We start from the raw sequence: 56,566 nt of genomic DNA, 5'->3' as shown, positions 1-56,566 counted from the left end.
CGCGCCTGACGGCCGCCCGCCCGGCCGCTTCCCCGGCACTGTCACCGGCACCGGTGCGGGCGGAAGGCGCCTCGATCGCCTGGTCCCGGCTCCGTCCTCGCGTCACGCGCCGCAGACTAGCCAGCGCCGCCGACAAAAACGCCCTCACGTCGGGACGGGCGTCCGGCCCTCGCCCGGCACGCCGCGGACGGCACCGGTCCTGCTGCTCCAGCGGTGGCGCCGGAGGGGAACGGAGGCCGTGGCGCGGCCTGTCGCGGTGGCCTCAGGGTCCCGGTGCCTTGAGGTGCCGGTGCCTTGAGGTGCCGGTGGCCTCAGGGCGTGCGTCGCGCGAGGAACACGAACTCCCGGCCCGGACGGTCCGGGGCCTCCCGCACGTCCATCACCTGGTAGCCGTTGCCGAGCAGGCTCGTCTCCACCTCGTCGCGGTCCCGGAACCGCAGCGTGGAGTCGGAGGTGACGACCGTGCCGTCCGCGAGGAACTCGAAGGTGTATCGGAAAGAGACCAGCGGCAGGGTGACGGCGGTCACCTCATGACGGCGCCGCACCGGTCCGATCCCCGCGACTTCCAAGGTGACCGGAGCGGAGTCGGCGGCCCACTCCTCCCATGCCCGATATCCGGGACGCCTCGTCTCGAACACGAGGTGGCCATCCGGGCGCAGCGCGGACCGAACTCCCCGCAGGGTCCGGGTCCAGTCGTCGTCGGTGAGGAAGACCTGCGCCACGTTTCCGGTCATCACCGCGAGGTCGAAGCCGAGAGCGGGCAGCGACGTGGCGTCGCCGTGGACCCAGGTGACTCTTCCGGCCGGGTCCTTCGATCTCGCCACCGCAAGCGACGCCTCGGCCGGATCGACCCCGACGACCGTACGGCCGCTGTCCGCGAGCAGGACCGCCAGGCACCCCGTGCCGCATCCGATGTCGAGCACGCGGCCCGCGCCCAGCTCGTCGGCGATGCCGAGGTAGGCCGCCAGGTCATCGCGGGCGCCGCCGAAGGCGTCGTAGACGGCCGCGAGGCGCGGATGAGCGAAGATCGCGTCAGGCACGCCACGACCATAACCGCGAGCGCCCCGACCCGGCGTGTCCGTCTCTCCGTACTATCCGTCCCGCGGCCGAGGCCCGGAACGCCTCGGGAGAGGCCGAACGCCGCTCCGGCCGCGGTCCCAGGAACTGTCGGTGCCGTCTGACAGGGTCGGAGTGTGAACGAGATCCCCGAGGCTAACTACTCGAAGAAGTGGGACGGCGACTCCCGGTCCGCTCCCGTCCTCGTCGGCGACGAGCGAGAGATCCTCACCGCCTCCCTGGACTGGCACCGCGAGACGTTCGCGCTCAAGTGCTCCGGCGTGCCGAAGGAACGGCTGTCCGACCAGGGAGTGCCGCCGTCCGTGCTGAGCCTCCACGGCATCCTCCGGCACCTCGCCGGCGTCGAGCGGTGGTGGTTCCGCATCCAGTTCGCCGGTGAGGACGTCCCGCTCCTCTACTACTCGGACGACGACCCCGACCAGGACTTCGAGGATCTGGGCGGGGACGTCGACGAGGCGTTCGCCGTGTGGCGTGCGGAGTGCGAGCGCTCCCGGGAGATCGTGGCCGCGGCCCGGTCGCTGGACGAGACCGGTGTCAAGCGGGCCACCGGCCAGCCGATCTCGCTGCGCCGCATCCTGGTCGACATGATCGCGGAGTACGCGCGCCACAACGGGCACGCCGACCTGCTCCGCGAGCGGATCGACGGCGCCACGGGCCACTGACGCTCCGCGCGGGCCCGCGCGGGCGGACCCGGCCGGGTGAGGTCACCGGCCGGGCAGGTCCCGCCACAGGTCGATGCCGTCGACCGCGCTCACGGGGGTGACCAGACGGCCGAGGCCGTCGATCTCGATGGTCACCTCGTCGCCGGGCGTCAGCGTGAAGTCCGACTCCGGCACGAGGCAGGTGCCGGTCGTCAGGATCACCCCGTACGGATAGCGGTCGGCGCGCAGGAGGTGTTCGACGAGGTCCTCGATCCGCCGGTGCAGCCGGCGGGTGCTCGCCGAGCCCGCCCAGATCTCGCGGGAGCCGCGCGAGATGGCGAGCCGGATGCCGAGGTCGTAGGGGTCGGGAACCTCCCAGGAGGGACGGATGCCCGGGCCCAGCGCGGTGGCGCCGAGATACATCTTCGCCTGCGGAAGATACAGCGGGTTCTCGCCCTCGATGGAGCGGGAGCTCACGTCGTCGCAGACGGTGTATCCGGCGATCTCCCCGCTGGCGCAGACCACCACGGCCAGTTCCGGCTCCGGGACGTCCCAGGACGAGTCGGGCCGTACGGCGATGGCCTGCCCGTGCCCCCGGACCCGCCAGCCGAGCGACTTGAAGAACAGCTCGGGGCGGGGGGCGTCGTACACCCGCTCGTAGATGTCGGGCTCGTGGCTCTCCTCCTTACGCGCCTCCCGCGACCTCCGGTAGGTGACGCCCGCGGCCCATACCTCCGTCCACCGATCCACGGGCGCGGCGAGTGCCAGTGTCAAGGCCGGGCCGGACGCCGCCGCGAGGGACCGGCGGAAGTGGTCGAGGCCGGACGAGAGCGCCTCCCCGAGCGAGAAGTCCTCCGGCAGCAGCCGGTCGCCCTCCTCGTCGCGCACGGCCCAGCGGGCGGGCCCGGGGACGCCGGTGTCGTCGGAGAGGTGGCCACGAACGAGTCGCATCAATGTGTGCCTTCACGAGTCGATGGGTTCCGGTGACGCGGGTGCCGCGGCCCCGCGTATACGACAGCGTGTACGAATCGGACCGTGAGAGGAAGGGTTTCGGTCACCGGGTGGGGGCCGACGCCGTCGTCACGGTTCTGTCGGGGCACCGTGCCATACTCGCGAACGTGGTCACGCGTACGCCGCAAAGGGTGCTGATCGGGCGTTCCTCCGAGCTCGATCAGCTTCTGGGCGTGCTCGACGGCGCCGCGGCCGGGCTCGCGGGCGTCGCCCTGGTGGGCGGCGACGCGGGGATCGGCAAGACGCGGATCGTGACCGAGCTGTGCGACCTGGCGCAGCGGCGGGGGTTCGTGACGCTCGCCGGGCAGTGCGCCGAGCTCGGCGACGCCCTGCCCTACCTCCCGCTGGCCGACGCGCTGCGCACCGCCGCCGCCGAGCCCGGGGGGCCGGTCGGCCCGGCCGTCACCGCCCGCCCCGCCCTGCGGCGGCTGCTGCCCGGCGACGACGCGGGCCTCGCCGAGGAGACCGCCACCGGCGGCCTCGCCCAGCAGCGTCTGTTCGGGTCGGTCCTCGACATGCTGTCGGAGGTGGCCGGGCGCCATCCCGTGCTGTTCGTCTTCGAGGACCTGCACTGGGCCGACCGCTCGACCCGTGACCTGCTCGTCTTCCTCACCCGGATGCTGCAGCGGGAGCGGGTCTGCCTCGTCGGCACCTACCGCACCGACGATCTGCACCGCCGCCACCCGCTGCGCCCGGTCCTGGCCGAGCTGCGGCGCCTGCCGCTGGTCACCGCCGTCGAGCTGCCGCCGCTGGGCGACGACGACATGGCGGCGTACCTCGCCAGCCTCGACCGGTACGACGACGGCCCGGCCGGCGCGGAACGGGAACACGGCTTCGGCGCCCTGATCGAGCGGGCCGGGGGCAACCCGTTCTTCGCCGAGGAGCTGCTGGCCGCCAGCGCCGATCACAGCCGGCTGCCGGGCACTCTCGCCGACCTGATGCTCGCGCGGGTGGAGGCCCTTTCGGACACGGCCCGTCAGGTGCTGCGGATCGCCGCGGTGGCCGGGCGCCGGGTCGGCCACGACCTGCTGCGCGAGGCCGCCGGGCTGGGGGACCTGCCGCTGGAGGAGGCGCTGCGTGAGATCGTCTCGCGGCGGCTGCTCACGGCGGGCAGCGATGGATACGCGTTCCGGCACGCGCTCCTCCAGGAGGCGGTGTACGACGACCTGCTGCCGGGCGAGCGGACCCGCCTGCACGCCACGTTCGCCGCGCTGCTCGCGGAGCGCGGCGGCTCCCCCGCCGAACTGGCCCATCATCACCTCGCCGCCCACGACACGCCGGGGGCGCTGCGGGCCTCGGTGGAGGCCGGGCGGCTGGCCTCCCAGCTGGGGGCGCCGGCGGAGGCGCACCGGCATCTCGACCGGGCACTGGAGCTGTGGGACCAGGTGCCGGCCTCCGGGCGCCCGGCCGGGGAGAGCCGGCCGCGGATCGCGCTGGCGAGCGCCGCCGCGGCCGCGGCGGCCGGTGACTCCCACAGGGCGTCGGGTCAGTTGCGGCGGCTGCGCCGGGAGGCGGACGATCCCGTCCTCGTCGCCGAGATCGGCGAGCGGCTCGCCTACTACCTGGCCGACGCGGACGACGACCGGGACGAGGCGACCGCGGCGGCCCGGGAGGCGGTGGACCTCGCGCCGCACAGCCCGCTGCTGGCCAGAGCCCTGGCCACGTACGCGCGCACGCTGTGGTGGAGCTACCGGATCGAGGAGGCGACCACGACGGCGGCCAGGGCGCTGGAGGTCGCGCAGGAGACGGGCGCCCGCGACGCCGAGGCGAGCGCCCTCGTCGTGCTGGCGCTGTCGGAGGAGTCCTCCGACGACGTCGAGCGCGCCGTCGACCTGCTCACGCGCGCCACCCGCCGTCCCTCGGGCGACCTGTCCATCGACCTGCGGGCACGGTTCAACCACGCGCGCATCCACTACGAGCACGGCCATCTCGCGGACGCCGCCCGCATCGCCGAGTCAGGCGTACGGCTGGCCGCCGAGACCGGGCTGACCTGGAGCGCCTTCGGCACCGATCTGCGCTTCCTGCACTACCTCATCCACTACGCGGACGGCGACTGGGACGCGGCCGAGCGGCTGGCCGCTGCCTTCGGCGTGCGGGTCGGCACCCGCGCGGAGGCCCAGCTGTCGTCGTTCGCCCTCTTCGTCGAGGTGGGCCGGGGACGCGCGGGGGCCGAGGAGAGGCTGCGGTGGCTGACCCCGTTCTGGTCCGACGAGCTGGTCAGCTACATGGCGCGCGGGATGGCCGCCGAGCACGCCCTGTGGCACGGCGACCCGGAGACCGCGCTCGAACACGTCGACGCGATCCTCGCGACGCTCGAACCGTTCGACCCCGGCCTGATCCGGATCGCGGCGACTGGCCTGTGGGCGCTCGCCGATCTCGGCCGGACCGGCGAGCACTGCGACGACCTGCTGCGACGGGCCAGGCACGCGGCGGCCAACGGACCCAACGGCCCGCGGGCCCGGATGGGCCCGGAGGGTCTCGCCTGGCTGGCCCGGGCGGAGGCCGAGTGGCACCGCGCCCACGGCACGGCGGACCCGGAGGTGTGGCGGCGCGCCACCGAGGCCTTCGGCTTCGGCTTCGTCTACGAGGAGGCGCGGTCGCGCCGCCGGCTGGCCGAGAGCCTGCTGCGGACAGGTGACCGCACGGCGGCCCACGCCGAGTGGGAGCGGGCGGTGACCGTCGCCGCGGCGCTGGGAGCCGGTCCGCTGCTGGCCGCGCTGCGGGAGTCCGGGGCGCGCGCCGGTTTCCGGGACCCGACCGCGGCCGCCCCCGCGCCGGACGTCCAAGCCGGTGGTGCGAGCACGGCAGACGGCGGGAGCACGGCGGGCGGCGGCGCCTCCGGGCGGCCAGGCGGGCCCTCGGCCGGCCGGGAGCCGGGGCGGCTGGCCGGGCTCACCGCGCGCGAGCGGGAGGTGCTGGCGCACGTCGCGGACGGCCTGGCCAACCGCGAGATCGGCGAGCGGCTGTTCATCTCCCAGAAGACGGTCAGCGTGCACGTCTCGAACATCCTGGCCAAGCTCGGCGTCTCCAGCCGCACCCAGGCCGCCGCGGTCGCCCACCAGGAAGGCCTGACGGGCGCCGGAGATGGAAATACTGTGTAACCGAGGCCTGAGACCAGGAGCAATCGCGGAGGTGGCAGTGGCCCGGCAGATCGTTTCCGTCGTCGGTGGTGACGAGCTCACTTCGGGCATGCCGTACGCGTCCGTCAACCCGGCGCGGCCCTCGCAGACCGTGGCGGACGTGTCGCTCACGGACGCGGCGGGCTTCGCGGACGCCTGCCGCGCCGCGTCGGCCGCCCAGCGGGAGTGGGCGCGCGTCCCGGCTCCGGTGCGCGGACGGGTGATCGCCTCGATCGGCCGCCTCGTCGAGGCCAACACCGAGGCGCTGGCCCGCCTGGTGACCGAGGAGATCGGCAAGCCGTACGCCGAGGCGCTCGGCGAGGTCCGCGAGATCGTGGACACCTGCGACTTCTTCCTCGGCGAGGGCCGCCGCCTCTACGGGCAGACGATCCCGTCGGAGATGCCGGACAAGAGCCTGTTCACCTTCCGCGTGCCGGTCGGGGTCGCGGCGGTCGTCACGGCGGGCAACTTCCCCGTCGCGGTGCCCTCCTGGTATCTGGTGCCGGCCCTGCTGTGCGGCAACGCGGTGGTCTGGAAGCCCGCCGAGTACGCCGCGGCGTCCGCGCACGCGCTCTACCGGCTGTTCGCCGCGGCCGGGCTGCCCGGCGGCGTGCTCAACATCGTGTTCGCCGACGGGGAGCAGACCTACGCGGGGCTCGACCGCGCGCTCGGCGAGGGCACGGTGCAGAAGGTCGGGTTCACCGGCTCCAGCGCGGTCGGCCGCCTCGTCGGCGAACTGTGCGGACGGCACCTGCAGTCGCCCTGCCTGGAACTCGGCGGCAAGAACCCGATGGTCGTGCTGCCGGACGCCGACCTCGACCTCGCCGCTGAGGGCGCGTTGTTCTCCGGGTTCGGCACGGCCGGTCAGCGGTGCACCTCCCTCGGGACGGTCATCGTCCACGAGGACGTGCACGACGCGTTCCTGCGCAGGTTCGCCGACGCCGTGCGGAGCGCGAAGATCGGCGACCCGAACGGCGACGTGCTGTACGGCCCGCTGCTCGACCAGAGGTTCGCCGAGCGGTACGAGGAGTACCTGGGCTGGATCCGGCCGCACCACACCGTGCTGCCCGGCCCGGTGGGCCGCATAGACGGCGAGGGCCTGTACTACCACCCGGTGATCGTGGACGGCGTCCGCCCGGACGACCGGCTGTTCCTGGAGGAGACGTTCGGCCCGATCGTGGGCGTGACCACCTTCTCCACCCTGGACGAGGCGATCGACCTCGCCAACCGCCCGGGATACGGCCTGTCGTCGTCCGTCTACACCTCCGACCCGAAGGCCGTGTTCCGCTTCCGTGAGGGCGTGTCGGCCGGGATGGTCAGCGTCAACAACTCGACGTCCGGGGCGGAGGCGCACCTGCCGTTCGGCGGGAACGGCAAGTCGGGCAACGGCAGCCGGCAGAGCGGCATGTGGGTGCTCGACCAGTTCACCCGCTGGCAGGCGATGAACTGGGACTACTCGGGCCGGCTGCAGAAGGCCCAGATGGACGTCGCCGAGATCATCCCCGACCTGGGCTTCCGGCTCTGACCCCGCGTCCTATCGCCGCCCGCGGAAGGTGCGCCGCAGGTCGTCGACCCACTCGCCGGGGATCTCCCAGGGGATGAAGTGGCCGCCGCGGTCGTGGGCGGCGAGGTTCACGAGGTTGTACCAGGCGGCCCTGTCGCTGCCGAGGAAGTGCTCCACCCGCTGGTCGGTGCGGACGCCCGGCGGGTTCTCGTGCCCGACGAAGGTGATGCCGGTGGGCGCCTCGACGACCGGCCACCGGTCGTGGGAGGGGGTCCACGGATAGCGGTTGTTGTTGGCGTAGGTGCGGATCGACGTGCCGATCGAGTTCGTCACCCAGAAGATCATCGCGTGGGTCAGCAGGTCGTCCTTGCTGAAGACGGTCTCGACGTCGCCGCCGTTGTCGCTCCAGGTGACCCAGCGTTCCAGGATCCAGGCGAGCATCCCGGCGGGCGAGTCCGACAGGCCGGCGGCGAGGGTGCTCGGGGCGAGCACGTGCGCGGCGAGATGGACGGCGAAGCGCTTCTCCAGGGCGACGACCCGGGCATGGACGTCGGCGGGCAGGCCCTCGGGGATGGGCCGGCCGCCGCTGAGGTCCCAGGCCCGGTCGCCCGAGAACAGCGTGAGCTTCTGCCCGGAGCCGATGTGGACGCCCAGCAGCTCATCGGCGTACTTGTGCCCGAGCTGGCCGGTGACCAGGGCGCCGACGTCGCATCCGGCCGCGGCGTACCTCTCGTGACCGAGGACGCGGGTCATGAGGACGTGCCAGATGTCGGCGATCTTCCAGAAGTTCATGTCCGGATGGCCGGGCAGCGGGGTGGAGAACCCGAAACCGGGCAGCGACGGCACGATCACGTCGAACGCCTCGGCCGGGTCGCCGCCGTACGCGCCGGGGTCGGCCAGGGGGTCGATCACCTTGGACCAGTGCCAGAACGTCCAGGGCCAGCCGTGGGTGAGGATCAGCGGCGTCGGGGTGGGCCCGGCGCCGGGCCGCCGCATGAAGTGGACCGGCACGCCGTCGATCTCCACCTGGTAATGCTCGTAGGCGTTGATCGCCGCCTCGGCCGCCCGCCAGTCGTACCCGTCGCGCCAGTAGGCGACGAGCTCCCGCAGGTAGGCGCCGTTCACGCCGTAACGCCAGTCGTCGTTGCCCACGTCGTCCGGCAGGCGGGTCAGCTCCAGGCGGCGGCGCAGGTCGTCGAGCACGTCGCCGGGCACGTGGATCGGCCGCGGCTCCAGCGGGAACGGCCGGTTCCCGGCGCCGCGGGTCCCGATGGTGTCGGTCGTCTCATGGCTCGTCATCGTTTCCTCCAGCCGTCGAAGGGGGGTCGGCCGGCGCAGTCCCCGGCACGGCCCCCTCGTGCAGCTCGACCATCCGGGCCAGGGCCGGGAGGGCCGCCGCGATGGCGGCCCTCTCCCCGGGCCCGAGCCGGGCGGCGAGGTCCGCGAGCCGGGCCATCCGCTCGCTGCGCCGCCCGTCCACGATCGCGGCGCCGGCCGCCGTGACCCGCACGAGGACGGCACGGCCGTCCGACGGGTCCGGGCGGCGCTCCACCAGGCCCTCGCGCTCCAGCTTGGTCACCATCTGCGTGATCGCCGACTGCGTGACCTGCTCGCCCGCGGCCAGGTCGGTGAGCCGCTTCGGGCCGCCGCCCGCCAGCGTGTGCAGCACGGACAGCGTGGTGAAGCTCAGCCGCCGCTCCGCGGGCAGGCGGATGTGCATGCGCGTGAAGTCTTCGAGGACGTGGGTCAGCTCCGCCACGCTCAGCTCGGGGAAGTCGGGCACGCGGCAAAATATATCAGAAACTTAATTAAGCAACTGAACCATACGAGAACGGCGATCCCCGGTGGGGGACGCCCACCGGGGATCGCCGTTCGGAGATAGCGCGGGGTCAGGCCTCGGGGCCCCGCCTGCCGTCGTAGCCGAGCAGCCGCATGGCGACCTCCGGGTCCATGGCCGCCGCGAGAAGCTGGGCCCGTTCGGCGGCCCGGTCCCTGGCCTCCTCGGCCCGGCGCCGCCCCGCCTGCTGCGTGCGGACGAGCAGGATCGCCACCGCGATGCCGCCGACCACCGCGACGAGCGCGACCGTCAGCAGCACCGCCGTGCCCGCCGGGACGCCGCCGACGACGGCGGCGCCCCGCGCGCCCTGCGGCGAGGCGAACAGCAGCGCGCCGAGCAGCACGAACAGCACCACCGCGACGACGAGGCCGAGCACCGCCCACAGCGCGCCGTACGACCGGCGCCGCGGCGCGGACGCCTCCCCGGGCGGCGTCTGGCCCGGCAACGGCGTCGCGGTCATCGGAGGCGGCGCGCCGTTCCACGGCACGAAGTCCGGCTGGGGCGGCTGCAACGGCTGGGGCAGGTGCCCGTTGCCGCCCGCCAGGCCGTTCGGCTGCGGGGCGAGCACCGGCGCGACCCCGCCGGAGGCGGCCACACCCGAGGAGGGACCGCCGGAGGAGGGCACGACGACGGACGCCTCCAGCGTCCGCATCCTCGGCAGCGGAAGCTCGAGCGGGACCTCGCTGTGGCCGTGATGGGCCTCCACCGCGGCCGTGTGATAGCTCTCGATCTCCTCGTAGAACTCGTCGGAGGCGTAGACGGTGCCGTCGATCAGCGGCCCCGGCCTGTTCTCGATGACCGCGACCACGTCGTCGCCGTTGAGCGTCTTGTGCTGCTCCAGCGCGTGCGCGACCGACAGCACCTCGCGGCGGTTCTCCCGCAGCAGCTCGGCCGTCTTCTCCAGCAGCCGGCTGAGGTTGAACTCGATCCGCTCGGGGAGCATGTCGGGCAGCAGCTCGTCGCGCCGGCCCGCCGGAGTGCCGGTGCCGGGCTGCGGCTGGGCCGCCTTGCCCTCGCGCAGGCCGAGCTCCTGCAGCGCGGGCAGCGAGGCGACCCCGATGCCCATGCCCCAGTGGGCCTCCATCAGGCCGGTGATGGCGGTGGCGGACTGCAGGTCGCCGGAGACGCCGGAGGAGTTGTCCTCTCCGAAGAACATGCGCTCCCCCGCCAGCGAGGCGAGGGACACCATGATGTCCGACTCGTACTCCGACTTCCACCGGGTGAACTGGTCCTCCGGCTTGATGCTGGCCACCATGCCGAGGTAGTCGGCGCCCTTCTCGATCGTCGCCAGGTCGATCTCCAGGTGGCGGCGCGTGCGGTAGGCGGCGACCGCGTGGCAGGCCTCGTGCACGGCCACGGCGTGCCGCTCGCGCTCGATGTACTCGACGTCCTCCGGCGGCCCGAGCTGCTTGAGCCGCTTGGCCCGCATCACGTCCGACCAGGTGATGGTCTCCCGGCCGTCCCGGATCGCGGTGATCAGCGACTCGTTGACCAGGTCCTTGATCGTCGCGCCGGTGGCGTACGGGGTGATCGTGGCGAGCTTGTCGATCTGCTCGTCGGTGAGCTGGTGGCTGACCTTGTCGAAGTAACCGCGGTACGTGCGGATCCGGCCCGCCTTGGAGGGGTAGCCGACCTTGTAGATGCGGTCGATGCGGCCGGGGCGCAGCAGCGCCTCGTCCAGCGCCTCGGGCAGGTTGGTCGCCATCATGATGAGGATGCGGTACTTCGGCGGCGGCTTGGGCCGCATGCCGAGCAGCCGGCGCACGTACCGGTTGACGAAACCGCGCGGCTTCTTCAGGCCGGAGATCTCGGTGAGCAGCGCCTCCAGGGTGCCCATCCCGCCACCGCCGCCCATGCCCCCGCCGTACATCAGGCGGTTGACGAAGGCGCCGGTGCGCGGCATCCGCGCGGGCGCGGCCTCGGCGGCCGGGCCCGCGGCGTGGCGGCCGAGCACGGTGCGGGTGTGCGGGTCGAGGTAGGCGAAGCCGTGGCAGCCGGCGTCCTCGAACGGCGCGGGGGCCGAGCGCCCCCAGCCGCCCGGCCCGCCCTGGGCGAGCGCGCCGCGGTTGCCGAGCGAGTCGGCCTCGTCGAAGAAGACGATGACGCCGCCGTACCGCAGGGCCAGCTTGCGCAGCTTGCGGAACAGCGACTTGACCTTCAGCACGCCGACGCCGAAGAACATGTTGATGAACGCGCCGGGGTCCACGAAGACGTACGGCTTGCCGGTGGAGCCGGCGACCGCCTCGGCCATCAGGGTCTTGCCGGTGCCGGGCGGGCCCCACAGCAGGATGCCGCTCGGCACGTAGCCGCCCCTGGCCTCGATCTCGTCCGGCTTCTCCAGGAAGACGATGTTCTCCTTGACCCGCTCGACCACGTGGTCCTGGCCCCACACGTCGGAGAACCGCGTCTTGATGTCGTCGGGGTAGTAGACGTCCACGCCGCCGCGGGACAGGAACCAGAAGATCGCGACGAACTGCCCGACGGCGAGCACCATCAGCAGCATGATCTGCAGGACCATGGGGAGGAAGCCCCACACCGTGGCCGGCACGTTGAACAGCGCCTGCAGCGGCGAGGTCTGCTGCACCTTGGCGAGCACCAGCGCGATGACCACGATCCAGACGACCCACTTGATCGCCCGTGCGATGCGGTAGCGGTTCCAGTCGTTGAACCTGCGGTGCGTCCAGCGGTTCCAGCCGCCGAAGACGCCGCGCGTCCAGAACCGGTGGTATCCGGCCGAACGCTCACTGATCAGGAAGTGGATCTGCCGGACCACTTCGAGGCCCGCCAGCCACAGGATCCAGGACGCGTTCCGCACGGTCAGCAGGAAGGCGTCGGAGACGGAGATGATGCCCTCGTACGTGGCGATCTCGTTCCAGAGCAGCACGCCGAACGCGACGGCGAGCAGGATCAGGAACTTGCTCCTGTCCCACAGCGGCAGTCGTTTCCGGGTGCGCGGGTCGCGGTCCTCGGGACCCGACCCCGGTTCGCGAAGCCCCTCGTGGTGCTTCGGTGGGAGGGCCGTGCTCATATGAGGGGCTCCTTCACGGATTGATGATGCGCTTGACCTTGAAGGACTTGACGATCGCGGCGATCTCCGCCGCCCGCTGGCGGTAGCACGCGGGCGAGCAGCGGATGAGAAGGGTGGAGGTCGTCGTCCCGTCGGCCGACAGGTAGGCGGTCTTGTCGAACGTCTGCACCGGCCCCTCCGCCACCCGGTAGTTGTAGACGGTGTGGACCCCCTTGACCCCGTCCACGATGGGCAGCACCTCGTCGTCCAGCAGTTCGAAGCCGGACAGGCCCTCCGTCTCCAGCTCCTTCTGCTGGTCCTCCGTCAGCGGCACCGGCATCGGCGGGGACACGCGCAGCAGGTTGAGCGACGCGGCGTTCTGCTTGTCCTCGGTGAGCTTCTCCACCTTGGCGAACACGAAGGGTTTGTCCTCGCCGCTCGCCGGGCCCCGGACGAGGTGCAGGATCGACGGCTGGTCGTGGGCGTCGAACGCGGCCGTCCAGAGGGCCTGTTTCGCGAGCTGCGCGGTGGCCGACTCCGTGCCGCCGAAGATCTGTTCGTCGATCGTCTTCTGGTCGACCTGACGCCACGAGACGGGGACCTTGAAGTAGGTGTCGCCCGTGTCGTCGTGTACGTACGTGTACTGGGGGCCGGCACAGCCGGACAGCACGGAGGCGGCCATCGCCGCCCCTGCGACCGTTCCCACCACCCCGGTCCTTACCCGCGGTCTTTCCACCAGGGCCCAACCTCCGCTTTGCGGGTCTACGAGGTAGTAGTGCCCGTTCTCAAATCGTTCTTCTCACGGTAGATCCGCGACGCCTCGGAAAACTAGACCGAATCTTGCCCGGATCCGTACTCCTCCTGTTACATCGAGGTTGCGCGGCTCCGTACCCGCCCGCCGGCAGGGCGGCGCGTCACGGATGGCGATACCCACCGGAGCGCGGCCGGAAGCGGCCCTCGGCCCATCGGACGGCCGCCCGGAAACGAGATCTCTTCTGCGGAAGGTGTAACACCTCGGCGGCCGGAACACGACAACCTGAGTGCATGCCGCCAGATTCACCGCGGAGGGACCGGACGCCATGGAGCAGGCCCACGGAGGGGACGGCGTCGGCCAAGGGCCGGACGGCCTCTTCGGCGCGCTCGCGGAACGCATGTTCTCGGAGGTGTGGTCCCGCCAGGTCCTCACGTGCCGGGAACGCCGCCTGCTGCTGGTGGGCCTCCTCGTGGGCCAGGGCATGGACGACGCGCTGGAGCGCCACCTCGACACCGCCCTGCGGTCCGGCGAGCTGACCCCGGCCGAACTGCGCGAGACCGTCGTCTTCCTGACCCTGTACGCCGGGTGGCCCCGCGCGACCCGGCTCAGCGCCCAGGTGGAGAAGCTGATCTGCCGCACCGCCCGCGCGTGACCCGGCGCGGCGGCGGGATGGGTACGCTGCCGTCATGCCCACCGCACTCATCACCGGCGCGACCGCCGGGATCGGCGCCGCCTTCGCCCGGCGCCTGGCAGCCGACGGGTTCTCCCTGGTCCTGGTGGCCCGCGACGAGGAGCGCCTGACCGCCTCCGCCGAGGCGCTGCACAAGCGGTACGGCGTGACGGCCGAGACGCTGCGCGCCGACCTGGCCACCGAGGAGGGGATCGCGGCCGCCGAGGAGCGGCTGCGCTCGGGGGTGGACCTGCTGGTCAACAACGCCGGGTTCGGGCATCCCGGCGGCTTCCTCGACACCCCGATCGACGACGAGGTCCGGATGCTGCGGCTGCACTGCGAGGCGGTGCTGCGGCTGACGCAGGCGGCCCTGCCGTACATGATCTCCAAGGGCCGCGGCGGGGTCGTCAACGTGGCCTCGGTCGCGGCGTTCCTCCCCGGAGGCACCTACGGCGCGTCGAAGTCGTGGGTGGTGAACTACAGCACCTCGGCGGCCGGCCTGGTCGGCCGCCGCGGCGTGCGGGTGATGGCGCTGTGCCCGGGGTTCGTGCGGACGGAGTTCCACGGCCGGGCCCAGCTCGACATGTCCCATCTGCCGCCCTTCGCGTGGCTGTCGGCCGACCGCGTCGCCGCCGACGCGATGCGCGACCTCGCCCGCGGGGCGTGGGTGAGCGTGCCGTCGGCCCGCTACAAGGCGGTCGTCGCGCTCCTCCGGCTGCTGCCGGTCAACCTGCTCGGCCGGATAGCGCGGGTCCGCTACCGGTGACTCAGAGCCGCTCGACGTTCGGGCCGCGGCAGCGGCCCCGGGTGTCGAAGACGAACCGGCTCGCCCGCTGGACCAGGTCGTAGTCGTAGCAGTCGGGCGCGCCGAGCACCACGACCACATCCGCGCGCGCCAGTTCGGCGGCGTCCGGCTCGACGACCTCGACGCCCGCGGGCACCAGCAGGTCGCCGGCGCGGGAGTCGGCGGCCCGGGGGTCGGCGGCCCGCACCCGGGCGCCCAGCCGGCACAGCGACTTCGCCACCTCCACGGGCGTCAGGCCGAGCAGCAGGATCCGGCTGCCCCGGACCGCGCGGCAGCGCCGGTTGAGCGCGAGGCCGATCCGGTCCACCACGTACGCCGGCATGTTCGCGTTGACGTCGTTGGCCGCCTCGATCAGCCGGAAGCCGCGCCCGGCCCGGTGCCTGACCGCCCACGGCACGTACGACACGTCGACCGGCAGGCACGAGTCCGGCAGGCCCGGACCCGGCCGCGCGCCGGGTCGGCCGTACGGGGTGCCGGCGGCGGCCTCGGCGGCCTCCCACACGTCGACGCCGAGCTGCCCGGCGAAGATCGCCAGCTCGTTGGCCAGGGCGGCGTCCAGATGCGCGCGGGCGCCTTCCAGCAGCGCGCACAGCTCGGCCACGCGAGGTGACGACACCGGCACGGTCTCCCGCACCAGCCGCCCGTAGAGGTAGGTCACGGCGCGCAGCGAGGCCGGGCCGACGCCCGACACGACCTTCGGCGTGTTGCCGATCCGCCAGCGGGGGTCGCCGGGCTCGGCGCGGCGCGGGCTGTGGCCGAGATGGAAGTCCTCCCCCGCCCGCAGCCCCGACCCGCGTTCCAGGACCGGCCCGACGAACTCCTCGGTGGTGCCGGGGTAGGCGGCGGTCTCCACCACGACGGTCGCCCCCGGGCGTACGAAGGGGGCGACGCGGCCGGCGGCCGTGCCGAGCGGGCCGAGGTCGGGCGCGCCGTCCCGCATCCGCACGGCGACGGTGAGCACGCAGAAGTCGAACCCGGACGCGTCGGCGGCGTCGGCGCTGGCCGTGTAGCGGCCGGAGGCGTGCGCGGCGGCGAGCTCGCCCGCGCCGACGCCCTCCACGCAGGGCTCCCCCGCGTTCAGCCGCTTGACCCGCCACTCGTCCTCGTCGAGGCCGACCACGCGGAACCCGGCCTCCGCGGCGCGTGTCGCGAGGGGCAGGCCGGCCGGGCCCTGGCCCACGACCACCAGCTTCTCCGCCATGGGACGACTGTAGGAGCGGCCGCGCCGCCCGCCCCGCGATTGCCGGACGGACCGCTGTAAGGCTTGGGTACGGATACGGAAAAGTCTCTTCCGGCGGCGTCTGGGCGTCCGGTCGCGACGGGACGGGCGGGCTAGCTTCTCCGACATGATCAGGGAGGAGCCAGCATGAAACCGGACGACCGGATTCGTGTCATGGAGATAATCGCCCGGATGAACGTGAGCGGTCCCGCCACCCAGGTCACGGGGTTGTGCGAGCGGCTCAGCCCGGTGGAGTTCGACCACCGTCTCTACACCGGCTACGTGGACGGCGGCGAGGGCGACCATCTGCAGCTTCGCGACGCGACGATCCCGGTCCACCGGGTGCCGGGCCTCGGCCGGGCGATCAAACCGGCCGACGACTACCGCGCCCTGTTCGGGCTGGCGAACGCGATGCGCGAGTTCCGGCCGCACATCGTGCACACACGGACCACCAAGGCCGGCGCGCTGGGCCGCCTCGCGGCACGCCTGTCGGGCGCCGGCGCGGCGCGCGTGCACACCTATCACGGTCATCTCCTGGACGGTCAGCTCTCGCGCCTCCGCCGGGCCGTCTACACCCGCACCGAGCGCCGCCTCGCGTCCATGACCGACCGCATCGTCACGGTCGGCGCGCGGGTGCGCGACGACCTCCTCGCCGCCGGGATCGGCCGGCCCGAGCAGTACGTGGTCATCCCCCCGGGCACCCGTCTCGGCCCGCTTCCCGACCGCGCGCGGGCGAGGGCCGCGCTGGGGGTCCCGCTCGACGCGCCGGTCGTCGCGTACGTCGGGCGGCTGAAGAAGGCCAAGCGGCCGGACCGGCTCGCGGAGGTCGCCCGGGCGGTCCTGGCGCGGCTGCCCGGCGCGCGGTTCCTCGTGTGCGGCGGCGGCGAGCTCAAGGAGGAGCTGGAGCGGGCCGTCATGCCGATGTGGGACTCCTTCCGCCTGCTCGGGTGGCGGCGCGACGTCGAGACGGTGTACGCGGCGGCGGACGTGATGCTGCTCACCTCCGACAGCGAGGGCACGCCGCTCTCGCTCGTGGAGGCCGGCATGGCGGGGCTGCCCGCGGTGGCCACGCGGGTGGGCAGCGTGCCCGAGATCGTCGTGGACCGCCGCACGGGGTTCCTCACCGAGCCCGACGCGGACGAGATGGCCGACCACCTCGTGCGGCTGCTGGTGGATCCGGGCCTGACCCGGCGGATGGGCGAGTCGGCCCGCGCGTGGACCTGCCGGGCGTTCGGCGTGGACCGGCTGGTGGCCGACACCGAGGCGCTCTACCGCACGCTGCGCGGCGCGGCGCGGTCGGAGGTGGGCAGCCGGTGACGCCCCTTCTGACCTCCGCGCTCGCCGGGGCCGCCGGCTGCCTGCTCGCCGCCGCGGGCCTGCGCCCGGTCCGCCGTACGATCCCCTGCCTGGGCGGGATGACACTCGCGGCGGTGACGGCGGGTGCCACGGTGGCCGCCACGGCGGCGGCCCTCGGCCCGCCGGACCGGCGGGTGAGCGCGGTCCTGCTGGCCGCCGCGGCGGTGGCGCTGCTCGGCCTGATCGCGGACGTGGGCGCGCTGCCCCTCGCCACCCGCCTGGTCGTGGAGTCGGTGGCGGCGGGCGGCGTCGTGCTGTGCGGGGTGCAGGTCACGCTGACAGGCGACTGGCCCGACGGTCCGCTCAGCGTGATGTGGATCGTCGCGATGACCAACGCCCACGCGCTGCTCGACCGGCTCGGCGGCGCGCTCGCCGGGGTCGCCGCCGTCGCCGGGGCGGGTCTCGCCGCCGCGGCGCTCCTGCTCGCCGACCCGGCCCTCGCGGTGCCCGCGGCGGTCCTGTCCGGCGCCTGCCTGGGGTTCCTCCCGTACGGCAGGAGGCGCGGCAGGGGGCGGGGGAGGGTGCGTCTCGGGCCGTCCGCCGCGCTGTTCGCCGGGTTCGGCCTGACCTGCCTGGCGGTCGCGCTCGCCGCGGGACGCGGCCCGGCCGCGATGACGGCCGGGATGCTGGTTCCCGCGCTGGCGGTCGCGCTGGGAGCCGGGCTCTACGGCGTCCGCCCCCGGCGGTGGGCCGGGGGCGGACGGCGGGGCGCGCCCGGAGGTGTGCTCCGGGACGCGCGCCGGGACGCGCGTCAGGGCGTGCGCCGGGCCTGAGAGGCCGGCGCCTTGGGGCTCAGCGGCCGATGTTGGCCTCGTGGCCGATGGACAGGCCCGAGTCGACGTCGAAGAAGTGCAGGTTGTGGGTGTCGACGACGAGCTCGATGTCCTGACCGGGGCGGACGTGGCTGCGGGCGTTGACGCGGGCGGTCCACAGCGACTTGTCGCCGGTGAGCGGCAGCGACGTCTCCTCGTCGTCGCCGTCGTTCGCGGCGGCCACGGTGTCCTTGTGCTCGACCGGCGGGGCGTCGATCGTGAACAGGACGTTGATCTCCGAGCCGAGCTCCTCGGTGACGGTCGCCTTGACCGGGACGTGCGCCCAGCCGGCGCCGTTGCCGCTCGCGGAGCCGGAGTCCTCGAAGTCCGAGGGCCGGATGCCGAGGATGATCTTGCGGCCGATGTAGCGGTCGAGGCCCGGCTTCTCGGCGAAGGTCGAGTCGGGGACGGGCAGGCGGTAGCCGGCGAAGGCGACGGTCGCGCCGCCGTTGTCGCGGACCAGCTCGGCGTAGGCGAAGTTCATGGCCGGGGAGCCCATGAAGCCGGCGACGAACAGGTTGACCGGGTCGTCGAACAGGTTCTGCGGGGTGTCGACCTGCTGCAGAATGCCGTCGCGCAGGACGCAGACGCGGTCGCCGAGGGTCATGGCCTCGACCTGGTCGTGGGTGACGTACACCGTGGTGACGCCGAGGCGCTCGTGCATCTGGTTGAGCGAGGCGCGCATCGAGACGCGGAGCTTGGCGTCGAGGTTGGACAGCGGCTCGTCCATCAGGAAGGCCTGGGGCTCGCGGACGATGGCGCGGCCCATCGCGACGCGCTGGCGCTGACCACCGGACAGGGCGGCGGGCTTGCGCTTGAGGTACTGCTCCAGGCCGAGCATGCGGGCGGCGTCGTTGACCCGCTTCTGGATCTCCGACTTGGGCATCTTGCGCAGCTTGAGGCCGAAGGCGAGGTTCTCCTCGACCGTCATGTGGGGGTACAGCGCGTAGTTCTGGAAGACCATCGCGATGTCGCGGTCCTTCGGCGGAAGGTGGTTCACCACGCGGTCGCCGATGACGATCTCGCCGCCGCTGATGTCCTCCAGGCCGGCGATCATCCGCAGGGCGGTGGACTTGCCACATCCCGACGGGCCGACCAGCACCATGAACTCGCCGTCCTTGATCTCCAGGTTGAGGCCGTTGACGGCCTTCACCCCGCCCGCGTAGATCTTGTCGACACTGTTCAGAACGATAGAAGCCATGCCAGTCCTTCGCGCTTGCGAGTCAAGAGCAAGTGGATACGTTTTCATGACTGTCCCGTGAAATGCCGCCTATTGTCAAGATTTCGGTCACATGCCGGATGGAATCATGGTGGAATCGTTTCCATGAATGGTCCAGCGCAGCGGCGAATAACGATCAAGGAAGTGGCGGAGGCGGCGGGGGTCGGGGTGGCCACCGTGTCACGCGTCCTGTCAGGAGGCTCGGCGAGCCCCGAGACCCGGGAGAAGGTGTTCGCCGCCGCGGCCAGGCTCGACTACCGGCCGAGCGCGCTCGGGCGCAACCTGCGGCGCCAGCGGACCGGCGGCGTCGGGCTGCTGGTCCCCGACATCACCGACAGCTTCTACGCGCGCCTGGCCGACGGCGTGCTGTCGTGCGCCCGTTCGTACGGCGAGCCCGTGACGATCGGCGTCACCGGCGACGACCCCGAGCGGGAGGCCGAGCTGATCGGCGCGCTGATCGAGCAGAGCATGGACCGGCTCATCGCGGTGCCGTCGGGGGACGGCGACATGTGGGCGCCCGCGTTGCGGGCGGGGCTCAACGTCGTGTTCGCCGACCGGCGGGTGCGGACCGACGTGCCGAGCGTGGTGCCCGACGACCGGGCGGGCGTGCTCACGGCGGTGGAGTACCTCGCCGGGCTGGGCCACCGCAGGATCGCGTTCCTCGCCCGGCACGGGCAGTCGCAGCGGGTGGCCGCGTTCCTGAGCGCGGCGGCGTCGCTGGGGCTGCCGGTCGACCGCGACCTGGTCGTGCACGCGCGGGCGAGCCGCGACTCCGCCTACGCGGCCGCCGCCGGGCTGCTGCAGCACCACTCGGACGTCACGGCGGTCCTCGCGGGCGGCAACGTGCTCGGCGAGGCGGCCGTGCTGGCCGCCCGGGAGCTGGACGTGCGGATCCCCCGGGACGTGTCGCTCATCATGTTCGACGACGTGCCCTGGGCGGAGCTGTGCTCCCCGCCGCTGACGGTGATCGCCCAGCCCGCCCAGGACATCGGGTACCGCGCCGCCGAACTGGTGCTGCGGCAGGGGGGCCGCCGGCCTCCGGCGGTCACGCTGCCCACGCGGCTCGTCGTACGGGCGAGCTGCGGGCCCCGGGTCGCGCCGCGCCGGTCCTCCTGACGTCCGTCAGGAGACGACCTTCTCGATCGCCTCGGCGATCTCCGGCGACTCGGGCGCGACACGGGGGCGGAACCGGGCGACCACCTCGCCGTCGGCGGAGACGAGGAACTTCTCGAAGTTCCACTCCACGTCGCCCGCCGACCCCGAGGCGTCGGGGACGGCGGTGAGCTCGGCGAAGAGAGGGTGCCGTCCCGGGCCGTTGACCTCGGTCTTCTCCAGCAGCGGGAAGTCCACGCCGTACGTCGTGGAGCAGAACTCCACGATCTCCTCCGCCGAGCCGGGCTCCTGGCCCATGAACTGGTTGCAGGGCACGCCGACGACGGTGAAGTCGCGGCCGGCGTAGGCCCGCTGGAGGGCGACCAGGCCGCCGTACTGCGGGGTGAGGCCGCACTTGGAGGCGACGTTGACCACCAGCGCGGCCCGCCCGCCGAGCAGGCCGCCGATGGTCGTGGCCGTGCCGTCGATCGTGTTCACGGGGATCTCGAGAACGCTCATGTCCGCACCATACGTCCCGTCTTCCCCGCCGTGCCTCGCAGGGCCCCCTGATGCGCGCCGTGTCGTCCCGGTCGTCCCGCGCCTCTGGCCGACCGGTGCCCCTGGTTAACCTGCGCCCCTGGAGACGGTCGGCGTTGGGCGGCGGATCGGCAAAGAACCGTCCGCGGCGTGTCGCGAATGCCGCCGCCGGGGCGGGCCGCCGTATTTCAATCCGCGTGAGGACCCGTCGCGGTGCCCCCCGGAAGCTCTTCGTGATCCGGTGCGGGCCGAGCGGACGGCGACGCCCGCGCCACGGGCGTACGGCCGCGAAGGGCGCCGGCGCGCGCCCCTTCCGCACGCGACCCGATGACAAGGACCGATTTGGACAGCAACAGCGTTCTACGCAGCACAGTCGCCGCCGTCGTCGCGGCCGCCCTGACCGGTGGCGTGACCGGCAGCCTGGGCGTGAGCGGCAGCCTGGGCGTGAGCGGCGTCGCATGGGCCGGAGAGTCGGCCACCACTGAGTCGGCCAATGAGTCGGCCGGTGGGTCGGCGGCAGTGCCGGCCGGGCAGAACGCCCGTCAGATCACGCACCTCGGGGTGTGGACGATGCGGGCGGCGCCCGAGGCGCCGAGGTTCCGGGCGCCGGCGAAGGCGCTCAGCAAGGCCTACGCCTTCCGGCTTGTCACCCGCCGCACGTGGTCGGGCCAGGAGTTCCAGTGCCTGGACAGTCTCTGGACCAGGGAGAGCAACTGGGACCACCGGGCCTACAACTCCGGCTCCGGCGCCTACGGCATCCCGCAGGCGCTGCCCGGCGACAAGATGGGCTACGTCGCCCAGGACTGGCGGTTCAACCCGCAGACCCAGATCAGGTGGGGGCTGCGGTACATCAAGGGCCGTTACGGCTCGCCGTGCGGCGCGTGGGGCCACTTCCGGTCCCACAACTGGTACTGAACACCGGCGCGCGGGCCGGGGTCTCGTCAGGCGAGGCGGAGCACCAGGACCAGTGCTCCGGCCGCGGCGGCGAGCGCCCCGGCCCAGGCGACGCGGGCGTCCAGCCCGGAGCGGAGCGGGCGCCCGTGCCGCAGCGCCCGTTCCAGGGTGCGGTGCCGCAGCCCGGTGCGCAGGAGCAGGACGGCGCCGGCGAGCGCCACCACCCCGAAGGGGACGGCGAGGCCGGGCAGGTCGTCCCGCACCGCCGCTCCCGCCGCTCCGATGCCGGAGCCCGACATCAGGACCGCCGTCCGCACCCAGGCCAGCCGGGTCCGCTCGCCGTGCAGGCCCGGCCCGGGGCCGCCCCCGGACGTGGTCACGCGAGCACCCTCGGCACGAGGATGAGGAGCAGGGCGAGGAGGGCCACCCCGGCCACGCCGTACCCGAACATGGGCGCCAGGGCGGGCGGCGGGAGCGCGCGGTCCTCACGCAGCGCGCGGTCGATGTGCCGCCAGCGGGGATAGGCCGAGCCCGCCGCCAGGGCGGACAGCAGCACGAGCACGACGGCGAGCAGCGTGCGCACCCACGGGACGAAGACGCCTTCGGGCACGACCGCCATGGCGATGCCGCCCGCGCTCAGTGCGAGAGCGGTGCTGATCCAGGTGAGGAACGTGCGCTCGTTGGCGAGCACGAAGCGGGGGTCTGGCTCGTTCTCGTTCCCTCTCATAGGAGAACGCTAATTCTGCCCCTTTTCCGGCAGATTTCCCGGGTTGTGGCTATTTCCGGATCTCTTGGCCAGGCCCTCCGGCGGCCGGGTCAGATGCAGGCCTCGCTGACCTCGCGGAGGTACTTCGCGCCGTCGGTCGCCACCCTCTGCGCCGCGTCCACCGCAGCGTTGGCGTCGTCGACGTTCAGCTTCTGGAGGCTGTCGGCCAGTCCCTGCAGGGCGTCCCTGAGGCTGGTGTCGGCGGCCTTGTTCGCCATGTCCTCCAGGTCGGCGGCGCCGTCCTCGATCTTCTTGCGCATCGCGGCGGGATCGTCGGCGACCTTGCCGATCTCGCTGACCGTGCGGCTGATCACCTTCGTCGCTTCGGCGCACGACTGGGCCTTGTCCGCGGTCGCGCAGCCCGAGGCGAGCAGGACGGCGGCGGCGCAGGCGGCGGCGAGGGGGAGGAGTCGCATACCGATCACCCTACCCAACCGTCCCCCGATCGCCGCGGCTTCGCACGGCGGCGGTTCCCGCACCCTCCGCCCGTCCAGTGCCGCCGTGCCCGGCGCCGCTTCGGTGTTCGACGCCGCCGTCTGCGGCGCCGTTCTGCGCGGACGGCCACATGACGCCGGCGACGACGGCGCGGAAGCCCGCCGCCACCTCCCGGACGAAGACGGTCCCCGGCACCCCCACCCCGCGCAGCGCAGCGCCGTGGTCGGCCACGACCACGGCGACCACGCCGGCCAGCAGGGCCCACCACAGGGCCGCGGCCGCCGCCCGCGTCAGCCGGGACGACCTCCGGAAGGACCACTGCAGCCGGTCGCGGTGGAACGGCACGTGGCGAAGCTCGTCGGCGAGGATCCGGCCGGCGACCTCGGCGGCCAGCGGATCATCGGCGCCGTCGCGCACGGCCCGGTAGTAGGCCAGCGCGACCACCTCGGCGAGCATGAGGACCATCAACTCCATGCGCAGCCCGAGGAGCCGCCGCAGCCGGACGAAGACGGTGTCGGTCCAGTGACCCGGGAGGGTCGCCGCGCCCGCCGCCTCGATCAGCCGGGCCAGCAGGCGGGCGTGTTCGCGCTCCTCCGCGACGAACAGCCGGACCGCGGCCGCGTACACCGGGTCCCCGGCCCGGGCGGCCTTGCCCGTGAGGAAGGCCCCGTCGCCGTCCTCGCCCACCTGGAACCGCTGGAGGCTGCGCACCAGGGCGGGGTCCAGCCGCGCGCCCCGGCTCCAGTCGGGGTCGCCCCACGTACGGCGAAGCAGCGCGGCGCCCTCGAAGTCGCGCAACCAGTTCGTGAAGTCACCGATGTCGACCGTCATGGCCGGGAACCTACGGCCCGGGGATGCAGATTCCGGGGGCGGGTTTGTAGAGGTTTGAAGGAGAACGCGGCCGGGCCAGTCGAGTGGGGGTCATAGCATCTGCGGCATGGGATCGTGTGAACATCTGCTCGTGACCGCCGAGGCCGACGCGCTCACGCCGGAAGGCTGTCAGGAGTGCCTGAACCTCGGTATGCACTGGGTCCACCTGCGCAAGTGCCTGACCTGCGGCCACATCGGCTGCTGTGACTCCTCTCCCGGCAAGCACGCCACCGCCCACTACAAGGAGACGTCCCACCCGGTGGTCCGCTCCTACGAGCCGGGCGAGAACTGGCGCTGGTGCTACCTGGACCAGCGCCTCGGCCAGTAAGCCCGGGAGCCGCCCGGCGGCCGCTCAGCCGCGTTCGAGCGTCGCCTCCTCGAAGTCGAGTTCCTGCATCACCCGGTGGAGCACCTCGTCGTCGATGCGGCGCTCGTCGCGCAGCCGTACGAACACGTCGCGCTCGGCGGCGAGCATCTCCCGGCGCAGCCGCCGGTAGAGCGCGGCGGGCGTCTCCTCGCCCTCCGCGCCGGTGCCGCCGCCGAGCCGCTCCCAGGCGTGCATGGCCCGGCGCTCGGCGCGGGTGCGCAACTGGTCGACGACCTCCTCGTGGACGTCGCGCACGCCGTCGGAGGTGAGCTCCTCCAGCCGTGACAGCGCCGCCGACGCGGCGGCCTGCTGGGCGCCCGCCTCCGCCAGGTCGTCGGCGTACCGCTCCCTGGCGGTGGAGACCCCGAGCTTCCTGATCAGCCAGGGGAACGACAGGCCCTGCACGATCAGGGTGCCGACGACGACGGCGAACGTCAGGAACAGCAGCAGGTTGCGCTGGGGGAAGTCCTCGGGCAGGGCGAAGGCCGCGGCCAGCGACACCACCCCGCGCATCCCCGCCCAGCTCGTCACCACCACGTTCTGCCACGACGGCGTCTTCGGCTCCCGGGTGCGCACCCGCTTCGACAGCATCCGCGGGAGGTAGGTGCTGGGCGGCACCCAGGCGGCCCGCACGAGGACGACCACCAGGAACAGCACGACGGCGTACGTCGCGAGCCGCGCGGGCGGCTGGCCGTCCAGCCCGGCGAGGATCGGGCGCAGCTGCAGGCCGATCAGCGCGAACACGATGGACTCCAGCACCAGGTCGGCCACCCGCCAGACCGCCCCGGACAGCAGGCGCGTGCCGTACGAGCTCCGGCTGAGCTCGTGCCCCAGGTAGATCCCGACGATCACCACGGCGATCACGCCGGAGGCGTGCACGGCCTCGGCCGCCAGATAGGCGGCGTACGGCACGAGCAGCGAGACGCCGTTGGCGATCAGCGCGTCGTCGAGCCGCCGCAGCACGAGGCCCGCGATCCGCGCGATGGCGAGGCCGATGACGAGGCCGAGACCGGCGGCCAGGAGGAACTGCCCGCCGACGTCCAGCACTCCCCCGGCGGTGCCGGCGACGGCGCCCAGCGCGACCCGGTAGACGGTCAGCGCGGTGGCGTCGTTGAACAGGCTCTCGCCCACCAGGATGGTCAGCGCCCGCCGCGGCAGGCCGAGGCGGCGCCCGATGGCGACCGCGGACACCGCGTCGGGCGGCGCGATGATCGCGCCGAGCGCGAAGGCCGCGGCCAGGGGAAGCTGCGGCACCATCGCGTGCGTGACGAACCCGACCACCACGGTGGTCATCAGGACGAGCCCGACCGCGAGGAGCCCGACGGGCCGGGCGGCGTCGCGCAGCCGCAGATAGGAGCTGTCCAGCGCCGCCGAGTAGAGCATCGGCGGCAGGAAGACCAGCAGGACGATGTGCGGGTCCAGGCTGTAGTCGGGGACGCCGGGCAGGTAGGAGGCGGCCAGCCCGGCGACGACCAGGAGCAGCGGGGACGACCAGTCCCGCCATCGGGCCAGGGCGGCGACGGCGAGAGCGCCGGCGGGAAGAAGCAGGAACTGCAGTGCCGTTGAGGTGTCCATCAGAGGACGAGGTTACTTACAGCTGGAACCCCTGCCGACCACCGGCCCGTAAATCGGCCTACCAGCCCCGCGCGTCCTCCCAGTTCTCCTGACCGTCGTCCGGCCACTGGCCCGGGCTCTCCCCGGTGGTCCGCCCGGAACGCCGTCTTCCGTGGCGCTCGTGCTCCGCCTGCGGGTCGGGGCCCTGGCCCGCCGGCCACTGGTCCGGCCGCAGCCGCTCGCCCGTGTGGTAGAGCGGCGGTTCGTTCATGTACGGCCGGACGGAGCCGACGCCGAGGGGATCGTTCGGGTCGACCGCCGGGGGCTGCTGACGGGGGTCCGCCAGGGGCCCGGTCTGGGTCGCGGAGGACGCGACGAGGCGGTCCTGCGTGGGGGTCCCCCGGGCGACGAGCACGTCGTTGGGGCCGAGCGCGGGCGGGGCGGGGTGGGCCTCGGGGGCCGGGGCGGGCGGCGGCACCGGCGGGCGGGCGTACTGCCCCGTGCCGGGAAAGTCCGGATACTCGTAGTCGCCCTGGTAGTCACCCTCGTAGGTGCTCTGGTAAGTGCTCCGGTAGTCGCCGCGGGCCGGCTGCTCGGGGTAGCCCGCGTCGTGTCCCCGGTGGGCGTCCGGCGCGGCGTACCCGTTCTCGCCCCGCGCGTACGCGTCGTGGGCGGCGCCGTAGCCGTCCTGGGCCTGGCCGTAGGGGCGCTGCGGCGTGGCGTACGGATCGTCGGCCGTGTACGGATCGCGCGTGGCGTAGCCGTCTCCGGCCTGACCGGCGGCGTACCCGTCGGGCGGCGTGGCGTAGCCGTCCTGGGCCTGGGCCGCGTAGCCGTCCTGCGGCCGGGCGCCGTAGGGGTCGGCGGCCTGCGCCGGGTAGGCGTCCTGCGCCTGCGCGGCGTAGGGGTCCTGAGCGGGGTACGGGTCCTGAGCGGGGTACGCGTCCGCGGCCTGCGCGCCGTACGCGTCCCTGACCGGGGCGGCGTACGGGTCGTGGGCGGGATAGGGGTCCTGGGCCTGCGCGGCGTACGGGTCCGGGGCCGCGTAGGGGTCCTGGGCCGGATAGACGTCCCGGCTCTGGGCCTCCTGCTCCTGCCGCTGGGCGTGCGCCGGGTATGCCTCCCGGCCGGCGCCGGCGTAGCCGTCCTGGTCGGGCGCCTGCCGGGGGAAGGGCCCGGTGCCGGCGTCCTGGTCCGGGACGTCCTCCTCCGCGAACCCGTCGTCCAGGGTGTCGATCAGACGTCCCACGTCGTCCATGGGCATACGGAAACTGGCCGTGCACATCTCGCCCCGCCACAGACTCAGCACCAGCGTGCCGTCGTGCCAGGTGACCCTGAGCACGCGGTCCTGACCCCGTGCGTCGAAGAACACCTCGCCGAACGATGGCAATGGGACAACTTCCGACATGGCAGTCATAGTGCCTTTACCAGCCCTTTTTCGTCCACTCGATCCCGGGAACCCTGGCGCAACATCCGCTTCGTCCTCTTTGACCTCACTGGGAAGATCGCCGTTGACCTTGAGAGCACTGGTATCCAGTGTGCCATGCGGGCCGGGAGGGAGTTCCTGGAACGCCAGGATGTGGTGAACGCGGCACGCACGAGATGTCGGTGGCAGGGGGTAGCGTTCTGCCGTGCCAAAGGACCGTCCCGAGCTTCCGCCCGTCGAAGAACTCCTCACCGCCGCGGTGACCGCGGTGGGCGGCGTCGAGCGCCCGGGCCAGGTCAAGATGGCGCAGGCGGTGCGCGACGCCGTCGAGAGCGAGGAGCACCTGGCCGTGCAGGCGGGCACGGGCACCGGCAAGTCCCTGGCCTACCTGGTGCCCGCGATCAGGCACGCGGCCGAGAGCAAGAAGGCCGTGGTGGTGTCCACCGCCACCATCGCGCTGCAGCGCCAGCTCGTCGACCGCGACCTGCCCCGGCTGGCCGACGCCCTGGAGGGCCTGCTGCCGCACCGTCCCGAGTTCGCGATCCTCAAGGGGCGCCGCAACTACCTGTGCCGCCACAAGACGGCGGCGGGCATGCCCGAGGACGAGGACGACCAGCTCTTCGACCCGCGCGAGGTCAGCGCGACCGGCCGGATGGTGCAGCGGATCCAGGACTGGGCCGACGAGACCAAGACCGGAGACCGCGACGAGATCGTGCCGGGGGTCAGCGACCAGGCCTGGCGGCAGTTCTCGGTGACCGCCCGGGAGTGCCTGGGCGCCCAGCGCTGCCCCAGCGGCGCCGACTGCTTCGCCGAGCTCGCCCGGGAGCGGGCGGGCGAGGCCGACGTCGTGGTGACCAACCACGCGCTGCTCGCGATCGACGCGATGGAGGACTTCGCCGTCCTGCCCGAGCACGACGTGGTCGTCGTGGACGAGGCGCACGAGCTCGCCGACCGGGTCACCTCCGTGGTCACCGGCGAGCTGTCCGAGGCCACGGTGAGCCTGGCGGTGCGCCGGGCGGGACGGCTCGTCGAGCAGGGGGTGGCCGACCGGCTGCAGGAGGCGGGCGAGGACCTGCGCGCCCTGCTGGGCGCCGCGCCGCCCGGCCGCGTCGACACGCTGCCGCAGTCGCTCGGGCTGACGCTCTCTCTGGTGCGGGACGCCGCGTTCGCGTGCATCACGGCGCTCGGGCCGCGCAACAAGGACAAGGACGACCCGGAGAACGCCGGGCTGCGCAAGGCCGCCTTCACCGTGCTCGACGACGTCCACGACACCGCGCAGCGGATGCTCGACGCGTTCGGCCCGGCGGCCGGCGGGACCGGCTCGGGCCTCAGTGCCGACGACTCCGATGATCCGGATTCCAGGGCCTCGGACTCGGGGTCCTCAGGCACCCGGTCCTCAGTCACCCGGTCCTCAGGCACCGGGGCCGCGGCGTCCGGAGGGCCCACGGGCCGCGCGGGCGGCGACGCGGAGGCCGAGGAGATCCACCGGGCGGAGGTCGTCTGGCTGGAGGAGGGCCGCGGCCGCGTCCCGCCCACCCTGCGGGTCGCGCCGCTGTCGGTGGGCGGAATGCTGCGGGACAAGCTGTTCGGCGACCGGACCGTCGTCCTCACCAGCGCCACGCTCGCACTGGGCGGCACCTTCGACAGCCTGGCCCGGCAGTGGGGCCTGCGGCCGGGCGAGTGGACCGGCCTGGACGTCGGCTCGCCGTTCGACCACCCGCGCCGCGGCATCCTCTACGTCGCCACGCATCTCCCCCAGCCCGGCCGCGACGGCCTGCCGGAGGCGTACGTCGACGAGATCGCCGAGCTGATCGAGGCGGCGGGCGGGCGCACGCTCGGCCTGTTCTCCTCCATGCGGGCCGCCAAGGCCGCGACGGAGGCGCTGCGCGAACGGCTGGACGTGCCCCTGCTCTGCCAGGGCGACGACGCGACCGGGCAGCTCGTCAAGCAGTTCGCCGGAGACCCCGCCACCTGCCTGTTCGGCACGCTCTCCCTGTGGCAGGGCGTCGACGTGCCAGGGCCGTCGCTGACTTTGGTGATCATCGACCGGATCCCGTTCCCGCGCCCCGACGACCCGCTCGCCTCCGCGCGGCAGCGGCACGTCGCGGCCAAGGGAGGCAACGGCTTCATGGCGGTCGCGGCCACCCACGCCGCGCTGCTGCTGGCCCAGGGGGCGGGCCGCCTGCTGCGCTCGATGGACGACCGCGGCGTCGTCGCGGTGCTCGATCCCCGGCTGGCCACGGCCCGCTACAGCGGGTTCCTGCTGAACTCGCTGCCGCCCTACTGGCGCACCACCGACCCCGCAAAGGTCCGCGAGGCCCTGCGCCGCCTGACCGCCGACCTCTGACCTCCGAGCGGGACCCAGCGCCACCCGCACAACACCTCTGCCCCCGCACCGGCACCCCCGCGCGCGTGCAGCGCTCCCGAAGCACGCGCGGACGGCGTTCGAGAGCGGGACCGGCGGCCCAAGCCCCGCCGGGCGCTCTCCGCGATGCCTAGGCGCTGCCTCACATCCCCGTGATCGCGCCGAACGTCTCGCCCGCGTCGAGCCGCCGGACGAGGTCGAGCACGACGTGCGGCCCGCCGTTGGCGGCGACCCACCGGCTCACCCGGCACGCCGCCCGGGCATAGGTGGTCCGGTCGGCGCCGGCGGCCCGCAACCAGGCGTCCAGCGTCGCGGGCAGCGGGGCGTCCGTGCTCACGAGGCAGCGGTCGGCCGCGGTGCCCGGCGCGGTGCCCGGCGCGGTGTCGGGCTCGGCGCCCGGCGCGGTCTCGGGGGCGAGATACCGCGGGTCGCCGGAGACCAGGACGGCCAGGCCCTCGTCGAACCACTGCGGCACCTTTGCTCCCGAGTCAAGCCGGGCGTGCAGCTCGACGTGCGACATCTCGTGGGAGGCGATGACCGGGTCCACGCCCGAGGGCGACAGCATCACCGCGCGGTTCAGCACCGCGACGCCGCGCTCCCCGCCGCCGCCGATCCGCCGGTAGCAGCGGTCGCTGAGGCAGGCGAGGATCCGCGGAGCGGCCCGCCTGTCTCCATAGAAGTCGCGGACGCGCCGTTCCGCCTCCTCCACGGCCGAGACCACCTGCCGCTTCCGGTACGGCGGCAGGCCCTGTTCCGCGTAGACGTCCCCCGCCAGCCGTTCCAGTCCGTAACAGCCGGGGCAGGTGGCGGCGGCGACCGCGGGGTAGGCCACCGCCACGACAGCGGCCGCCGCGATCGGCAGAGCCACGAGCGCCGCGAGCAGCCATACCCGCCCGCGCCGGAACGCGCCGCCACGCGAGCCCGCGCGCCGCCACCTCGACGTCATCGTCAGGTGGTGAACGGGGGCAGGGGGCTGAGATCGGGGCGCTTGGGGGCGAGTCCGTCGCCCGAGGAGGTGCCGCGGAGTCTCCGGCCGATCCAGGGGCCGAAGTGCTCTCTGAGCCACTGGACGTCCTCCTGGCGCTTGGCCCTGGGGTCCACCGCCTCCCGGGGCGGCCAGGTCTTGCGCCAGTCGTCCTCGCCGGGCAGCCCGAGCACGTGCAGGACCCTCGCCGCGACCAGGCGGTGGCCTTCGGCGTTCATGTGCAGCCGGTCCCCGCACCAGGCCCGCCAGTCGCGCAGCCCCTGCATCGACCACATGTCCACCAGGTGGCAGCCGTACAGGTCGGCGATCGAGCGGACGTGCAGGTAGAAGATCGCGAACCGGCCGCGCACACGCCGCATGATGGGCGTGTCGCGGGGGTCGGTGCCGGTGAACAGCACGACGTCCGCGCCGGTGGCCCGCAGGTCGCGCACGGCCGCGGCGACCTTCTTGGCCATCCGGTCCGGATCGCTGCCGGGGCGGATGAGGTCGTTGCCGCCGGCGCAGAAGCTGATCAGGTCGGGCTTCATGTCGACGGCCAGGGGCACCTGGTCGGCGACGATCTGGTCGATCAGCTTCCCCCGCACGGCGAGGTTGGCGTAACGCAAGTCCGGCTCCAGCATCGCGAGCCGCTCGGCGACCCGGTCGGCCCAGCCCCGATAGCGGACCACCTCCCCCGGCGCCGGAGGCGGCGCGTCCGGGAGGGGGTCGCCCAGCCCTTCGGTGAAACTGTCTCCGACCGCCACGTACGACCGGTACCCCATGGACCCTTCTTTCGTCACTCGCCCATCTCGGCGATCGCACGCAGCGCCAGCTCGTACGACCGCATGCCGAACCCCGCGATCGTCCCGGTGGCCACCGCCGCCACGACCGAGGTGTGGCGGAACTCCTCCCGCGCGTTCGGGTTGGAGATGTGCACCTCCACCAGCGGCGCCGTACGCTGCGCGATCGCGTCGCGCAGGGCGTAGGAGTAGTGCGTGAACGCGGCGGGGTTGAGCACCACCGGGGTCTTGCTGTCGGCGGCCTCGTGGATCCAGCCGACCAGCTCGGCCTCGTCGTCGGTCTGCCTGACCTCGACCGACAGGCCCAGCTCGCGGCCGGCGTCGCGGCACAGGGCCGACAGGTCCTCGAAGGTCTGTGCGCCGTAGACGTCGGGCTCCCGGCTGCCGAGGCGCCCCAGGTTGGGGCCGTTCAGGACGAGCACCGGCCTCATCGGGCCACCTCCTGGTACGCCGCCTCCAGGAGCTCCTCGGAGGGGTTCTCCAGGCGGGCCGGCCTCGCGACGTCGTCGAGCACGACGAACCGCAGCACGGCTCCCCTGGCCTTCTTGTCCACCCGCATGTGCTCGCGCAGGCGCGGCCAGGCCCCGGCCCGGTAGGTGGAGGGCAGCCCGACCGACTCCAGGATGGAGCGCGTCCGGTCCACGAGGTCGCGGCCGACCCGGCCGTCGAGCCGGGACAGCTCGGCGGCGTAGACGAGCCCGATGGCCACCGCCTCGCCATGCCTGATGTGGTAGTCCTCGACCCGCTCGATCGCGTGGGCGAGGGTGTGGCCGTAGTTGAGGATCTCCCGCAGGCCGCTCTCCCGCAGATCGGCGCCCACGACGTCGGCCTTCACCCGGATCTTGCGCTCGACCAGCTCCCGGGTGTGCTCGCCCTCGGGGGTGCGGGCGCCGGCGGGATCGTCCTCTATGAGCAGCAGGATCGTCGGATCGGCGATGAACCCACCCTTGATGATCTCCGCGAGTCCCGCGACGTAGTCGTCGCGCGGCACGCTCGTCAGCGTGGCGAGGTCGCACAGCACGCCCTTGGGCGGGTGGAAGGACCCGACCAGGTTCTTGCCCTCGGGGGTGTTGATGCCGGTCTTGCCGCCGACGGCCGCGTCGACCATCGCCAGCAGCGTGGTCGGCACCTGGACGACCTGCACCCCGCGCAGCCACGTCGCCGCCGCGAACCCGGCCAGGTCGGTGGTCGCTCCCCCGCCGACTCCGACGACCGCGTCGGACCGGGTGATGCCGTAACGGCCGAAGGCCGACCACAGCTCGGCCGCGACGTGCACCGTCTTGGCCTCCTCGCCGTCCGGCACGGGCAGCGAGAGGACCTCCAGCCCGGCGGTCTCCAGCGCCTCGCGAACGGGCCGGGCGATCTCCGGCAGCCCGGCGGGGTGGATGACGGCGACCGTGCGGACCTTCGGGTCGAGCAGGCCCGGCAGCTCCGGCAGCACTCCGGCGCCGACCACGACGTCGTAGGGGCTCTCACCGCCGACGGTGATGCGGGTCGCGGTCACAGCGCCCCCTCGATCTCGGCCACGACGTCCTCCGGCTCGCGGTCGTCGGTCTTCACGACGACCGCGGCGAGCCGCTCGTAGATCGGGCGGCGCTCCTCCATCAGCGTCCGCAGGCGGCTGCGGGGGTTCAGCACGAGCAGCGGCCGGGCCGAGGCGAGGCCGACCCGCCTGACCGCCTGGTCGAGCCCGACCTGGAGGTAGACGACCCGGTGGCCGGCCAGCAGCTCCTGGGTGGCCTCGTGCAGGATCGCGCCGCCCCCGAGCGCGAGCACCCCGGGGTGATCGGCCAGCGCGGACCGCACGGCCTCCGCCTCCAGCTCGCGGAACCGCTCCTCGCCGTCCTCCACGAACACGTCGCTGACGGTCTTGCCCGCGGCGGCCTCGACGTCGGCGTCGGTGTCGCGGAACGGCAGGCCGAGACGGTCCCCGAGGAGCCGACCGACCGTTGACTTGCCCGAACCTGGCGGGCCGATGAGGACCGCGGCCGGGCCGTTGGACGCCGATTGCATGATCACTGACCTTATTACTTGATCACCAGGGAGGACAGGTAGCCCGCCAGGTTGCGCGCCACCTCTTCGACGGAGTCGCCGCCGAACTTCTCGACCGCCGCGTCCGCGAGCACCAGCGCGACCATGGCCTCGGCCACGATCCCGGCGGCCGGGACGGCGCACACGTCCGAGCGCTCGTGGTGGGCCTTGGCCGCCTCGCCGGTCAGCACGTCGACCGTGGCGAGCGCCCGGGGCACCGTGGAGATCGGCTTCATCGCCGCGCTGACCCGCAACGGCTCGCCGTTGGTCATGCCGCCCTCGACGCCACCGGCCCGGTTGGTGATCCGGCGGACGCCCTCGGCGGTGTTCTCGATCTCGTCGTGGGCCCGGGACCCGGGGCGGCGGGCGGTCTCGAAGCCGTCGCCGACCGCGACGCCCTTGATCGCCTGGATGCCCATCAGCGCGGCGGCGAGACGGGCGTCGAGGCGCCGGTCCCAGTGCGTGTAGCTGCCGAGGCCCGGCGGCAGGCCGTAGGCGACGACCTCGACCACCCCGCCGAGGGTGTCGCCGTCCTTGTGCGCCTTGTCGATCTCGGCGATCATCGCGGCGCTCCCGTCCGGGTCGAGGCAGCGCACCGGGTCGGCGTCCACCGCCTCCAGGTCGGCCGGGCCGGGGATCACGTCGCGGCGCGTGACGGCCTCGCCGATCGAGACCACGTGGCTGACGATGTCGACGCCGAGAGCCTGCTTGAGGAAGGAACGGGCGACCTGGCCCAGCGCCACGCGGGCGGCCGTCTCACGCGCGCTGGCCCGGTCGAGCACCGGCCGCGCGTCGTCGAAGCCGTACTTCTGCATGCCCGCGAGGTCGGCGTGGCCGGGACGCGGCCGGGACCGCGGCGCGTTGCGCGCCTGACCCTCCAGGACGGCCGGGTCCACCGGGTCGGCGGCCATCACGGTCTCCCACTTCGGCCATTCGGTGTTGCCGATGCGGATGGCGACGGGCGATCCGAGCGTGCGGCCGTGCCGTACGCCTCCGGAGATCGTCACCACGTCCTGCTCGAACTTCATCCGTGCCCCGCGGCCGTATCCGAGACGGCGGCGGCGCAGCGCCTCGTCGAGGTCGGCGGTGGTCACCGACACTCCGGCGGGGAGGCCTTCCAGGATCGCGAGAAGCTCGGGGCCGTGTGACTCCCCGGCGGTCAACCAGCGCAGCATGACGCCCAGTCTTCCATGTGCGCCCGACTGCGGCGTCACCCCGACACCCGTGTGCGCATCCCCGCACATCAGGCCAGGCCCACCCGGCCCGGTACGTCGTTCACAGTTGATCGGGCCGGATTCGTCAGAGACCGCGCGCCGGGCACGGCTCGTCATGCCCCGTTCGTGAGACACAGCGCGACCAGCGCGCCCGCGAGCATGAACGGGCCGAACGGGAACTCGGTCGTCCGGGTGGCCCTGCGCGCCAGGAGCAGTCCCACGGCGTACAGCGCGCCGAGCACCTGCCCGGCCATCCCGGCGACGATCACGGACTGCGTGCCGAGCGCGCCGGTCAACAGGCCGATCAGCCCGGCCAGCTTGACGTCGCCGAGCCCGAGACCGGCCGGGCGGATGAACCACAGCGCGGCGTAGACGGCCCCGAGCGCGCACCCCGACGCCAGGGCCGGCAGCAGGCGGCCCGACGGCGCGAGCAGGACCACCAGGATCGGGTACGACGGCAGCGTGATCGCGTCGGGCAGCCGCCAGGTCCTCCGGTCGATCTCCGCGAGCGCGGCGCCGGCCACCACGGCGTACGACCAGGCGGCCAGGACCCAGCCGTCGTGGACCCGCCAGGCGGCCAGCGCCGCGGCCAGCGCGGTCACGCCTTCGAGCAGGTACGGCGGGCGGGGCAGCGGCGCCGCGCGCACCGCCGACGCGAACGCGCGAACCACCTCGGCCCTGCGGCCGCCCGGCTCCACCCCGCCCCGCGTGCCCTCCTGCGATTCATCCCACGCCTCGGAGTGCGGGCCTGGCTCCGCCTCGGCCGGGCGACCGCCCGGCGCCACCCCGCCCCGCGCCTCGGGCTGCGTGTCGAATCCCGTGGCGAACGCCCGGGCGTACGCGCCCGCGACAAGGCCGAGGACGGCGGCGACGACGATGACGGGGAGGGACACGCGGCCGACCCTAACGCCCGTGCGCCGGACCCGCATGGTCCGAGCACGGCCCTGTGGACGGCCGCCCTCCTGTGGAGAACCGGAGGCGACCAGGCGCGGCGGGTGAGCCCCGCGCTGTGGGGTCAGGCGCGGCGGCGGTTCCACCAGCGGCGGCGGGGCGCGTCCTCATCGGCGCCGAACCGGGCGACCGTCGCGTCCGGCACCTCCCTGGTGAGGCGGTCGACGGCGCCGGCGTCGCGCCTCGCCTCCTCCACCGTCGCGAGAGCGTGCAGCATGCCGCCCTCGATCACGAAGGGGACCGGCCCGGCCACGTCCACGACCACGGCGGCGGCGTTCTCGTGGCGTGCGGCCTGGCACACCTGGGGGGCGGTCGCCTGCACCGGCCGGGCGTCCGCCCGCCACCGGCGCATCGGCTCGGCGCCGGTGAAGGCGAGCACCGCCTCACGGCCGTCCTTACCCACCAGTTTGGGGAGGGCCATCTCGCTCTCCTTCTCCTGGCGCAGGCCGTGCTCGCCGACCTCCGACTCGGTCAGCAGCGCGACCACGGGCACCAGCAGCCGGGTCCCGGCGAGCGCCGCCAGGACGTCGGCGGCGGTCGCCGTACCGGCCTCGAACGCCGACAGCGCCGCCGCCACGGCCGCGTCGGCGCCGCCCTCGTCGTCGGGGCGCAGGGGCTGCGGAATCGATGGCACGTCTCCCGACCCTACCTTTCGGGCCGGGCCGCGGATGTCAGCCCAGGTCCGCGATGGCGATGACCGGGCCCCCGCCGGACGGCCCCTGATGGACGGCCGCCACGGAGACGAACACGGCCGGGTCTCCGGTCACGCTCGCCGCCACCCCGCCGACCGTCGCCTTGATCTGGCGGTGCCAGTGGACGTCGGAGTCGTCGAGCATGATGTTGCGCCGCCCGCGGACGCGGCCGGACGGGTCGGCCTCGCACTTGATGAACAGGTTGACCAGCCGGCCGCCGAGGTCGTCCGTACGGGGGCGCTCGGGCAGGTCGATCCCGGCGTTCGCGACGGCCTCCCAGATGCCGTCGCTGTCCAGGGCGTCCCGCATCACCGAGTGGCCGGCCCGGTAGCGCCCGCCGATCCCGCGCACGTTGCCCACCACGACGATCTGGGCCCGGTCGAGCTCCACGCCGCTGGAGCACGAGGCCACCGACGAGTAGAGCGACAGGTCCTTGTGGATCTGCTCGGCCGACGGCATCGGGATCTCCCCGAGCGCGACCGCGATGCCGAGCGCCGTGGTCGAGTTGGAGATGTCCATCGACTTGAGCGTGTCCTCGGTGACGACCGTCTGCCCGCGCTCCTTCGCGTCGGTGATCGTGGACAGCGTGAGCAGCGGGGTCTTGGTCTGCACGTAGTGGACGTCGGCCGGGTCGTCGATCCCGGCGAGCTTCATGGCCTCCCGCACCCCGACGGCGACCTTCTCGACCATCGCGGGCCTGCCGATGTCCTCCGGGAGGATCACCTCGCTCATCGCCACGCCGACGCTCACCCTGGGCTCGTCGGTGCGTACGGCCTTCGCGGGGTCGATCGTCGCGAAGACGGTCGCGTGCGGGCTGAGCACGCCGTCGGTGCCGCCGGACCACACCAGCGGCACCTGCGCGATCTCCTCCGGCGTACGGGTGCCCTTCGTGGCGAGCACCTCGCGGAAGGCGCGGTCGGCGAGGATCCGCGTGTAGTCGTTGACCCCGCCGTTGCCCTCGGTCTTGCCGACGACCGCCAGCACCCGGTCCGCTTCGATCACCCCGTCGTCGATCAGCTTCGCGAGCCCGGAGGCGTCGGTGACGCTCTCGATGGGGACCTTCCGTACCTCGATCGGATCCGGCACTATCCCTCCACCCCTCTGGACACCCTGGTCCCGATATTTCCTGACAACGCCGCCCCGATGTGGTGCAGCGAGGTGATCACCGCCCGGTTGCCGCTCTCCTCGGCGAAGCGCAGGGCGGCCTCGACCTTGGGGCCCATGCTGCCCCCGGCGAAGTGACCGGCCGCCTGCAACGCGCGCAGCGCGGCGACGTCGACGTCCCCGATCGGACGGGCCCGGGGTGTGCCGAAGTCCACCGAGGCGTACGGCACGTCGGTCGCGATCACGAGGTCGGTGGCGCCGACGGCGACGGCGAGCGCGGCGGCGGCGAGGTCCTTGTCGACCACCGCCTCGATCCCGGTCAGCACGCCGTCCGGCCGGCGTACGACCGGCACTCCCCCTCCCCCGGCGGCGACGACCGTGAACCCGGCCCCGATCAGCGCGACGGCCGCGGCGGCGTCCAGGATCTCCACCGGCCGGGGCGAGGCGACCACCCGCCGCCAGCCGCGTTCGAAGCGCCGCCAGACCTGGCCCTGCCCCTCGAACCGGCGCGCCTCGTCCTCCTCGAAGTAGCGCCCGATCGGCTTGACCGGGTCCCGGAACGCCGGGTCGTCCGCGTCCACCAGTGTGCGGGTGACGACGGCCGCGACCCGCGCGTGCCCCAGCTCCCGCTGCAGGGCGTTCATGATGAGCGTGCCGATCGTGCCCTGCGTCTGCGCCACGCACCAGTCGAGCGGCACGGGCGGCACGACGCCCGCGCTGAGCTGGTTCTTCAGCAGGATGTTGCCGACCTGGGGGCCGTTTCCGTGGGTCAGCACCACCTCGTGCCCGGCCCGGATGAGCGCCGCCACGTGGGTCATCGCCTCGGCCACCGCCTGGTGCTGGTCCGCCGGTGACGCGCTCCCGTCCGGAGCCGTCATGGCGTTGCCGCCGAGTGCGATCAGTACGCGTCCGCCCACATCCGGAAACTATCCAGCCCCACACAGGCCTTCATTGGCGAGTTCCGCCCGCCCCTGCCGCATCCATGAGCAGATTTCACCAAGCCCGGCACCGAGCTGCGGGATCGGTTCCCGTCCCGGCGGCCTCTGCCAGAATGCTCACCACTGCCCCCCTTTCAACGGAGATCCGTATGTCGACGCCTCAGGTGCGGCCCGGGCTCACCCACGAACGCGTCGGCGTCTTCGCCGACGCGATCTTCGCGATCGCCATCACGCTGCTCGCCCTGGAACTCCCCCGCCCGGAGGGCGAGGACTTCCAGCGGCTGAGCGCCTTCTTCGGCGACCACTTCGGCTCCTTCATGGCCTTCGCCATCGCCTTCCTGATGCTCTGGTTCGCGTGGCGGGCCCATCACACGCTGTTCGACCAGATCGAGCGGGTGTCCCAGTCGATGCTCCTGCTGCACATTCCGCTGCTGTTCTTCGTGGCCTTCCTGCCGTACACGACGTCGCTGTTCGGCGAGGCCAACGCCGGTCACTTCCCGGAGGACGGCAGGGCCCTGGCGACCGGCCTGTTCGCCGGCAGCGAGGCCGTCCTGCTGCTCGCCCAGGGCGCGCTGTTCACTCTGGTGCTGACGCAGCGGCTGCACCGGCCGGAGGCCGACCTGCCCCGCCTGCGCGCCAACGCCGGGGTCTACTGGGCGATCGGGATCTACTGGCTGCTGACGGCTGTGGCGTCCGCCTGGGTGGTCAGCGCGGTGCCCTTCCTGTGGCTGGGGACCTCTCTCGTCGCCTACGGCACGGTCCGTGTGCTCAGGAGGCGGTGAAGCCGCGCAACACGTCCGCGATCTCGTCGACCTCGGTGAGCTTGCCCGAAGCCACCGCGATCACGAACTCGTACGCGGCGTCGTCATCCTGCGGATCGATCTCCAGCCCGTTCTTCGCGCAGAAGACGTACATCGTGAGCCACCCCGCCAATACGACTGGGCGAACCGCCAGCCGCTCATTGCGCGAGCCGATCGAGCAGGGGCCTCCACCGGCGCGCCCCTTCCATCGCCGGCCGCTCGACCTCATCATCGTCACCCTCGTGGTCGTGTCGGGCGAGATACTCCTCCACCGCGGCAGCGACGACTCGGTCTGATCTGTCTGTACGCCCGCGTGAGGAGGTCGAGGAGGTGGTGGTCATGGCTTACGGGCTGCCTACACTGGACGTCGTGACGGCCTCTGTGCCACTTCGCGGCCCCGCGGCGGCAATCGCCTACCTGTTGGCGTCCGCGCGGACCAGTGGCATACGGATCAATCACACAAAACTCACCACCCTCCTGTATCTGAGCGACCTCCGCGCCGTCGAGAAAGGGCTCCCTCCGGGCTCCGGTGCGGAATGGCGGTGGCACCCACGTGGCCTGCGCAGCCTTCGCCTCGCCGAGGTCGAGCGTGACCTGTGTGAGGCGGGCGTCATTTCGGCCGAGGACAGCATCGACCCTTTCGCCAGCCATCGTGAGTGCGTCATCTACCTCATGGACTCCCCTCAGATGGTCATCGACGACGAGTTCGCCGAGCTCGTCGACGACGTCCTCGGGGCGTATGGGCGCTGGTCGGCTACCCAACTGCGTGATCTCACGCATCAGACTCCCCCGATGCAGGAGGCCGGCAAGCAGCACAGGCCCGGGGTGCGGATAGACCTCGCCGGCGGTCCGCCACTTCCCGACCTGGGCTCTGGCCTTGCCCGCCTGCGCCGGTGGGTGGAGGACAATCCCCTTCCGGACGACGAGCCAGGGGGCACCGACGACCTGATGCAGGAGATCGGGCACTTCACCGAACTCCGGGCAGAGGCGACCCGGAAACTCCTGGAGGAGTAGTGCCGGGTCCCTATGTGGCCGGCGGTGTCTACTTCGTCAGCGACAAGGAAGTGCGCCTCATTCCGGAGGAGGATCGCGTCGTCCACGACGAACGTCGTCCCGTGGTCGTGGTCACGGGCGTGGAGTCCAACGGAGATCCCGACTGGCAGTTCGTCCTTGTGTGCCCAATATCTGGCTCTACGTCGCGCCGTACCCGCTTTGATGTCCAGCTCGGCAAAGGACAGGGCGGTGTCATCAAGAAGTGCTGGATCCGCATCCCCGCAGTACAGCCACTCATGAAATCGGCCTTGGAGGACAGGACCGGCACCCTGGACGAAGACCTGCTGACGCAGGTTCAGGGGCGTCTCGCCCAGTACCTCGGCCTCCTGAACTGACGAGACGCCTTCAGGAGAGGCGGCGGAGGCGGGTGACGGCCTCGTCGATGACCTCGTCGCGCTTGCAGAAGGCGAACCGCAAAAAGTGGCGGCCACGGTCCGGGTGGTCGTAGAAGACCTGGGTGGGGATCGCGACGACTCCCGCCAGTTCGGGCAGCCGCCGGGCGAGGTCGAGCCCGTCGGTGAAGCCGAGCGGCCGGATGTCGGTCTGCACGAAGTAGGTGCCGGCCGGCCGGAGCACGTCGAAGCCGGCCTCCGCCAGGCCCGTCATGAGGCGGTCCCGCTTGGCCTGCAGGGCCGCCCGCTGGGCCGCGACCCACTCCATCTCCTCCTGCAGGGCGTACGCGACCGCGGCCTGCCAGGGGGCGTTCGCGGTGTAGGTGAGGAACTGCTTGACCGCCTGCACGGCACCCGCGAGCGGCGCCGGAGCGCACACCCAGCCGGTCTTCCAGCCGGTGACGCTGAAGGTCTTGCCCGCCGAAGAGATCATGATCGTGCGCTCGCGCATGCCGGGCAGCGTGGCCAGCGGCACGTGCTCGACAGCGTCGAAGGCGAGGTGCTCGTAGACCTCGTCGGTCACCGCGATCAGGTCGTGCTCGCGGCACACGCGGGCGACGCACTCCAGTTCCTCCCGGGTGAACACGGTCCCGGTCGGGTTGTGCGGCGAGTTCACCAGGATCGCGCGGGTGCGGGGCGTGATCGCGGCCTCCAGCTCGGCCGGGTCGAAGGTGAACCGCCCCGCGTCGACACGCAGCGTGACCGCCCTGCGCACGGCTCCCGCGAGCGCGACGGCCGCGGCGTAGGAGTCGTAGTAGGGCTCGAAGACGACCACCTCGTCGCCCGGTTCGCAGAGCGCGAGGATCGCCGCGGCGATGGCCTCGGTGGCGCCGACGGTGACGAGGACCTCCCCGTCGGGATCGTAGGCGAGGCCGTACCACTGCTTGCGGTGCTCCGCGACCGCCTGGCGCAACTCGGGGAGGCCCGGTCCGGGCGGATACTGGTTGAGACCGCTCCGCACGGCCTCGACCGCGCGCTCCAGCATGCGCTCCGGCCCGTCGGTGTCCGGGAAGCCCTGGCCCAGGTTGATCGAGCCCGTCTCCACGGCCAGCTTCGTCATCGTGGCGAAGACGGTCGTGCCGAACTCCCGCATCCGCCGCACCAGAGGCTCACTCACAGCGCCACTCTATCCGCCCGATCCCAAAACAGCGACACGGGCCCATTAGGCAACACATGTCACAATAAGGCCGATAAGGACCACTACCGCCATAAAACCCTCATACAATCAGCATATATATTTAGGTCGACAATCACGGGCGAAACGCCACGCCGAATAGAGTTAGAGAAGTGTCAGACAAAGAAAGGGTCGGAGTCCGGGGCTGGAACCCCATGTCCGCTGTTAGAATCGCGTGGTTTCGGTCCCGACCGCATGGACGGCTCCGCGAGGGGGATATCTGTAGTGTGCCACCTGCGGCCGCGGGACTCGCGACAACTCATCCTTTTCCCACAGTTAGGTGTCACTATGCCGAACGAACCAAGAATTCAAACCTCGGTCGTGGACTCATCGGGCCAGTCCCTCGAGGAGCTGCCGGACGGCTATCGGCCCGGAGTGAGCAACCTGTCTTTCAATTCGGCGATCGGATAGCGAAACCGCCCAATGCAGCCGCCCATCGCGCCGTTCCGGCAGTTCGTAGTGAAGGTCGCGAGCCGATGCGACCTCGCCTGCGACCACTGCTATGTGTATGAGCACGCCGACACCAGTTGGCGGGGACGGCCGGTGGTGATGTCCGACGAAACTGCCATCCGGGTGGCGAATCGGATTGCGGAACATGCCGACGAGCACCGCCTGGAAGCCGTACACGTCGTCTTCCATGGAGGCGAACCCCTCCTCGCCGGAATCGGGCGGCTGCGCCGGTTCGCCCGCGCGCTTCGCCGCGCGGCCGAGAGTGTCTGCGACCTCGACCTCGACCTCCACATCCACACCAACGGCGTCCTCCTCTCACGCGCCTTCTGCGACATGTTCACGGACGAGGGCGTCAGGGTCGGCGTCTCGATCGACGGCGACAGGCCGGCCAACGATCTCCACCGCCGGTACGCCAACGGCCGCAGCAGCTATGACCAGGCCATCCGGGCGGTCACCCTGCTGCGGGACGACTACCCGCATCTTTACGCCGGTCTGCTGTGCACCGTCGACATCCGCAACGATCCCGTCGCGGTCTACGAGGCGCTCGTCGAACTGCGCCCTCCGCGCGTCGATTTCCTGCTTCCGCACGCCAACTGGGACCACCCGCCACTGCGGCCCGCCGGCCGGGACACCGCGTACGCGGAATGGCTGATCACCGTGCACGACCGATGGCGGGCGGACGGCAGACCGATGCAGGTCCGGATGTTCGACTCGATCATCCTCAGCGCTCTGGGCGGGGAGAGCCAGAGTGAATCCCTCGGAACGCGGCCATCGGATCTGGTGGTCGTGGAAACCGACGGCACCTATGAACAGGCCGACTCTCTCAAGACGGCCTACGACGGCGCCCCGGCGACCGGACTCGACGCCTCCCGGCACTCGCTGAGCGAGGCCGCGCGGCATCCTGGCTTCGCCGCGCGGCAGAGCGGGCTCGCCTCACTGGCCGAGGCCTGCCGGCGTTGCCCACTTGTCACCAGTTGCGGCGGCGGTCTCTACGCCCATCGCCACCGGACCGGCTCCGGTTTCGCCAACCCCTCGGTCTACTGCGCGGACCTGTTCCGGTTGATCTCCCATCTGACCGCCTCGGAGCGGCGGAGCCCCGCGGCTCCGGTACACGAACTGCCGGTCGCCACGCTGGACGCCCTGGCCTCGGGGAGGCCCACGGCGGCCGACATCGCTCATCTGAGCGCTCCGCAGCTCAGCAGAGCCCGGCAGGCGATGCGCCGGGCGGCGGCGGTCATCGCCGATCGCCGGTCCTGGTCGATCCTCGTGGACGCCGAGCGGACGGACCGCGCCGCGGTGGACGACCTGCTGAGCCATCCCTACGTCCACGCCTGGGCGGACCGCTGCGCGGCCGCAGGCCCCGCGCTCGATCCCGCCGACGCCGGTCACCTCGCGGCCGTCGCCGCGGTCGCCGCCGTACGGACCGGACTGGCGGTGAAGGTCGCGGTGCCGGCCGCCGGGACCTTCGTCCATCTGCCCGGGCTCGGGCGGATGCGCACGGGCGGGCAGGAGCACGCGGAGGTGGAGGTCCACGACGGGTCGTTCGCGGTGCGGGTGGACGGCCGGTGGCTCTCGGAGGACAGTCCGCTCTGGGAACCGGTCCGCCTGATCGAGGCCGCCGGGCTCCGCCTGCTTCTGGACGATGTGGACCCGTACCGGGACTGTCACGGCCCGGCCGTCGAGGACCGGCTCACCGATGAGGCCGCCGCCGTCTGGAGCGAGGCCACCGGTGCGGCGCTCGCCTCCCTGCCCGGAGACCGGCGGGCCGCCATGCGCACGGCTCTGCGCGTCCTGACGCCCCTGGCGGACGCGACGGCGGGCGCGTCCAGCCGCGCGGCGTACGGCGCCCTCGCTCTTCCGCTGGGCACCGACCCGGGCACGGCCGCCCGGCTGCTCGTGGAGCACTTCCACCGGGCCCAGCTCGGCGCGCTGCTCGACCTGCTCGACCTCACCGGCGGCGACGCCGACCGGGAGCGGCTGCTGACCGACGCGTACGGGCTCCTCTCCGTCGCGGACTCCCTGACTCAGGCGGAACAGGACCGGCTGACCTCTGCGATCGGGCGGATCGCCGATGCGGCGCTCCCGGCGCCCGGGCGGCGGTTCGCCGCACGGCTCGCCGGCGCGGCCGCCGACCGGACCGCTCAGGTCGCCTCCGGACGGAGATAGCGCGATGGTGGGCGTCCGGCTTTCCCTGTCCGCGTTCCTCGCCCACCTCAGCCTGACGACGGCCGGTTTCCTCGCCTGCCGGCGGCCGGCTCCGTCAGGCACAGGGTCAGGCACGGGGGAGAACGGCGTGCTCGGGCGGGCCACCCTGGCGGAGGCCCTGCGCCTGCTGGGGCTTCGGCGCGGGCAGATCGTTCTGGTCCACGCCTCGCTGCGCAGTGTGGGCGAGATCGCCGGAGGCGTCGCCACGCTCTACGACGCGCTGCGCGATGTGCTCGGCCGCAGGGGAACGCTCGTCGTTCCGGCCTACACACCGGGCAACTCCGACACCTCCAAATCCTTTCACCGGGCGACCCGGCACATGACGCCCCAGGAGAAAGAGGCCTACCGCGACCAGATACCCGCCTTCGACCCGGAGAAGAGTTCCTCGATCGAGTGCGGGGTGCTGTCGGAGTATGTGCGGACACGGAGGAGGGCGGTGCGCAGCGGCCATCCGCAGACGTCGTTCGCCGCCGTCGGACCCGCCGCCCGCGGGATCACGGCGGGGCACCGGCACGACAACCATCTGGGCGAGCGATCCCCTCTGCGCGAGCTTGAGCGCAGGGGCGCGATGGTGCTGCTCCTCGGCGTGAGCTACGACAGGTGCACCGCTTTCCATCTTGCCGAATACCGGTACACGCCAAAGCCTCCGACAGCCGTGTACGGGTGCGCGATGAAGGTCGACGGGCGGCGCACCTGGATTAGTTACGAGGATGTGGTGCTGGACGACAGCGACTTCGGCGAGTGCGGCGCGGCAATGGAGTTGACCGAAAAGGTCAACCTGGGCCGGGTCGGAAATGCCGACGGCAGGCTCTTCCCCCTTCCCGCGGCCGTGGCCTTCGCCCAGAACTGGTTCGCCGAAAGGCGCGGACGTACCGGGGAATAACACGGAATTCCTCTCGGCGCCGGGGCCGCGGCCTATAGTGGAGGAACCGGCGACGTCGAGGAGGTGCGGTGGCCGGCACCTCGGATACTCAAGGCCATCTGCCCTATTTCTTCCTCAGCTACGCGCGCACGCCCCGCACCCACCCCGACGACGAGAACCCCAACCTCGCGGTGGAAAAGCTCTACAAGGACCTGCGCCGGGAGATTCTGGAGCACACGTTTCTGCCCGCGAGTGCCGCGGGCTTCATGGACATGGACATGGCTCCGGGCGTCGAGTGGGAGAACCGCCTGGCCACGGAGCTGGCCACCTGCCGGGTCTTCCTTCCCCTCTACTCACGGCGTTACTTCCAGAGTGAGCAGTGCGGCAAAGAATGGGCCGCCTTCGACCTGCGCCGGCGGCTGCATCTGGACGGGCGCAGGCACATTCCGGAAGTGATCGTTCCCGCGTTCTGGGTGCCGGTTCCGGACTTCGAACTTCCGGATATGGCCAGATCCATTCAATTCACCCATCCAGATCTCGGAGCGCACTATCTGGAACGCGGTCTCTACGGCCTGATGAAGATCAGCAGATACCGCGACCATTACCGGTCCGCCGTTCACGCGCTGGCGCGGCGCGTCATCGAGGTGGCCGAGGGAGTACGGCTCCCGCCGATGGCGCCCTGCGACTACGGCAGCATAAAGAGCGCCTTCACCCGCGACGAGGAACGCCGTTTCCTGATAGCCGTCCTCGCCCATACGACGGCCACTCGCACGGCGCCCCGGGACGCGCGGTTCTACGGATCCTCTCCGTGCGACTGGAACCCCTACCAGCCCGAGGATCCGCGCCCCGTGGCACGGATCGCCGCCGACGTCGTACGGCGCCTGGGCTTCGAGCCCGACATCGGCACCTTCCATCACCACCGCGACGAACTGCTGGGCGCCGGGGCGCCCAACTGCCCCGCGATCGTGCTGCTGGACGTGTGGACGGTGCTCGACCCGCAGTACCGCCCCTTGCTCGAGGCGTTCGACCAGGCCGAAAGGCCCTGGGTGGGCGTGGTCGTCCCGTGGAGCGGCACCGACGCGCAGACCGGCCAGAACGCCCCGGCGCTGCGCGCCGCCCTGCGCGCCCTGCTGCCGGCGAAGCTGGCGCAGGGCCGGCCGGCCGCGCGCCGGGCGGTGAGCGACACCTCCACCGTGGCCGGCTTCGAGACGGCGCTGAGGCCGGTGGTGGAGGCCGCGGGCAACTCCTACCTGCGGCACGGACGGGTGTTCCCGCCGCAGGTGCCCGGCAGCGACCGCCCGCGACTGTGGCCGCTCACACCGGACGACCCCGGGCCCGACGACCCGCCAGGAAGGAAGGGGAGGCAATGAGCGATTTCCGGAACGGGCACATCATCACCTTCTACTCCTACAAGGGAGGGACGGGCAGGACGATGGCGCTGGCCAACACGGCCTGGATCCTCGCCTCCAACGGCCACCGCGTACTGGTGGTGGACTGGGACCTGGAGTCTCCCGGCCTGCACAAGTTCTTCCGGCCCTTCCTGGACGGGGGGATGATCAGCGGTACGGCCGGCGTGATCGACCTGATCAAGGATTTCGCCTGGGCCGCGACCCGTCCCGACCCGCGTCCCGCCGACTGGCACACCCGGTACGCCAGCGTGGGGCGGCACGTCGTGTCGGTCGAGTGGCCCCACTTCCCCGACGGCGGCTCCCTCGACTTCCTCCCCGCCGGGCGGCAGAACCGCGACTACTCCTCGCTGGTGTCCACCTTCGACTGGGACAACTTCTACGAGCGGCTCGGCGGCGGGCAGTTCCTCGACGCGCTGCGGGTGGACATGCGACGCGGCTACGACTACGTGCTCATCGACAGCCGCACCGGCCTGAGCGACATCGCCGACATCTGCACGGTCCACTTCCCCGACACCGTGGTGACCTGCTTCACGCTCAGCGACCAGAGCATCGAGGGGGCCGCCCGGGTCGCCGGGGAGATCGCCGAACGCTTCCCGGACCGCGACATCAGGATCCTGCCGATCCCCATGCGGGTGGACGACGCGGAGAAGGAGAAGCTCGACGCGGGCCGGGCGTTCGCCCGGAGCCAGTTCGAGGGGTTCCCCAGCGGCGTCGCCCACGAGCACGCCGGCAACTACTGGGGCGCCGTGGAGATCCCCTACAAGCCGTTCTACGCCTACGAGGAGACCCTGGCGACCTTCGGCGACGCACCCGGCTCCCCCGGCTCGCTGCTGGCCGCCTACGAGCGGCTCACGGGCGTCATCACCGGGGGCCGTGTCTCGTCACTCCCCCCGTTGGACGAGGACCTCAGGCTGAGCTGCCGGGAGCGGTTCGTGCGCCGCCGGCCGTCGCTGTCGAACGAGGTCGCCCTGAGCTACGTCCCGGAGGACCGGCTGTGGGCGGAGTGGATCGCCGCCGTGCTGACCCAGGCGGGCATTCGGGTCCGTACGCAGGCGGGCGACCGGGACGGCGACGGCCAGGGACGCGCCCCGGACCCGGCCGTACGCACGGTCGCGCTGATGTCCCCGGCGTACCTGCGCTCGAGCCGGGCGAGGGAGGCCTGGCACGCCGCCGAGGGCCCCGCCGCGCTGTCCCTCGGCCTTCTCCCCGTCCGGGTGTCGGACGTGCGGGTCCCGCCGTCGTACGCCGACCCGCCCGCGCTGGACCTGTTCCGGCTCGACGAGCAGCACGCGGCCGGCGCGCTGCTGCGCGCGCTCGACCGCCCGGCGGGGGCCGAGACCGGCACGCAGGGGGGCACGCCGCGGTATCCCGGCATCCAGCCGGCCATCCTGAACCTGCCGACGAGGAACGCCGCCTTCACGGGCCGGGGCGAGGTCCTGGAGAGGCTGCGGGACCAGCTCGTCGGCGGCAGCCAGGCGGTGGTGACCCAGGTGCAGGAGGGCCGCACCCAGGCCCTGTTCGGGCTGGGCGGCGTCGGCAAGACGCAACTGGCGATCGAGTACGCCCACCGTTTCATGAGCGACTACGACGTCGTGTGGTGGGTGTCCGCCGAGCAGCCGGAACTGCTGAACGGCTCGATGGCCGATCTGGCCGACCGGCTCGGCATCAGGACCGGCGACAACCTGGCGGAGGCGGCGCTGGCGGCGAAGGACGCGCTGCGCCGCGGCGAGCCGTACGCCCGCTGGCTGCTGATCTTCGACAACGCCAACAACGCGGAGGACGTGCAGACCTACCTCCCGGGCGGCTCGGGTCACGTGCTGATCACGTCGCGGAGCCAGACCTGGTCCCTGATCGCCAAGCCGCTGGAGATCGACGTCTTCACCCGCGAGGAGAGCCTGGAGCACCTGCGGCGCCGGGTGGCCGATCTCAGCGACGACGACGCCGACCGGGTGGCCGCCGCGCTGGGCGACCTGCCCCTCGCCATCGAGCAGGCCGGAGCCTGGCTGCAGGAGACCGGCATGAGCGTCGACGAGTACGTCGACAAGCTCTTCAAGCAGCCCGTCAGGACGCTCGCGCTGGGCGACTCCCCGACCTACCCGACCCCGGTCGCCGCCACCTGGAACGTCTCCTTCCAGCGGCTGCGGGAGAAGTCGCCCGCTGCGGTCCGCCTGCTCCAGCTGCTGGCCTTCTTCGCCGCCGAACCGGTGTCGCTGTCCATGCTCTACGGCGACGAGACCGTGCGCTGCCTGGTCCCGTACGACGACTCGCTGCGTGAGAAGATCATGATCGGGCGGCTGGTGCGCGAGCTGAACAGGTTCGCCCTCGCCAAGGTCGACCAGCGCAACAACTCGGTGCAGGTGCACCGGCTCGTGCAGGCCGTGCTGAGCGACCAGATGGACGCCGACGAGCGCGAGCGGACCGTGCACGAGGTGCACCGCATCCTCCTCGGCGCCCGTCCGCGCGAGGGCGACACCGACGACCCCGGCAACTGGCCGCGGTACGACGAGATCTGGCCGCACCTCGCCCCGTCCAACGCGGAGGACTGCGACGAGGAGCAGACCCGGCAGTTGCTGATCGACCGCGTGCGGTACCTGTGGCGGCGGGGCGAGTTCGACCGGGCGCTCGACCTCGGCCGCCGCCTGGAGGCCCTCTGGATCAGGAAGCTCGGCGACTACGACCGGCAGACGCTCTACCTGCGGTTCCACATGGGCAACGTGCTGCGCTCCCAGGGCAGGTACCGGGAGTCGTGCGAGCTCAACCGGGCCGTTCTGGACGACCAGCGCCGCGTCCTCTCCGACCCGCACCCCCACACGCTGCAGACGGCCGGGAGCCTCGCCGCGGACCTGCGCGCCCTGGGCGAGCTGACCGAGTCGCTGCGGATGGAGCAGGAGACCTACGAGCGCACCAAGGAGCTCTTCTTCGACGACCATCCGCGCGTCCTCATGGCGGCCAACAACCTGGCCGTCGCCCTGCGGCACGTCGGGGACTTCACCGCCGCGCGCCAGCTCGACCAGGAGACCGCGGACAAACGCCGTGAGGTGCTCGGCCCGGCCCATCCCTTCACGCTCCTGTCCGAGACGAACCTGGGCCTCGACATGCGCGAAGGCGGCGAGTTCGCGAAGTCGGCGGACCTGCTGCGCGAGACGCTCAACACCTACGCCGAGGTGCCGGGCCCCGACCTGCCGGACACGCTGCACACGGCGCGCAGCCTCGCCATATCCCTGCGCGAGGCCGGGCGCCTGGCGGAGGCGCGGCAGCTCATCGAGGCGACCTACGAGCGCTATCTCCAGCGCTTCGGCCCCCACTCCCCCGACACCGTCGCCTGCAAGCTGAACCTCGCCTGCGACCTCATGGCGGCGGGCGAGAGGCGAGGGGCGCTCGAACTCGCCTCGGAGGTGCGGGCGAGCTACCAGGACACACTCGGCGCGGACAACCCGTACACGCTGATCGCGGCCAACAACATCACCGTGTACCTCAGGCATCTGGGCGATTCGGCCGAGAGCCGTGCGCTGGGCGTCCGGACGCTGCGGTCGCTGCGGCGCAAGGTCGGGCCCGACCACCCCTTCTCGCTCGCCTGCGCCGTCAACGTCGCCAACACCCTGGGAGAACTGCAGGAGTACGCCGAGGCGGAGAAGCTGCAGCGGGACACCCTCGACCGGCTGCGCGCGGTTCTCGGCCCCTATCACCCCACGACGCTGATCTGCGAGGCCGACCTGGCCGTGACGCTCCGCGACCTCAGGCGGACCGACGAGGCGCGGGTGCTGCGCGAGCCCCTGCTCGTCCAGCTCCGCCGGATCCTCGGGGAGACCCATCCGGTCATCGAGGCGGTCCTGGAGTGGCGCCGCGTCGACCGGGAGCTGGAACCCCTCCCCTGGTGACCGGGCCCGGCCGCTCCGCGGTCAGGCCGCCCGGCCGTCCCTGGCGAGCCAGCCCAGCAGGTCGGGCAGCACGTGCAGGGCGTGGAAGTGCGCCGCGCCCCGCTGGATGCGCACCGTCGCGGTCGGTATCCGCCCGGCCAGCCAGCGGGAGTGGCTGACCGGTGAGAAGACGTCGTCCTCGCCGTGCCACAGGAGGGTGGGCACCCTGATGTCGGCGGGGTCGAACCCCCACGGCGAGCAGAAGGCCATCGCGTCGTCGATCCAGCCGTACGCGGAGGTCCGCACGGCCTCCGCGTAGTTCTGCACCAGCATCGTCCGGATGCCGGCGTCCGCGATCACGCTCCGGTCCGACTCCGTCAGCTCGTCGTACAGGGAGTTCACGAGCCGTACCGGGTCCTCGCGGATCTCGGCCGCGGTCGGGACGAGCCGCGCCGCGAGCCGCGCCCGCCCCTGCATGGCGGTCATGTACTCCGCGACGTTGCCCTCCGTCATGCCGTCGAACCAGTCGAGCCCCTCCGCCTCCCGGGGGGCGAGCCCGACGAGGACCGCGGCTCGGGTCACCCGGTGGGGAATCAGGGCGGCGCAGGCGAGCGCGTGCGGCCCGCCACCCGAACGGCCGACCACCGCGAAGCGGTCAAGGCCGAGGTGGTCCGCGATGACCGCCACGTCCGCGGCGACGTCCCCCACGCTGCGGCCCTCGTGCCGGTCGGAGGCGCCGTACCCCGGCCGGTCGTAGGTGATGAGCCGCACGCCGAGCCGGTAGAGCAGGCCTTCCCGTGGCAGAGGGCCGATCCGGCTGCCCGGCGTGCCGTGCAGCAGGAACACCGGTCTTCCCCCGTGGATCTTCCCCCGCTGCGCGACCGCGAGGCGCCGCTCGCCGTCTGCCGACCACACCCCGTCCGTCAACGCCCGGCCCTCCCGTGGCGATCGTCGAAGGATCTCGAGTCCAGCATCCATCGGACGGACGTGGCAGGAAAGACCCCGTCGGCCTCGGAACGGCAACACCTTTCTCCGGACGGCCCTGGAGCGCTTCCTAATGGCGGGTTATTTTCGAAAGGGCACGTGCCGACCAGGGAAGGAAGGGCGTTTATGACCTTTCCCGCCAGCTACGTGGTGCGTGTGGTATTCGCGGGGCTCGCAGTGGCCGCATTGGTGACCGGATATATCGGCCTTAATACATATGCGAAAACCCTGGACCTGCCTTCGGCCCCACTGGATCTTTTGTATTGGGACCTGCAGTTGTTCGTGTTCGACTCCGCGCCGCTCGACGACCCGAGCCCGCTGCCGTCGGCGCTGGAGTTCGCCCGCTTCGCCGCGCCCGGCGTCACGGTCTACACACTGGTGGACGGAGCCCGTCTGCTCTTCGCCGCCGAACTCCGCCGGTTCCGGGCACGCAGGTCGAAGGAGCACGTGGTCGTGTGCGGCTCCGGATCGGCGGCCGTGGCCCTGGTGGAGCGGCTGCGCGCGGCGAGCACGCGGATCGTGCTGATCGGCTCGGCTCCGGTGGCCGCCGTCGGCGACCGCAAGGTGCTCTACGTCAGGGGTGACGCGCGCAGCCCCGCCACCCTGCGGGCCGCCGGCATCCAGCGGGCCTCCGTCCTGTACGCCTGCGAGCCGGACAGCTCGGCCAACACGGCGATCGCCCTCGCGGCGCACGGGGTGGCCAGACCGGGCGGTAGGCATCCGCTGTCGGCGTACGCCCTGATCACCGACCCCGACCTGTGCGCCGCCCTGCGGGCCCGCCGGCTGAGCCTCCCGGGCCGGCCCCGGCTGCGCCTCGACTTCTTCAACCTGGACGAGCTCGCCGCCCGGGTGCTCCTCGACCGGCACCCGATCGTGAACGAACAGCCGGTCGTCCTCATCGGGCTGGACGCCTTCGGCCGCAGCCTGCTGGTCGAGATGGCGCGCAGACGGCGGCTGGCCCCCTCCCCCGGCCCGCTGCCGGTGACGATCATCGACGCCCACGCCGCGCGGACCGTCCGGGCCCTGTGCCACAGATTCGAGTTCGTGGCCGATGTGTGCGCGCTGACCACCCACGACGCGCCACCCGGCGACTTCCCGCTCGGCAACCCGCCGCTCGGGGAACTGCTGCCGGCCGAGCCGCCGCAACGGGTGTTCGTGTGCCACGACGACCAGGACCTCGCGCTCAAGACCGCGCTCACCTCGCCGCGCCTGTGGAACTGCGGGCCCGGATCGCTCGTGGTGCGGGTCGAGGAGGCCGGCACCTTCAGCCGGGCCTTCGACAGCGTCCATCTGCTGGAGGGGCTCTCCGGCGCCCTGCGGGTGTTCGCGGTCAACGAGGAGGCCGGTGATCCGCAGCTCATCGGAGAGGATCTGGTGGAGACGCTGGCCCGGGCGATCCACGACAGTTACGTGGCGGAGAACACCGCGCGGCGCCACGTGCGGGCGACCAACCCGTCGCTGGTCCCGTGGGAGAGCCTGCCGCCGCACCTGCGGGCGGCCAACCGGCGGCAGGCCGAGGACATCGGGCGCAAGCTGACGAGCATCGGCTGCGCCCTCGCTCCCCGCGTGGAGCCCGAGCTGCACTTCGCCTTCAAGGACTACGAGATCGAGCAGCTCGCGATGATGGAGCACGAACGGTGGCTGCGGGACCTGATCGCCGACGGGTGGGCCCGCGGCCCGGTCCGCGACACCGAGACCAGGAGGCACCCCGACCTGGGCGGCTGGGACGACATCTCGGACGCGGCCAAGGAGAAGGACCGCGACACCGTGCGGAATCTGCCGCGTATCCTGTCCACCGCCGGGTTCCAGATCGTACGGGTCGGCTGAACGAGTGAGCGGGACGGCCAGGATCGCGTTCACCGGCCATCGGGGCCTCCCGCACGACACGGCCGTGCGGGTCCGCCGCGCCCTGCGGGCCGTGCTCGCCGGCCGGGCCCTGCCGCTGGTGGGCCTGTCCTGCCTGGCCGAGGGGGCCGACCAGCTCTTCGCCAGGGAGGTGCTACGCGTGGGTGGTGACCTGGACGTGGTCGTGCCCGCCGCCGGATACCGGGAGAGCCTGCCCCGGGCGGCCCGGGCGGCGTACGACGACCTGCTCCCGCTCGCGCGGCAGGTGCACCTGATGCCGTTCGGCCGGCCGGAGCCGGTGGCGTACATGGCCGCCGCGGTGTTCATGCTCGAACGGGCGGACGAACTGTTCGCCGTCTGGGACGGGCTGCCGGCGCGCGGGCTCGGCGGCACGGCCGACGTCGTCGCGCACGCCCGCGAGCAGGACATGCGGGTGCTGGTGCTCTGGCCGCCCGGCTCGCGGCGGAACTGACGGGGAGCATGCCAGGAGACGTGACAGGAGACGTGACGGGGAGCATGACGAGGGGCGCGGCGGTGGGCAGGATCCGGCGGGTCGACGCGCTGCGCGGGTTCGCCGTCTGCGGGATCATGCTGGTGAACACCTGGCAGCGGACGGCGGAGCGACGTGATCTGTCCCCGTTCGGCTGGGTGATGGAGAACCTGGTCCAGAGCCGCTTCTACCCGATCTTCGCGTTCCTTTTCGGCCTGTCCTTCGCGTTGTTCCTCGGCTCGGCCCGGGAACGCTCGGCCCGCCCCCGGGTCGTCCTGCTGCGGCGCCTGGCCGTGCTGGCCGTGCTGGGCGCGGCGCACACCGTGGTCCATCCCGGCGGGGTGCTGCTGCCGTACGCGCTGCTGGGGGTGGCGGTCCTGCTCCCGGCGAGCCTGCTGCCCCGGTGGGTGGTGCTGCTGCTCGGCTGCGGCACGCTGGCCGCCGCCCTGCTCGACTCCGAGCCGTACGTGCTGATCAGCGCGCTGTTCCTGCTCGGCCTGGCCGCCGCCCCGAGCGTGGCGGGCGGCTGGGGAGACCTGGGCGGGACGTGGGTCCTCGCCGCCGTCTGCGGAACGGCTGGGGCGCTGACGGCCGGGCTGACCTGGTGGTGGAACCACGCGCCGCCCGGCGGCGGGGTCTACCAGGCGGCGGCGGTGAGCGGCGCGGCCGCCTACGCGGCGGCGTTCCTGCTGCTCGCCCGCCGGACGGCCCTGTTCGAGGCACTGGGGCGGATGGCGCTGACGAACTACGTGACGGGCACGCTGGTGATCGCGGTGGCGCTGCCGCCGCCCGCCGCCGGCGGTTCCGGCGCCGTCGTCGTGGGGCTCACCGTCGTGACCCTGGCCGCGCAGGCCGCCTTCTGCCGGTGGTGGCTGGCCCGCCACCGGTACGGCCCGCTGGAGCGGGTGTGGCGGACGCTCACCTGGTGGGGAGAGCCGCCCGCCGGGCAGACTGGGAGCCGTGACCCGCATAGCGCTGTGCCAGATCCCCGTCGACCACGACCCGAAGACCAACCTCGAGACCGTGCGTGACGCTCTCGCCCGGGTGCCGGGAGCGGACCTCGCCGTGTTCCCCGAGGCCACGCTGACCCGGTTCGGCCGGGGCGTGACGCACACGGCCGAACCGCTGGACGGGCCGTTCGTCACCGGCCTCGCGGAGGCGGCGCGCGAGCACGGCGTCGCCGTCATCGCCGGCGTCTTCGAACCCGCCGAGGACGGCCGGGTGTGGAACACCGCCGTCGCCCTGCGGGCGGACGGCTCGCTCGGCGCGGCCTACCGGAAGATCCATCTCTTCGACTCGTTCGGCGCGAAGGAGTCGAACCTGGTCGCGCCGGGGGACGAACCGGTGGTCGTGGAGCTCGCCGGGCTCAGGATCGGCCTGATCACCTGTTACGACGTCCGGTTCCCCGAGCTCGCGCGAGCGCTGGTGGACCGGGGCGCGGACACGTTCGCGGTGATCGCCGCCTGGGGCTCGGGGCCGCTCAAGGAGGACCACTGGACGACCCTCGTCAGGGCCAGGGCCATCGAGAACACCACCTGCACGATCGCCGTCGGTCAGGCTCCCAATCCCGCCATACCGGACGGGTTCGGTGTCGGCCGCAGCATGCTCGTCGATCCGATGGGCGTCGCCCGCCACGACCTGGGCCCCGGCCCCGGCGTGCTGGTCGCGGAGATCGACCCCGCCTGGACGGCGACCGCGCGCGCCACCCTCCCCTCGCTGGAACACCGACGGCTGGGTGTCGACAGATCGTAAACTACCCCCCATGAACGAGCCGGGACACAGGACGCGGATGCAGAAGGTGATTCCGCCGCGGCTGCTCGTGCCGTACCTGTCGGGCCGGCGCACGATCATCTCCGGGTACGTTTACCGGGTGCAGGACTGCGACCGCCTCACCTCGCCCGCCGCGCTCGTCGAAGCCCTCGACCTGGGCTTCGACGGGTCGGAGCTCACGCCGGACGTGCCCGAGCTGTACGTCATGCGGTGGGACGCCCGGGACATCGACACCTACGTCGTCCCGTACGGCCAGCACATGGGCGGGGATTGGAGCGATGCACCGCCCTTCACCGGGAACGGGTTCACCGCCTCGCGCGAGCAGGTGGTGCCGCAGTTCCACACGATGCCGATGCCGATCCCCGCGGGCGCGGAGATCGTGCACCTCACGCCGGGCGCCGCGCGTTCCTTCGCCGCGTACGACGGCCTGACGTGGCGGCCGGCCCGATGAGCGGCCCTGCGAGCGCCCCGATCAGCGGTGGCGAGCCGGTCGGCCTGGGGTTCGTCGCCCTCTACCGGGACCGGGAGTACGCCGCGGCGCTCGGGCCGGGCAGCGACGACGTGGTGCTGTTCAGCGAGGCGCCGCAGGAGGGCTTCACCGCCGCCGGCGGCTACTGGCGGCTGCGGGTGGACCGGTCCGCGCTGGACCGGCTCACCCTGCTGCGTACGGTCGGGGCGTTCGGCGGGGAGCCCTGCCTGGTGCTGGACGAGGACGACGGGGGCGACGGCGGGGAGGGCGGCCTCCACATCGCCTACACCGGTCACAACGGCCTGAAGGCAGAGGCGCTCGGCTACTGGCTCGTGGACCACGGCGCGTACGAGGTGGTGGTGCCCCGCGACGAGGTGCACGCCGTCCGGGTGGAACGGGTGCCCGTGCCGCTCGCCGCCGACCGGCCGGACGGCCAGGAGCCGGGCGACCGATGACGGCGCCTCCCGGATAAGGCCGGTCAGAGGCCCAGGGAGCGGTAGCGGGCGTACCGGGCGGCCGTCCGGTCCTCCGCCGGGCGCGCGAGCAGGCCGGCGATCTCGTGCTCCAGCGTCCTGGCCACCCGGCCGCAGAACGCCTCCGGCTCGTACGCCGCGTCGGGCCGCTCCGGGACCACCCGGTCGGCGATGCCGTCGCGGCGCAGGTCGGTGGCGCGGATGCCTTGGGCCGCGGCCATCTCCGGGGCGAAGTCCACGGTCCGGTACAGCAGCGCCGACGCGCCCTCGGGCGGAAGCGGGGACAGCCAGGCGTGCTGCGC

At 72.6% G+C, this 56,566-nt stretch carries 54 protein-coding genes (2 of these 54 only partly in view); 24 read left to right on the top strand and 30 right to left on the bottom strand.

Annotated features, from left to right (window positions below; genetic code table 11):
• Both HHX40_RS35615 and HHX40_RS08795 read right to left on the bottom strand, forming a co-directional pair.
• A protein-coding gene (locus tag HHX40_RS35615; protein WP_220498995.1) for an SWIM zinc finger family protein crosses the window boundary here: on the bottom strand, positions 1-106 show its 5' portion. 1,031 nt of this gene lie to the left of the window's left edge; 106 of the gene's 1,137 nt are visible here — the first part of the coding sequence; the start codon lies at positions 104-106; its stop codon lies beyond the left edge, outside the window.
• Between the two features lie 205 nt (positions 107-311).
• Positions 312-1,040 carry a class I SAM-dependent methyltransferase gene (locus HHX40_RS08795; RefSeq protein ID WP_182880127.1) on the bottom strand — a complete coding sequence of 243 codons (729 nt, stop codon included), beginning with the start codon at positions 1,038-1,040 and terminating at the stop codon, positions 312-314.
• 153 nt (positions 1,041-1,193) lie between these two features.
• Between HHX40_RS08795 and HHX40_RS08790 the strand changes: the two genes are divergently transcribed.
• Positions 1,194-1,739, top strand: coding sequence for a DinB family protein (locus tag HHX40_RS08790; protein WP_138460049.1), 546 nt, complete (start codon positions 1,194-1,196; stop codon positions 1,737-1,739).
• 42 nt (positions 1,740-1,781) lie between these two features.
• Here HHX40_RS08790 and HHX40_RS08785 read toward each other — a convergent pair whose 3' ends face one another.
• Positions 1,782-2,669, bottom strand: coding sequence for a fumarylacetoacetate hydrolase family protein (locus HHX40_RS08785; RefSeq protein ID WP_182880126.1), 888 nt, complete (start codon positions 2,667-2,669; stop codon positions 1,782-1,784).
• Between the two features lie 167 nt (positions 2,670-2,836).
• Between HHX40_RS08785 and HHX40_RS37580 the strand changes: the two genes are divergently transcribed.
• Both HHX40_RS37580 and HHX40_RS08775 read left to right on the top strand, forming a co-directional pair.
• The gene (locus HHX40_RS37580) at positions 2,837-5,830 is read left to right on the top strand and encodes a helix-turn-helix transcriptional regulator (RefSeq protein ID WP_310738001.1); all 2,994 of its coding nucleotides are present in this window, start codon (positions 2,837-2,839) and stop codon (positions 5,828-5,830) included.
• 31 nt (positions 5,831-5,861) lie between these two features.
• Complete coding sequence (locus HHX40_RS08775) at positions 5,862-7,373, top strand: aldehyde dehydrogenase family protein (RefSeq protein WP_310738000.1); 1,512 nt, start codon at positions 5,862-5,864, stop codon at positions 7,371-7,373.
• A 9-nt stretch (positions 7,374-7,382) separates the two neighbouring features.
• Here HHX40_RS08775 and HHX40_RS08770 read toward each other — a convergent pair whose 3' ends face one another.
• The 4 genes from HHX40_RS08770 to HHX40_RS08755 all read right to left on the bottom strand — a co-directional run bounded on the left by HHX40_RS08770 (position 7,383) and on the right by HHX40_RS08755 (position 12,902).
• A complete protein-coding gene (locus tag HHX40_RS08770; protein WP_182880124.1) occupies positions 7,383-8,651 on the bottom strand; it encodes an epoxide hydrolase family protein in 1,269 nt (422 codons plus the stop codon).
• On the bottom strand, positions 8,638-9,135 hold the full coding sequence (locus tag HHX40_RS08765; protein ID WP_310737999.1) for a MarR family transcriptional regulator: 498 nt from the start codon (positions 9,133-9,135) through the stop codon (positions 8,638-8,640). The genes HHX40_RS08770 and HHX40_RS08765 overlap by 14 nt, the downstream gene beginning before the upstream one ends.
• Before the next feature lie 106 nt (positions 9,136-9,241).
• Positions 9,242-12,217 carry an AAA family ATPase gene (locus HHX40_RS08760; RefSeq protein WP_182880123.1) on the bottom strand — a complete coding sequence of 992 codons (2,976 nt, stop codon included), beginning with the start codon at positions 12,215-12,217 and terminating at the stop codon, positions 9,242-9,244.
• 13 nt (positions 12,218-12,230) lie between these two features.
• Complete coding sequence (locus tag HHX40_RS08755) at positions 12,231-12,902, bottom strand: hypothetical protein (protein ID WP_133306131.1); 672 nt, start codon at positions 12,900-12,902, stop codon at positions 12,231-12,233.
• Between the two features lie 334 nt (positions 12,903-13,236).
• On the opposite strand from HHX40_RS08755, the gene HHX40_RS08750 reads away from it, so the two are divergent.
• Complete coding sequence (locus HHX40_RS08750) at positions 13,237-13,602, top strand: carboxymuconolactone decarboxylase family protein (protein WP_310737998.1); 366 nt, start codon at positions 13,237-13,239, stop codon at positions 13,600-13,602.
• Between the two features lie 34 nt (positions 13,603-13,636).
• Positions 13,637-14,386: an SDR family NAD(P)-dependent oxidoreductase gene (locus tag HHX40_RS08745; protein WP_182877022.1), complete on the top strand. Its 750-nt coding sequence runs from the start codon at positions 13,637-13,639 to the stop codon at positions 14,384-14,386.
• Position 14,387: 1 nt separating this feature from the next.
• Here the strand turns inward: HHX40_RS08745 and HHX40_RS08740 are convergent, their stop codons facing one another.
• On the bottom strand, positions 14,388-15,626 hold the full coding sequence (locus HHX40_RS08740) for a nucleotide sugar dehydrogenase (protein ID WP_182880122.1): 1,239 nt from the start codon (positions 15,624-15,626) through the stop codon (positions 14,388-14,390).
• A 165-nt stretch (positions 15,627-15,791) separates the two neighbouring features.
• Here HHX40_RS08740 and HHX40_RS08735 point away from each other — a divergent pair, with 165 nt between their 5' ends.
• Together HHX40_RS08735 and HHX40_RS08730 are read left to right on the top strand one after the other, a co-directional pair.
• Complete coding sequence (locus HHX40_RS08735) at positions 15,792-16,961, top strand: glycosyltransferase (RefSeq protein WP_182880121.1); 1,170 nt, start codon at positions 15,792-15,794, stop codon at positions 16,959-16,961.
• Complete coding sequence (locus HHX40_RS08730) at positions 16,958-17,773, top strand: hypothetical protein (protein WP_182880120.1); 816 nt, start codon at positions 16,958-16,960, stop codon at positions 17,771-17,773. The genes HHX40_RS08735 and HHX40_RS08730 overlap by 4 nt, the downstream gene beginning before the upstream one ends.
• Positions 17,774-17,792: 19 nt before the next feature.
• On the opposite strand, the gene HHX40_RS08725 is transcribed toward HHX40_RS08730, so the two are convergent.
• Positions 17,793-19,013, bottom strand: a complete 1,221-nt coding sequence (locus HHX40_RS08725; protein ID WP_182877019.1) for an ABC transporter ATP-binding protein — start codon at positions 19,011-19,013, stop codon at positions 17,793-17,795.
• 123 nt (positions 19,014-19,136) lie between these two features.
• On the opposite strand from HHX40_RS08725, the gene HHX40_RS08720 reads away from it, so the two are divergent.
• Positions 19,137-20,147 (top strand): LacI family DNA-binding transcriptional regulator, encoded by a 1,011-nt coding sequence (locus tag HHX40_RS08720; protein ID WP_182880119.1) that lies wholly within the window; start codon positions 19,137-19,139, stop codon positions 20,145-20,147.
• Positions 20,148-20,153: 6 nt separating this feature from the next.
• Here the strand turns inward: HHX40_RS08720 and HHX40_RS08715 are convergent, their stop codons facing one another.
• Positions 20,154-20,642 carry a glutathione peroxidase gene (locus tag HHX40_RS08715; RefSeq protein WP_182880118.1) on the bottom strand — a complete coding sequence of 163 codons (489 nt, stop codon included), beginning with the start codon at positions 20,640-20,642 and terminating at the stop codon, positions 20,154-20,156.
• Positions 20,643-21,002: 360 nt separating this feature from the next.
• On the opposite strand from HHX40_RS08715, the gene HHX40_RS08710 reads away from it, so the two are divergent.
• Positions 21,003-21,575, top strand: coding sequence for a lytic transglycosylase domain-containing protein (locus HHX40_RS08710; RefSeq protein ID WP_182880117.1), 573 nt, complete (start codon positions 21,003-21,005; stop codon positions 21,573-21,575).
• Positions 21,576-21,601: 26 nt separating this feature from the next.
• Here HHX40_RS08710 and HHX40_RS08705 read toward each other — a convergent pair whose 3' ends face one another.
• The 4 genes from HHX40_RS08705 to HHX40_RS08690 form a co-directional block, all read right to left on the bottom strand.
• Entirely contained in the window at positions 21,602-21,934 is a 333-nt protein-coding gene (locus tag HHX40_RS08705) for a DUF202 domain-containing protein (protein ID WP_182880116.1), read from the bottom strand.
• The gene (locus tag HHX40_RS08700; protein ID WP_117409482.1) at positions 21,931-22,281 is read right to left on the bottom strand and encodes a YidH family protein; all 351 of its coding nucleotides are present in this window, start codon (positions 22,279-22,281) and stop codon (positions 21,931-21,933) included. The genes HHX40_RS08705 and HHX40_RS08700 overlap by 4 nt, the downstream gene beginning before the upstream one ends.
• Positions 22,282-22,370: 89 nt before the next feature.
• Complete coding sequence (locus tag HHX40_RS08695) at positions 22,371-22,736, bottom strand: hypothetical protein (RefSeq protein ID WP_117409523.1); 366 nt, start codon at positions 22,734-22,736, stop codon at positions 22,371-22,373.
• 10 nt (positions 22,737-22,746) lie between these two features.
• Positions 22,747-23,586, bottom strand: a complete 840-nt coding sequence (locus tag HHX40_RS08690; RefSeq protein WP_220498869.1) for a ferritin-like domain-containing protein — start codon at positions 23,584-23,586, stop codon at positions 22,747-22,749.
• 106 nt (positions 23,587-23,692) lie between these two features.
• Between HHX40_RS08690 and HHX40_RS08685 the strand changes: the two genes are divergently transcribed.
• Positions 23,693-23,953: a UBP-type zinc finger domain-containing protein gene (locus HHX40_RS08685; protein ID WP_117409483.1), complete on the top strand. Its 261-nt coding sequence runs from the start codon at positions 23,693-23,695 to the stop codon at positions 23,951-23,953.
• Between the two features lie 24 nt (positions 23,954-23,977).
• Here HHX40_RS08685 and HHX40_RS08680 read toward each other — a convergent pair whose 3' ends face one another.
• Positions 23,978-25,567, bottom strand: a complete 1,590-nt coding sequence (locus HHX40_RS08680; RefSeq protein ID WP_182880115.1) for a Na+/H+ antiporter — start codon at positions 25,565-25,567, stop codon at positions 23,978-23,980.
• A 58-nt stretch (positions 25,568-25,625) separates the two neighbouring features.
• Positions 25,626-26,954 (bottom strand): hypothetical protein, encoded by a 1,329-nt coding sequence (locus HHX40_RS08675; RefSeq protein WP_182880114.1) that lies wholly within the window; start codon positions 26,952-26,954, stop codon positions 25,626-25,628.
• A 223-nt stretch (positions 26,955-27,177) separates the two neighbouring features.
• Here HHX40_RS08675 and HHX40_RS08670 point away from each other — a divergent pair, with 223 nt between their 5' ends.
• A complete protein-coding gene (locus HHX40_RS08670) occupies positions 27,178-29,319 on the top strand; it encodes an ATP-dependent DNA helicase (RefSeq protein ID WP_182880113.1) in 2,142 nt (713 codons plus the stop codon).
• Positions 29,320-29,479: 160 nt separating this feature from the next.
• Here HHX40_RS08670 and HHX40_RS08665 read toward each other — a convergent pair whose 3' ends face one another.
• The 10 genes from HHX40_RS08665 to HHX40_RS08620 all read right to left on the bottom strand — a co-directional run bounded on the left by HHX40_RS08665 (position 29,480) and on the right by HHX40_RS08620 (position 38,010).
• A complete protein-coding gene (locus HHX40_RS08665; protein WP_220498868.1) occupies positions 29,480-30,283 on the bottom strand; it encodes a hypothetical protein in 804 nt (267 codons plus the stop codon).
• A 2-nt stretch (positions 30,284-30,285) separates the two neighbouring features.
• Positions 30,286-31,083 carry an SGNH/GDSL hydrolase family protein gene (locus tag HHX40_RS08660; protein ID WP_182880112.1) on the bottom strand — a complete coding sequence of 266 codons (798 nt, stop codon included), beginning with the start codon at positions 31,081-31,083 and terminating at the stop codon, positions 30,286-30,288.
• A 14-nt stretch (positions 31,084-31,097) separates the two neighbouring features.
• Positions 31,098-31,532 (bottom strand): type II 3-dehydroquinate dehydratase, encoded by a 435-nt coding sequence (gene aroQ / locus HHX40_RS08655; protein ID WP_117409488.1) that lies wholly within the window; start codon positions 31,530-31,532, stop codon positions 31,098-31,100.
• A complete protein-coding gene (gene aroB / locus HHX40_RS08650) occupies positions 31,529-32,605 on the bottom strand; it encodes a 3-dehydroquinate synthase (RefSeq protein WP_182880111.1) in 1,077 nt (358 codons plus the stop codon). The genes aroQ and aroB overlap by 4 nt, the downstream gene beginning before the upstream one ends.
• On the bottom strand, positions 32,602-33,114 hold the full coding sequence (locus HHX40_RS08645; RefSeq protein ID WP_182880110.1) for a shikimate kinase: 513 nt from the start codon (positions 33,112-33,114) through the stop codon (positions 32,602-32,604). The genes aroB and HHX40_RS08645 overlap by 4 nt, the downstream gene beginning before the upstream one ends.
• A 14-nt stretch (positions 33,115-33,128) precedes the next feature.
• Positions 33,129-34,307 carry a chorismate synthase gene (aroC, locus tag HHX40_RS08640; RefSeq protein WP_220498867.1) on the bottom strand — a complete coding sequence of 393 codons (1,179 nt, stop codon included), beginning with the start codon at positions 34,305-34,307 and terminating at the stop codon, positions 33,129-33,131.
• A 152-nt stretch (positions 34,308-34,459) separates the two neighbouring features.
• Positions 34,460-35,239 (bottom strand): prepilin peptidase, encoded by a 780-nt coding sequence (locus HHX40_RS08635; RefSeq protein WP_182880109.1) that lies wholly within the window; start codon positions 35,237-35,239, stop codon positions 34,460-34,462.
• Positions 35,240-35,361: 122 nt separating this feature from the next.
• Positions 35,362-35,931: an SseB family protein gene (locus HHX40_RS08630; RefSeq protein WP_117409491.1), complete on the bottom strand. Its 570-nt coding sequence runs from the start codon at positions 35,929-35,931 to the stop codon at positions 35,362-35,364.
• A 37-nt stretch (positions 35,932-35,968) separates the two neighbouring features.
• On the bottom strand, positions 35,969-37,075 hold the full coding sequence (locus tag HHX40_RS08625) for a ring-opening amidohydrolase (protein ID WP_182880108.1): 1,107 nt from the start codon (positions 37,073-37,075) through the stop codon (positions 35,969-35,971).
• Entirely contained in the window at positions 37,075-38,010 is a 936-nt protein-coding gene (locus tag HHX40_RS08620; RefSeq protein WP_310737996.1) for a carbamate kinase, read from the bottom strand. The genes HHX40_RS08625 and HHX40_RS08620 overlap by 1 nt, the downstream gene beginning before the upstream one ends.
• Before the next feature lie 170 nt (positions 38,011-38,180).
• Between HHX40_RS08620 and HHX40_RS08615 the strand changes: the two genes are divergently transcribed.
• Positions 38,181-38,813, top strand: a complete 633-nt coding sequence (locus tag HHX40_RS08615) for a TMEM175 family protein (RefSeq protein ID WP_182880107.1) — start codon at positions 38,181-38,183, stop codon at positions 38,811-38,813.
• Here HHX40_RS08615 and HHX40_RS08610 read toward each other — a convergent pair.
• The gene (locus HHX40_RS08610) at positions 38,800-38,946 is read right to left on the bottom strand and encodes a hypothetical protein (protein WP_182880106.1); all 147 of its coding nucleotides are present in this window, start codon (positions 38,944-38,946) and stop codon (positions 38,800-38,802) included. The two genes, HHX40_RS08615 and HHX40_RS08610, sit on opposite strands and share 14 nt — an antisense overlap.
• Before the next feature lie 224 nt (positions 38,947-39,170).
• On the opposite strand from HHX40_RS08610, the gene HHX40_RS08605 reads away from it, so the two are divergent.
• Entirely contained in the window at positions 39,171-39,845 is a 675-nt protein-coding gene (locus tag HHX40_RS08605) for a hypothetical protein (RefSeq protein ID WP_182880105.1), read from the top strand.
• Positions 39,845-40,219 carry a type II toxin-antitoxin system PemK/MazF family toxin gene (locus tag HHX40_RS08600; protein ID WP_182880104.1) on the top strand — a complete coding sequence of 125 codons (375 nt, stop codon included), beginning with the start codon at positions 39,845-39,847 and terminating at the stop codon, positions 40,217-40,219. Before HHX40_RS08605 ends, HHX40_RS08600 begins: the two co-directional genes overlap by 1 nt.
• 10 nt (positions 40,220-40,229) lie before the next feature.
• Here HHX40_RS08600 and HHX40_RS08595 read toward each other — a convergent pair whose 3' ends face one another.
• A complete protein-coding gene (locus tag HHX40_RS08595; RefSeq protein WP_182880103.1) occupies positions 40,230-41,393 on the bottom strand; it encodes a pyridoxal phosphate-dependent aminotransferase in 1,164 nt (387 codons plus the stop codon).
• Between the two features lie 480 nt (positions 41,394-41,873).
• Here HHX40_RS08595 and HHX40_RS08590 point away from each other — a divergent pair, with 480 nt between their 5' ends.
• The 4 genes from HHX40_RS08590 (at position 41,874) to fxsT (ending at position 50,254) form a co-directional block, all read left to right on the top strand.
• Positions 41,874-44,066 (top strand): FxsB family cyclophane-forming radical SAM/SPASM peptide maturase, encoded by a 2,193-nt coding sequence (locus HHX40_RS08590; protein ID WP_182880102.1) that lies wholly within the window; start codon positions 41,874-41,876, stop codon positions 44,064-44,066.
• A 4-nt stretch (positions 44,067-44,070) separates the two neighbouring features.
• The gene (locus HHX40_RS08585; RefSeq protein ID WP_182880101.1) at positions 44,071-44,988 is read left to right on the top strand and encodes an aminoglycoside N(3)-acetyltransferase; all 918 of its coding nucleotides are present in this window, start codon (positions 44,071-44,073) and stop codon (positions 44,986-44,988) included.
• A 68-nt stretch (positions 44,989-45,056) separates the two neighbouring features.
• The gene (locus HHX40_RS08580; protein WP_182880100.1) at positions 45,057-46,337 is read left to right on the top strand and encodes a TIR-like protein FxsC; all 1,281 of its coding nucleotides are present in this window, start codon (positions 45,057-45,059) and stop codon (positions 46,335-46,337) included.
• Positions 46,334-50,254 (top strand): FxSxx-COOH system tetratricopeptide repeat protein, encoded by a 3,921-nt coding sequence (gene fxsT, locus HHX40_RS08575; RefSeq protein WP_182880099.1) that lies wholly within the window; start codon positions 46,334-46,336, stop codon positions 50,252-50,254. The genes HHX40_RS08580 and fxsT overlap by 4 nt, the downstream gene beginning before the upstream one ends.
• A 21-nt stretch (positions 50,255-50,275) precedes the next feature.
• On the opposite strand, the gene HHX40_RS08570 is transcribed toward fxsT, so the two are convergent.
• Positions 50,276-51,160 carry an alpha/beta fold hydrolase gene (locus tag HHX40_RS08570; protein WP_208758856.1) on the bottom strand — a complete coding sequence of 295 codons (885 nt, stop codon included), beginning with the start codon at positions 51,158-51,160 and terminating at the stop codon, positions 50,276-50,278.
• Between the two features lie 183 nt (positions 51,161-51,343).
• Here HHX40_RS08570 and HHX40_RS08565 point away from each other — a divergent pair, with 183 nt between their 5' ends.
• The 6 genes from HHX40_RS08565 to HHX40_RS08540 are packed head-to-tail and all read left to right on the top strand — an operon-like array spanning position 51,344 to position 56,246.
• Positions 51,344-53,044: a RyR domain-containing protein gene (locus HHX40_RS08565; RefSeq protein ID WP_182880097.1), complete on the top strand. Its 1,701-nt coding sequence runs from the start codon at positions 51,344-51,346 to the stop codon at positions 53,042-53,044.
• Positions 53,045-53,048: 4 nt separating this feature from the next.
• On the top strand, positions 53,049-53,534 hold the full coding sequence (locus HHX40_RS08560) for a hypothetical protein (protein ID WP_117409503.1): 486 nt from the start codon (positions 53,049-53,051) through the stop codon (positions 53,532-53,534).
• 20 nt (positions 53,535-53,554) lie between these two features.
• Complete coding sequence (locus tag HHX40_RS08555) at positions 53,555-54,583, top strand: DUF418 domain-containing protein (protein WP_220498866.1); 1,029 nt, start codon at positions 53,555-53,557, stop codon at positions 54,581-54,583.
• A complete protein-coding gene (locus HHX40_RS08550; RefSeq protein ID WP_182880096.1) occupies positions 54,513-55,304 on the top strand; it encodes a carbon-nitrogen hydrolase family protein in 792 nt (263 codons plus the stop codon). Before HHX40_RS08555 ends, HHX40_RS08550 begins: the two co-directional genes overlap by 71 nt.
• A 10-nt stretch (positions 55,305-55,314) precedes the next feature.
• Positions 55,315-55,773, top strand: coding sequence for a hypothetical protein (locus HHX40_RS08545; protein ID WP_244361334.1), 459 nt, complete (start codon positions 55,315-55,317; stop codon positions 55,771-55,773).
• Entirely contained in the window at positions 55,770-56,246 is a 477-nt protein-coding gene (locus HHX40_RS08540) for a hypothetical protein (protein WP_182874202.1), read from the top strand. The genes HHX40_RS08545 and HHX40_RS08540 overlap by 4 nt, the downstream gene beginning before the upstream one ends.
• A gap of 23 nt (positions 56,247-56,269) precedes the next feature.
• Here HHX40_RS08540 and HHX40_RS08535 read toward each other — a convergent pair whose 3' ends face one another.
• Positions 56,270-56,566 carry the 3' end of a carboxyl transferase domain-containing protein gene (locus HHX40_RS08535; RefSeq protein ID WP_182880095.1) on the bottom strand. Its footprint extends 1,188 nt past the window's final position, so only the last 297 of its 1,485 coding nucleotides appear in the window; its start codon lies off the right edge, out of view; its stop codon occupies positions 56,270-56,272.

It is taken from the genome of Microbispora sp. H10949 (assembly GCF_014161435.1).
In the GTDB taxonomy this organism is placed as follows: Bacteria; Actinomycetota; Actinomycetes; order Streptosporangiales; family Streptosporangiaceae; genus Microbispora; species Microbispora triticiradicis.
The sequence above is the reverse complement of the archived record's forward strand: the minus strand, read 5'-3'. Positions and strand labels throughout refer to the sequence as shown.

Bases quoted from the DNA above. Each gene is read 5' to 3' on its own strand.
- HHX40_RS08740 (WP_182880122.1), bottom strand. From the start codon at position 15,626: ATGGCGGAGAAGCTGGTGGTCGTGGGCCAGGGCCCGGCCGGCCTGCCC.
- HHX40_RS08715 (WP_182880118.1), bottom strand. From the start codon at position 20,642: ATGAGCGTTCTCGAGATCCCCGTGAACACGATCGACGGCACGGCCACG.
- HHX40_RS08725 (WP_182877019.1), bottom strand. From the start codon at position 19,013: ATGGCTTCTATCGTTCTGAACAGTGTCGACAAGATCTACGCGGGCGGG.
- fxsT (WP_182880099.1), top strand. From the start codon at position 46,334: ATGAGCGATTTCCGGAACGGGCACATCATCACCTTCTACTCCTACAAG.
- HHX40_RS08665 (WP_220498868.1), bottom strand. From the start codon at position 30,283: ATGACGTCGAGGTGGCGGCGCGCGGGCTCGCGTGGCGGCGCGTTCCGG.
- HHX40_RS08615 (WP_182880107.1), top strand. From the start codon at position 38,181: ATGTCGACGCCTCAGGTGCGGCCCGGGCTCACCCACGAACGCGTCGGC.
- HHX40_RS08585 (WP_182880101.1), top strand. From the start codon at position 44,071: ATGGTGGGCGTCCGGCTTTCCCTGTCCGCGTTCCTCGCCCACCTCAGC.
- HHX40_RS08540 (WP_182874202.1), top strand. From the start codon at position 55,770: ATGAGCGGCCCTGCGAGCGCCCCGATCAGCGGTGGCGAGCCGGTCGGC.
- HHX40_RS08735 (WP_182880121.1), top strand. From the start codon at position 15,792: ATGAAACCGGACGACCGGATTCGTGTCATGGAGATAATCGCCCGGATG.
- HHX40_RS08690 (WP_220498869.1), bottom strand. From the start codon at position 23,586: ATGACGGTCGACATCGGTGACTTCACGAACTGGTTGCGCGACTTCGAG.
- HHX40_RS08545 (WP_244361334.1), top strand. From the start codon at position 55,315: ATGAACGAGCCGGGACACAGGACGCGGATGCAGAAGGTGATTCCGCCG.
- HHX40_RS08785 (WP_182880126.1), bottom strand. From the start codon at position 2,669: ATGCGACTCGTTCGTGGCCACCTCTCCGACGACACCGGCGTCCCCGGG.
- HHX40_RS08685 (WP_117409483.1), top strand. From the start codon at position 23,693: ATGGGATCGTGTGAACATCTGCTCGTGACCGCCGAGGCCGACGCGCTC.
- HHX40_RS08680 (WP_182880115.1), bottom strand. From the start codon at position 25,567: ATGGACACCTCAACGGCACTGCAGTTCCTGCTTCTTCCCGCCGGCGCT.
- HHX40_RS08700 (WP_117409482.1), bottom strand. From the start codon at position 22,281: ATGAGAGGGAACGAGAACGAGCCAGACCCCCGCTTCGTGCTCGCCAAC.
- HHX40_RS08720 (WP_182880119.1), top strand. From the start codon at position 19,137: ATGAATGGTCCAGCGCAGCGGCGAATAACGATCAAGGAAGTGGCGGAG.
- HHX40_RS08660 (WP_182880112.1), bottom strand. From the start codon at position 31,083: ATGGGGTACCGGTCGTACGTGGCGGTCGGAGACAGTTTCACCGAAGGG.
- HHX40_RS08745 (WP_182877022.1), top strand. From the start codon at position 13,637: ATGCCCACCGCACTCATCACCGGCGCGACCGCCGGGATCGGCGCCGCC.
- HHX40_RS08645 (WP_182880110.1), bottom strand. From the start codon at position 33,114: ATGCAATCGGCGTCCAACGGCCCGGCCGCGGTCCTCATCGGCCCGCCA.
- aroC (WP_220498867.1), bottom strand. From the start codon at position 34,307: ATGCTGCGCTGGTTGACCGCCGGGGAGTCACACGGCCCCGAGCTTCTC.
- HHX40_RS08770 (WP_182880124.1), bottom strand. From the start codon at position 8,651: ATGACGAGCCATGAGACGACCGACACCATCGGGACCCGCGGCGCCGGG.
- HHX40_RS08695 (WP_117409523.1), bottom strand. From the start codon at position 22,736: ATGCGACTCCTCCCCCTCGCCGCCGCCTGCGCCGCCGCCGTCCTGCTC.
- HHX40_RS08605 (WP_182880105.1), top strand. From the start codon at position 39,171: ATGGCTTACGGGCTGCCTACACTGGACGTCGTGACGGCCTCTGTGCCA.
- HHX40_RS08590 (WP_182880102.1), top strand. From the start codon at position 41,874: ATGCAGCCGCCCATCGCGCCGTTCCGGCAGTTCGTAGTGAAGGTCGCG.
- HHX40_RS08760 (WP_182880123.1), bottom strand. From the start codon at position 12,217: ATGAGCACGGCCCTCCCACCGAAGCACCACGAGGGGCTTCGCGAACCG.
- HHX40_RS08610 (WP_182880106.1), bottom strand. From the start codon at position 38,946: ATGTACGTCTTCTGCGCGAAGAACGGGCTGGAGATCGATCCGCAGGAT.
- HHX40_RS08675 (WP_182880114.1), bottom strand. From the start codon at position 26,954: ATGTCGGAAGTTGTCCCATTGCCATCGTTCGGCGAGGTGTTCTTCGAC.
- HHX40_RS08565 (WP_182880097.1), top strand. From the start codon at position 51,344: ATGACCTTTCCCGCCAGCTACGTGGTGCGTGTGGTATTCGCGGGGCTC.
- aroQ (WP_117409488.1), bottom strand. From the start codon at position 31,532: ATGAGGCCGGTGCTCGTCCTGAACGGCCCCAACCTGGGGCGCCTCGGC.